Consider the following 56,436-nt stretch of genomic DNA (forward strand, 5'->3'; position numbering starts at 1 on the left):
GTCATTCTCAGTCACAATCGAACCGGCTCCTACTTTAAGCATATTCACCATTCTGCGCGCCGATAAGTACGATTGCCCCCATTCCAATTAATATGCCATCGCCTAGTTGGTTTCATAGAAAAACTAGTAGAGAAACATCCCATCCTGATCTTCGAGATTTACTCCCGCGACAAGGGCCCTTCCCAATTTGGTCATCCGCACAACCGTTCCATGCTCCTGATGCTCGCCGATCCGAAGCATTCCCAGATGAACCATCATTCCCATTAACCGTACATCCAGCACCCTGTCGGCTGAATCGTAATAGAACGGTTTGACGAAAGGGATAAGCACTTTGCGGAGTGAAGCAGCCGTAACCCATTGCTCCGCCAAACTATTCATCCAATGCACGAGCGCATGAATGTTGGGAATTGCCCCTTTGTACAGTTTCAGCCAGAACTTGTAAATCTGCTCCATTTCATTGGCCGGTTTGCTGCGCAACCGCTCTTCGCCGCTCGGCGATAAGACCAATAACAGACCATCTTCCACGAAGTACTTCATATAGCTGCAATAGTCAAACAGGAGAGACATCCGGTTCGGATAATGGTGAAAATGTCTGCCGTACCCGAATCGCCACTCGCCCTTACCAGGCAGTTCTTCCGAGATGGCCAGCTTTTCCAAAATCTGTCCGCTGAACCGTTTGTACATCGAGCCATCCGCCGACAACTGAACCTCATTGTGATAAATATAATGAAGCAGCTGATAAACGTCTTCCTGCACGAGCATTTGTTCGTCCCGGTACATATGCGGCTCATCCGTATAATGCAGCTCTGCCGTAAACTTCTTGCGAAGCGTCTCGCGAAATCTCACTCTCAGATCCTGCGGTACCTGGAACATATAACGATTGGTTCCTGTTACTCCGTTAAACAGCCAACCTTGATGCTTGAACCTGGAGATCATCTCGCGTGGTCCGGATTCTTTGGGCGCTTCGGCCTCGGCTTGCTTCTTCTTCGTGCGTTTCGTTTTCTTCTGCGGCGGTTCTTCCGCTGGGGGCTCTAGCTCGCCAAACTTGCTTTGCTGAACCCTTGCAATCAGCTCTTCCAGGCTGAAGGAATCTCTCGATTCGAATAACAAGGAGTTCAAGAACCGCATTTCGTCCAGTTTCATACTGCTGATCTGCGCCTCAAATACATCTTTCCGGCTGACGGTTGAGAGAATAGACTGAATCAAATCATTTTTTGAGTGGCCATTGCACTCACATTGATACACGGAGGCGATCCGGCTCAACTGCTGAATATCCGCATAGCCCAACATATCCGACAAATTCATGGTATCTCTCCTTTCCGCAACTGCCCGCCGTTTGTGTCTCGATCGCGAGCTTATTTGATTCGCTAGCAATAATTAGTACCATTATGGGAAGAATTTTGAATTTTAAAACTAGTTGTGTGAAAAAGCTTCACATTGAGTGCCTAAATTCGCTTGATGCGCGTGATGCACGCTGCGCAAGCAAATGTTCTTTCGATCGCCGTTGATACCGGATTCCCTTCGATTCGAAGTTGTATGGTGGGGAATCCGGCTATCAAAAGCGAACGCTGCGCTTCTCAATGAACATTTGCTTGCTCCGCTTCCGCTCGCTCGTTTTCCACACAAAAAAGCCTTTAAAATCCAAAAGCGGGAACAGCAAATAGGGCTGCAATTAATATTGGCAGCCCTAAATTTTTCGTACTTACCGCTGCGCTTCTCAATGAACATTTGCTTGCTCCGCTTCCGCTTGCTCGTTTTTCACACAAAAAAGCCAGATAAAATTCAAAGGCGGGAACAGCAAATAGGGCTGCCAAGTAAACGGCAGCCCTTGCTGTTCATAATAAGAGGCTGCCAAATAAACGGCAGCCTGAATTGTTGTAAAAAATAAATTGACGAGGGAATGAACGGTAAATGTATCTCCTGGAGGAGCGAAGCGTTCGCCTTTGTCACTTCTGAATACACCTTATAAAATCTAATCCATATTCAGAATGACAACAGCGGCCGGAAGGAGATACATTTCCGAGAATGGTAAGCTCGAACCCACCATTATTTCGTCGTTACTCCCTGCTCCTCCTCTAGGTGACGAGTACAATTATATAGAAGCGGAGCCCATTGTTCATCCTTAAACTGGAGAATCGAGTAAGAAAGATTGCCCAGATGCTGCTTCTCAAGGTCGACGCAAAGCGTGTCAAACATCTGCGCCAGGAACCCGCCATGGGATACCACGAGCAGCCTGCATTCCGGCCGCTGCTTCTGACAATCCTGCAGGAATGCCAATCCCCGGGCACGGACCTCCTCGTCCGTTTCCAATCCTTGCGCAACTTCACGCCAGTTCTCGCCCCAACGTTCCACTCTCTCGGGCAGGGTCAGTCCCTCGACTTCGCCGAAATTGCGTTCGCGCAACCGAGGATCGCCGTCCAGCAGCGGAATATCCAGCTTATCCGCAATAACGGCAGCCGTCTGGCGAGCGCGCTGGAGATCGCTCGATATTACCGCATCCCACAGCTTCTCATCTTGGCTCAATCGCGAGGCTAGCGCATTCGCCTGCTTTTTTCCAAGCTCATTTAACGGAATATCGGTCTGGCCTTGAATCTTCCCTAAAGCATTCCAATCGGTATTGCCGTGTCGTACCATGCCAATGATCAATTGCGATTCCTGCCTTTCCGAATATAAATGAGAAAACCTCTATCGCGGCGCCGAAATAAACGGTCACGGTTAGAGGTTGAATATCTATACAACACCTTAGTTAAGCTTGTGCATTAGCTTCGCGTTCTAGACAACCAGTTCAAGATTAACAACGTCATCACAACTCCAAGAAGCGAAAGAGCTACCCAATATTGCGGGTAGGTTGGGACGACCTGCAGAACGAACGGATCGCTAACGCTTGCGACGGGAACTTCAAATTCTGCGCTAATGACAAAATCGCTGCCGGACGCATTAGCCGTATCCATTAATCCGGTTAATTGAGCCATCTTTTCTTCCGGCGTGCCGTGTTCGTTGCCTTTGATGAAAAAAATAAGCGAACACGCGAATATGGCTAAACAAGCGGACAGCACAATAGCAAGGTTACGCCTGAAAGCAGGCGAAAAATAATAGCTTTTCTGAGAAACCGGCATTAACCACGATTGTTCAGCATAAATGCGATCCATAACGCTGCGATTGACATGCTCCATCTGGGCGGTAACAACTTCTTCCTCTTCGGAAAGCTGAAGGATCAATTCTTCGCTTTCTTCCCACAGACGGTATTGTTCCGCGCAATGCTCGCAGTCGAGCAAATGGGCTTCCATCGCTTCACGTTCGGCATCTTCCTCTGATAAGCATCCGAAGACATCGAACCTGTCTTGTACGTCATCGCATTTCATCGTGTGTTCATCCCTTCGTATTCTTCCATCATCGGCGTCTCGCCAAAGTAAGGCTCAAGCTGCGACTTTACGCTGGCTCGTGCCCGGAATAACAACGATTTTACGGAACTTACCGTTTGGCCCAGGATATTGGCGATCTCCTGATAGTCTAACTGGTCATATTCCCGCAGAATGAGTGCCGAGCGTTGTTTTTCAGGTAAATTGTTGATCGCTTCTCGGACCATCGCCATCCGTTCGTTGCGCAGAACATGTTGTTCTGGCACCTGATCCGGGGGAGCGGCAGGCATCATATTCGACTCATCGAGAGGAACGTTGGCAGACTTTTGCTTGCGCAGTTCGCTAAGCACGGTATTTCGTGCAATCGTATACAGCCACGTCGAAAAAGAGGCATCCACTTCGCGGAAGGAATGGAGGCTGCGGTATGCTTTATAAAACGTTTCCGAGCACAAATCCTCAGCGAGCAGCTCCAGCTTGGCACTCTTCAACATATGATAGATAAATGCTAATATCTTGCGTTGGTAACGGCGCATCAGCTCCGAATAGAGCTCGATGTTACCGTCCTTAATCTCACGTATTAATTGGGAATCAGTCATGACAGGCGAACCTCCTCACCTGCGAATTCTTCTTCCCAGTTCGATTATGTATCCTTATACCGAACCGGAAGCGAAAAGTTGCGGTCATTATCATAAAAAATATCAATAAATACGATGTATGTAATTCGAGTCGCAAGAGCCAAAATCCTTCTTGTTTCGACAAAAAGGATTTTAATCCATATTTTAACAATACCCACTGTCCTTCGATATTGTAACATACCTCTTTGCATTAGTCTCAAAAAATAAATAAACTCTAATTTCCAGTGTGCAGGATTTTGTCGGAATTGGAGCAAACGGCATGTCCACAAAAAAAGAACAAAAAAAAACCACTCCGAAGAGTGGTCAGCATTCATATTGAACGCTATAGTTTTGGATAGGAGTGGAGAGAAACCATACTGTACTTTTATTATATGTATACGCTTCCACAATGTCAACGGTTTTTTTGAAAACGCTTAAACTTTTTTGTCCATAAAATTTCTCATCCGCCAACAAACAAAAAAACCTCTTTCGAGGTTTTATTGACGAACGGTATAACCGGTTTTGCCGAGCAGCTCCATCGCTTGATCCAAATCTTCCTGAGTCCGGAACGATAAACGAAGCACGCCGGGAACATCTTCCCTGCTCTCGATAATATTGATGTTGCTAAGGTTAATCCGGGCACTGCCCAGCTCGCTGGCAATATTGCCGATAATGCCGGGATGATCGGGTACATCCACATAACAATCGTATAAAGAATGAATCATGCCTTTCCGGCGCTCGGGCAGCTTGCTGCGGAACTCTCCGGCTGTCTGGAAAGCTTCCTCAATCGCATCGCCGTTCAAAGCTTCCAGCATCACCGCAAACTTCTCCACTTCCGAATTCCAATCCCTCAGAAGCTTCAGCAGAACTTCGCGGTTATTAATTAGAATATCGCGCCAGACGATCGGATCGCTTGCCGCGATTCTCGTAATGTCCCGGAAGCCTCCGGCAGCCAGCAATTCGTACAAGCCGTTATTCTCATTGTAGCCGCGGACCTGATTAACGAGCGCTACCGCGATCATATGCGGCAGATGGCTGATTGCCCCTACAATCTCGTCATGCGAATTGGCATCAACGCTGACAAGATGCGCTCTTGTATGAACCAGAAGGTTTTTCAGCCGTTCCAAAGCTTCCGGCGGTGTAGTCTCTTCCGGTGTTAGTACATAGAACGCGTTCTCGAACAGATTCGTGGAGGCTGCTTCAACGCCGGAGCGTTCGGAGCCGGCCATAGGATGGCCGCCGATAAACGACACGCCATTCTGCTCCAGTCTTCTGCCGCATTCGGCCACCGAAGCTTTCGTACTGCCTACATCCGTTACGATGCAGCCTGGCTTCAAATTTAGCTTGCCGAGCTCCGTTACGTATTCTTCAAGCTTGCCTACCGGCACGCACAGAAAAATAAAATCGGCGCCCTCAGCAGCTTCGCGCAAGGAAGTTGTCGCGTAATCGACAACTCCCCGCTTCATATATTTTTCAACGGAGGACTGACGGTTCGAGTAACCTACAACGGTAAGCTCCGGCTTGCCTTTGAAGCAGAGCGCCAATGAACCGCCAATCAATCCTACCCCAAATATCGCGATCTTCGTCATAAGGCTATCCGCGCACCGCCGCTTCCTGCAGAACTAGCTCAAGAGCCGCGATGAACTTTTCGTTTTGCTCCGGAGTGCCCACTGAGACGCGGATGTGGGTCGGATAGTACGTCCAGCGCGATCTAACAATAACTCCTTTACGAAGGAGCGATTGGAAAACGTCAGCAGAAGGGAGCTTCGTATCAACCATAACGAAGTTGCCGTACGCCGGGAAGTAGCTTAAGCCAAGACGGTCGAATTGACTGGACATGTATTCGATTCCCTCGCGGTTCTGCTTGCGGCAGAACGCAATAAAATCATCGTCGGCAAGAGAGGCTTTTGCCGCTACTTGTCCGAGGCGGGTCGTATTAAACGGCTCTCTGATTTGGTTCATATATTGGATGACATCCGCGTGGCCGATTCCGTAACCGATACGCAGCGAGGCCAGACCGTAAATTTTCGAGAAGGTGCGAAGCACGATCAAGTTCCGGTATTTCTTCAGCAGCTTAATGCCGTCCGGGAAACCGGGCTCTTCCACGAATTCGCAATACGCTTCATCCAATACGACCAGAACATCCTTAGGAACCTGATCGAGGAAAGCGGTAAGTTCATCTTCCGTGACGATCGTGCCGGTCGGGTTATTCGGATTGCATACCCATACCAGCTTCGTACGGTCCGTAATCTTGGCCAGCATCGCCGGAAGATCATGTTTGCCGTCCTTTAATGGCACTTCAATAATGCGGGCATTTTCGATCTCCGCGTTATGTTTGTACTGGGAGAACGTTTCGTCGGCCATAACCGTCTCGTCGCCCGGAGCAAGATAGGTTCTCGCCAGCATAAGGATAATGTCGCTCGAGCCCGTGCCAAAAATAATCTGATTGGACTCTACTCCGTATCTTGCCGCTACAGCTGCCGTAAGCTCAAAGCTTGCACCGTCCGGATAGGTTGAAATTTGACCTAATTCATTTATGATAGCTGCTTTCGCCTGTTCCGAGTAACCGAACGGATTCTCGTTGGAAGCAAGCTTGATAACCTCGTCTAATCCAAGCTCTCTCTTAACGTCTTCAACCGGTTTTCCCGGCTGATAAACAGGGAGATGCACGATATTGCTTTTTGGCTGCATCGCCATTCACCTCTTTGTCATATTGGCCATATTGGCTAACCGCATGTTTTCTATTGTCTCACATCTTGTAAAGGTTTTAAAGGGTCGTCTTGTAAAATAGGAATTGGAGCTCACTAGGCGAATAGGCTTTGCCATCCATTTTACAGACAGCGCAAATGCTTGAAATAAAAAAGGACAGAGCCGGCAAGCTCTGTCCTTTCGCATCAGCCCTTCAATCCGGCAACAAAGCTGCGGATTTCGGCCAATCCCTCTTCCCGCTTCGAAGAATCGCTTAATAGAGGAAGCGTTTCTTCGATTTTGCGCACAATAGCGCTGCCTACGACTACGCCGTCGCAGGTTTTCTCGAAGCGCTCCACCTGCTCGCGGCTGGAAATGCCAAAGCCCACGGCAATCGGCAGGTCCGTTGCTTCGCGAACCGTTGCAAGGAAATCGTCAATGCCGCTGTGGAATTCGGCACGGACTCCCGTTACGCCCAGGGAGGAAACACAGTAGACAAAACCGCGCGCTTTCTTGGAAATGCGGACAACGCGATCCTTCGAGGTTGGAGCCACCAGCGGAATAAGGTGAACGCCTTTCGCTTCGGCCAGCGTACGCACTTCCTCATCCTCTTCAATCGGAAGATCCGGGATGATAAGCCCGCTGATCCCCTTCTCTACGACTAGATTCATAAAGTCCTCCAGGCCGAATTGCAGCACTGGATTGAAATAAGTAAACAAAATAAAGGGCAGCTTGACGCCGGCTTCGCGGGCTTGCGCAGCCGTCTCGATACAATCCAGAATCGAAATGCGATTCTTAAGCGCGCGTTCGGATGCCCGTTGAATAACGGGACCGTCTGCAAGCGGATCGGAATAAGGGACACCAAGCTCCACGAGATCCGCGCCCGCTGCTTCAAGCTCTTTAATAATAGCGATTGATGTAGGGATATCCGGATCCCCAATCGTCAGAAACGGAATAAGCGCCGTTTTTCCTTCTTGCTTTAATTTGGCAAAAGCAGCATCAATCAAATTCATGCCTCTGCACCTCCCAGATAACCCATGATCGCTTCCACGTCTTTATCGCCGCGTCCGGACAAGCTGACAACGACAATTTTGTCTTTATCAAGGGTTGGAGCCAGCTTAATCGTCTGCGCAATCGCATGGGCGGATTCCAATGCCGGAATAATTCCTTCCGTGCGCGACAGCAGTTGAAGAGCGTCAAGCGCTTCCGCATCGGTAATCGGGAAGTATTCCGCGCGGCCGGAATCCTTCAAATACGCATGCTCCGGTCCGATGCCCGGATAGTCAAGCCCCGCCGAGATGGAATGCGCAGGCTGAACCTGGCCGTATTTATCCTGCAGCAAGTAGCTCATCGAGCCTTGGAATACGCCGTGGCTGCCCATAGTCATCGTCGCTGCGTGCTCTTCCGTATCAATACCGCGTCCCGCTGCTTCGACCCCAACAAGACGGACAGACTCATCTTTAATAAACGGATAGAAAATACCGATGGCATTGCTGCCGCCGCCAACCGCCGCAACCACATAGTCCGGAAGGCGCTCTTCCGCTTCGACGATCTGCTTGCGGGATTCATCCCCGATAATACGCTGGAAGTCGCGGACCATCATCGGGTAAGGATGCGGCCCCGTTGCCGATCCCAGAATGTAGAACGTATCGTCTACATGGCTGACCCAATAGCGGAGCGTCTCGTTGCAGGCATCCTTTAGCGTGCGGGTGCCCGACATAACGGGAACAACCTCCGCTCCAAGCAGCTGCATGCGGAATACGTTCAGCTGCTGGCGTTTCATGTCTTCTTCGCCCATGAATACTTTGCACTCCAGTCCAAGCAATGCGGCAACGGTTGCCGATGCGACGCCGTGCTGGCCTGCGCCGGTTTCGGCAATGATTTTTGTTTTGCCCATGCGCTTGGCAAGCACGGCCTGCCCGATCGTATTATTGATTTTGTGGGCGCCGGTATGGTTCAAATCTTCGCGCTTCAGGTAAATCTTTGCTCCGCCAAGATGCTGGCTTAACCGTTCCGCATAATAAAGCGGCGTAGGGCGTCCCGAATATTTGTGCAGAAGATCATGAACCTCTTGCTTGAAAGATTCGTCCTGCGAATAATGCTTATAAGCCTCTTCGAGCTCCAGCAAAGCGTTCATCAGCGTCTCCGGTACATACCGGCCGCCAAATTTGCCGAAGCGCCCGTTTTCGTCTGGTACTTGGTTCATCGTCCTATCACCTTTCCAACGAATAGTCTAATCTTCTCGATGTCTTTACGGCCGTCCGTCTCAACACCGCTCGATACGTCAATACCGTCAACCGGATGGCCTGCCAGAAGCTCTTCCACATTGCCGGGATGAAGTCCTCCCGCCACGTACAAAGGAACACCGATGGCTGCTGCCGCATTCTGATAGTCCGTAATGAGCTGCCAGTCAAAAGTTTGTCCCGTACCGCCGCCGGCTGTATCGATCAGTATGGCGTCAATGGCACCCTCATAGGCGGACACGCGATCATGTGCATCAGCGCCGTCTTTTCCGATAGAGAATACTTTCCATATCTTCTTATCCAAGCGGTTCTTAACCAGACGGCAAAACTCCGGCGTCTCCTGCCCATGCAGCTGCACGACGTCCAGAGGCGCTTTCGCAACAATCGCTGTCAGCTCCTCCATGCCGGGATTAACGAAGACGCCTACCGTTTGAGGCGCCACACCGTCAGCTGCCTGAAGCTGCTTGGCTGTCCGAATTAGAGCTGCAGCGGTTTCCGCATCGACCTGGCGTTTGCTTGGCGCAAACACGAAGCCGATCTCATGAAAAGGAAGCCCGTTCATCTCCGCGATGGTAGCGGAATCCCTCAATCCGCAAATCTTGATTCTTGGCGATGCCGTCATGCCCGCGTCACCGGACCCATCAGGTCGATAACAGCCTGTCCGGCATCCGGCTGGCGCATGAAATGTTCGCCGATCAGGACGCCTTGCGCGCCGACGGATTGAAGATAATCCATATCGTTTCGACCCGCAATGCCGCTTTCGCTTATAACCGTAACTCCTTTTGGCATGAGATCAATAAGTGCTTCAGTCGTACGGAGATCGGTTACGAAGGATTTCAGATCGCGGTTATTAACGCCAATCAGGGTTGCTTTATCAAGCTCCAGAACCCGCTCCAGCTCCTCGCGGTCATGAACTTCAACGAGAACGTCCATGCCAAGCGATTTTGCCGTATCATACAGCTCCGACAGCTCGGAAGATGTGAGAATGGCTGCTATTAATAGTACCGCATCCGCTCCAATAACACGAGCCTCGTATACCTGACGGTAATCGATAATAAAATCTTTGCGGAGAAGCGGATTGCTGACCGTCTCCTTGATCAGGGTTAAGTATTCATTGGACCCTTGGAAATAATCGCGGTCCGTCAGCACCGATATACAGTCCGTGCCTGCGCGCTCATAAGCAGCCGCAAGTTCGGCAGGATGAAAATCAGGACGGATAAGACCTTTAGATGGGGATGCCTTCTTCACTTCCGCGATCAGGCCGACATCCCGTTTGCGGCCGGCCGTTAGCGCGCGTTCGAAGCCGCGGCATTCGGGAAGCGATGCGATTTGGCGTTCATACTCGGATAACTGGAAGCCCGAAGCGAGATGAGCAACCTCTTCCCGCTTCGTTACTACGATTTTATCAAGAAACATGAGTCAACTCTCCTGTCGTCTGAATAAGCTTTTGCAATTGCTGATTTGCCATGCCGGTATCAATCATTTTGGCTGCCAGCGCAACGCCTTCGCGGAGTGAATCCGCATAGCCGCCTACATAAATGCAAGCTCCCGCGTTAGCGAGCACGATATCGCGGTACGCGCCGCGTTGTTCGCCGTTGAAAATCGCACGGATCAACGCCGCATTCGTCTCCGGATCTCCGCCGATTACTTCGGAAATCGGATAGCGGGAGAGCCCCAGCTCTTCCGGAGTCAGTTCATAAGTAACCACTTCGCCGTTTCGCAGCTCGGAAATTTGGGTTGGCGCCGAAATGCTGATCTCATCCAATCCGTCTACGCTGCTGACAACCATCGCCCGCTTCACGCCAAGCTCATTTAATACGGCTGCGATCGTGGACGTTTTGGTACGGTCGTACAAACCGATCAGCTGACGATCGGCGCCAGCCGGATTCGTTAATGGACCCAGCATATTAAAGATCGTGCGGACGCCAAGCTCGCGGCGCGGCGCAGCCGCATGGCGGAGAGACGGATGATACAGCTGAGCGAACATGAAGCAGATGCCAATCTGATTCAAGCATTTGGATGCTTGCTCCGGAGTCAGCGTAATGTTCACGCCAAGTGCTTCGAGTACATCCGCGCTGCCTGCTTTGCCGGACATCGCCCGGTTGCCGTGCTTCGCGACGCGAATGCCGGCCGCCGAAGCGATAATTGCGGAAGCCGTGGAAATATTGAATTTATGAATACCGGAACCGCCGGTTCCGCAAGTATCAAGCAAGCCTTCCTGCTTCGTCTGGACATGGCTGGAATGCTGGCGCATCACTTCCGCAAACCCCGTAATCTCGTCTTTCGTCTCGCCCTTCATGCGCAGGGCAGTCGCTACGCCCGCAATTTGCGAAGGAGTAGCGTTGCCGCTCATAATAATATCCATTACCGACCGGGCTTCTTCACGCGTCAGATCGGTGCTGCTCATCAGCTTGTTTAAAGCTCCTTGCATCGTTACCTGTTCTGTCACCAAACTCATTTTACAACACCTCTCCGCTTGTTACATAGTAGTCCGCGTTAACCGCCTGTTCAGCCGGGCTCTTCCGTATGCCAAAAACCGCTTCCGCAGCGCGGATCGCCTTAAGGCACGCTTTTGCTTTATTAACCGTCTCCATATATTCGCTCTCCGGAACGGAGTCCCATACGATCCCTGCTCCGCTCTGCACATAGGCTTTGCCGTTCTTGAACACAATGGTCCGGATTGTGATGCATGTATCCAGCGATCCGCCAAATCCGAGATAACCGATTGCCCCTGCGTAAGCGCCTCGCGCTTCGTTCTCAAGCTCGGCGATAATTTCCATCGCCCGAAGCTTGGGAGCGCCGGATACCGTCCCAGCCGGCAGACAGGACAGGAAAGCATCGAAGAAGTCTTTGTCCTCGCGAAGCTTGCCGGATACGTTGGACACGATGTGCATGACATGCGAGTAACGCTCAATCTCCATGTAAGCGTCGCAGCGTACCGTGCCGAATTCCGACACCCGGCCGATATCGTTGCGTCCAAGGTCAACCAGCATCAGATGCTCCGCCCGTTCCTTCTCGTCGGCGAGCAATTCCGTTTCAAGCGCCTTGTCTTCCTCCGGCGTCTTGCCGCGCGGCCTAGTTCCAGCGATCGGGCGTGTCTCGACTTTGCGGTCGCCGTTAACCTTTACGAGCGCTTCAGGCGATGTGCCTACGATCACTTCATCTCCCATTTTCAAATAGTACATATAAGGAGACGGGTTCATCGTGCGAAGCACGCGGTATACGTGAAGAGGATCAACCTCGGTTTCGATGCTGAAGCGCTGCGACAAGACGACTTGGAAAATATCGCCGGCTCGGATATATTCCTTTGCCTGATCAACGTTCGAAATAAACTGTTCTTTCGTCAGGTTGGACTGTACATCGCCAAGCTCGGGATCAACCGGGATCGACGAACCCGATGTTGCAGGAACCGTAATCGGCTGCTGCACGCGTTCGATTGTTGCCTCGATCTTGGCTACCGCACGGTTATAAGCTTTCTCGATATCCGCGTTGGTAGCCGCATGAGGAATATGAACATTCCCGATAATTTGCAGCTGCTGCTTGAAGTGGTCAAATACGATAACCTGGTCGCAGAACATAAATTGCAAATCATTCATTTGCAAGTCGTCGATGCGGTGCGCCGGGAGGTTCTCGTAATATTGGAGCAAATCGTATCCGAAGTATCCGATCGCACCGCCCGTAAACGGCGGGAGCTCCGGAAGCGACGGGCTGCGGAAGCCGCGCAGCTGAGCCTTCAAGAGCTCAATCGGCTTCTCGTCGAACACTTGCTTCTCTCCGTTATGCTCCAGTACCATCTTGCCGTTCTTCCCGTAGAGCATCATGAAAGGATCCGTCCCGATAAATGAATATCTCGCCCATTTCACTCCGCCCTCTACGCTCTCAAGCAGGAACGCGTGCTGCTCCTTCGCAAAATGCTGGAACAGCCTGATTGGTGTTTCCGTATCCGCAAGCATATAGCGTACGATCGGAATAATATTGTATTGGTCGGCCAGCTTCGTTACTTGCTGCAATTCATTTGTCATGGGGGGTTCCTCCTCTTGGTACTCGCGTATGGGTTAGAAGGGCATTAAAAAAGCCCCTGCCGGGAGCAGGGGCGTTGAATGTATGGATGATGACAAATAAGATTGCGAACAAAATAAAGAATAGACCTAAGGCGCACGATAGTTATGCTATCTGCTACGCTTAGCTGCGGTAATCAAGCCTTCTATTCTCAACTGTCCTGCACTCATCTCTGCTTAACTCATCTCAACTCAACTAAAAGCCTGCTACCTAAGCGAAACATCCGCGCCATCCTGTGATGACGTTTCAAGTTTCATTCTAAAAAACCTGTCTTTTAACTTGCTACTCTTCTCTTGCCTAACTATTGTTAGTACCCAATATACTACCGATTAGGCCACGCGTCAATCAGGATTTTGACAAATCCGGACGAAGCACGCGCGCGCCTCCAAGATAGACGTGGTTAATCTCGGCTTGAGTTTTGTCCGTATTCAGATGAATCATAAAACGAACGCAGCGCTCAAGGCTGCCTTTCACCGGCACTTCCAGCGCGCACATTAAAGGCACAAGATCCCAGCCGCTCATCTGACGGATCGCAATAGCCGGGAATGTAGCGTCCAAGTCTTGCGTAACGGTAATAAACACGCTCGCTATATCATCCGGTACGATATCGTTTTGTTTCACAACCTCTTGCAGCAGCTCAAGCGTTGCCTGTAAAATGGGCTCTTTCTCATTTACGTCGACGGTAATGGCACCGCGAATCCCTCTAACTGTCATCCCTTTTACGCCTCCAGTTTCAATTGCTCAACGATGTCCCTTACCCATGCGGACTGAACATCCTTCTTGATTTCCACTTTGCCGATCTCTGTTGGCACTACGAATACCATCGTGCTCTCGCTGAATTTCTTGTCATGCATCATCGCGTCCATAATCGCATCCACGTCGTAATGCGCAGGAAGCTTCACCGGAAGACCTACCTTGGACAATACGCGCTTCGTGGTCGTATACACCTCTTCCGGCGCGCCGTAGCGCAATCCCAGTCTCGCCGAGCCGATCATGCCGATGGAGATGGCTTCCCCATGCAAAAGCTCGCCATAGCCGGCTACCGCTTCCAGCGCGTGGCCGATTGTATGGCCAAGGTTCAGAATCGCGCGCAGGTCATTCTCGCGCTCATCTTGAGAGACAACGGCTGCCTTAACGCTGCAGCCTTTGTAAAGGGCGTAGCCAAGCGCATCCGGTTCAAGCGCGAGCAAGCGCTCCGCATTTTCTTCGCACCATGCCGTAAATTCCGCATCCCAGATTAACCCGTGCTTCACAACTTCCGATAAGCCCGCGCTGACATCCCTCGGAGGCAGCGACTGCAGCGTATTCAGATCGTAAAGCACCATCTCGGGCTGATGGAATGCGCCGATAATGTTCTTCGCAAGCGGATGATTCACCGCTACCTTGCCGCCAACGCTTGAATCGTGGGCAAGAATCGTTGTTGGAATCTGTACAAACTTAACGCCGCGCATATAGGAAGCTGCCACAAACCCGGCAAGATCCCCTACAACGCCGCCGCCAAGCGCAACGATCGTCGACTTCCGGTCAAGGCCGGCTTCAAGCGCTTTTGTCACGAGGCTTTCCAGCATGGAGAGCGATTTGGAGCTTTCGCCTGCAGGAACAACCGCACTAGCTACTGTAAAACCTGCTTCACGAAGAGTACTTTCGAGCGGCTCCAGGTATTGAGGGGCAACGTGTTCGTCCGTAATGATAAGCATCGGCGATTTCAGGCTGATCTGATGCTTCTTGAAATACGCTGCCGCCTCCTGCAAAAGACCTTCACCGATATAAATGGGATAAGAGCGTTCGCCTAGCTCAACTTTCAGTTCGCGCATGATCTCTACCATCCTAACTGTTCATATTCCGGGCTTTTTATGTAAACATCTTTGCTCATTATAGTACAGGCTTCAGTCTTTGACAAGAAATGCACCACCTCTTAAATGCGTAAAAAGGCGGATGCCAAAGCCATTTCTAGCCCCGGCATCCGCCTTTCGGGCGGCTATGGAAAGCGTTAGCTGTTCACAAAGCGCTTGCTTGTTTCGCGGTCTGCCTTCACTGCCATCTGACTCATCAGATTAGGGAGCTGACGGCTGTCCAGACCGAGAATTTGAGCGCATTCTTGAATGGATATGATCCCGCTTCGGTAAGCATGAATCACTTGTCGCTTGTCCATTTTCATCCTCCAATTAAAGATCGGTTGTCCTTAGTATTGGAGCGGATGGAAATCGGTATACATCAGCCGGTAATTCTTCTGTAGAAGAAGGTATCGGCCGATTCAAAGCCATATTGGGAAGGAGAGAAAATCTGCTCGGTGCTTCCGACGAACAGAAGTCCGCCGGGCCGAAGCGCGCTTGCGAATTTTTGATATAATAAGTGCTTGGCTTCTTCCGTGAAATAAATCATGACGTTCCGGCAGACGATCAGATCGAAGGACTGCTCAAAGGAATCGTAAAGCAGATTCTGCTGTTTAAACGTAATCGCGTTTTTAAGCTTATCCGATACCGCGTACATTCCATGATCCGGCTCGAAATACTTCTGCCTGTAGGCAGCCGGAACATCCCGCAAGGATCGTTCCAGATACTGCCCTTCCTTCGCTTTTTGCAATACAACGGAATCCAGGTCAGTCGCAAGTAAAAACGTTTTGGCAAGAGCGTCAAGCTCCGACAGAATCATCGCGATCGTGTACGGCTCTTCCCCCGTCGAACAAGCGGCACTCCATACCTTCAGCTTCTCTCCCCGCTGAAGCATTTCCGGCAGGAAGTGGCTTTGCAGCACTTCCCACCGGTTCGGGTTCCTCCAGAATTCGGACACGTTAATGGTCATCCGGTCCAAAAATTCGTTCAGCAAACTCCGGTCCTGCTCGATCGCTTTCCAGTAAGCCTCAAACGTCTGGTAGCCGTGCTTCTGGCGAAGCGTCGTCAGACGGCGCTTCATCTGGGCTTCTTTGTACTGCGACAAATCAATATTGGTCTTAGCCTTCATTCTTTGGATAAAAAGATCGAAATCCAGATCCACCGACATGGACGCCTCCTGTTGTAACTACAGCGTTATGTATGGCTTAGATCCAACGCTGCACGGTATGTTCGTATTCCACCAGCTGCTCGGGCGAGAAGAAATTAGCGATTTCCCTTGCGGCGCTTTCCGGGGAATCCGAACCGTGAATCAAATTCAAATTCGTATGTACGGCAAAATCCGAACGAATCGTGCCTGGAGATGCATCTACCGCATCCGTCTTGCCAATCATGGCGCGAGTGAGGGCAATAACATTATCCCCCTGCCATACCATGGCAAAGACCGGCCCGGCGGTAATAAAGTTCAGCAACGGCTCGTAAAAGGGCTTGCCTTGATGTTCGGCGTAATGGGTTTCCGCAAGTTCTCTGCTCACAACCATAAATTTGGCGGCAACCAGCTTCAAGCCTTTGCGTTCAAACCGCGACACAATCTCTCCGATAAGGCCGCGTTGTACACCATCTGGTTTAATCATCAAAAAGGTTCTTTCCATAACGCTACCTCCTAAAAGAATTGTGTGGAACATTTTCGTAAGCTCTGCTTAACGATTGTGAAACAATTCTTGCTTCGTAAGCATCCGCTAAAAGAATGGTGTGGAACAAATTCAAGCACCGCATCCCCTAGTAGTTACGCTTACCTACGAAATGCGCAATGTCAATCAGATTCTTCTTCGCTCCAATACCCGGTAATCCCTCTAAAGCGGCCAAAGCTTTTTTGATGTAATCATTCGCCAGCTGGTCAGCCAGCTGAATGCCTTTGCTGCTTTTGATCAGCGAAATAGCCGGTTTGGTATCAACATTCCCGTTATGCTCGCGGATAATCCGAATTTGCTCCAGCAAAGGTTCGCGCACCTTGTCATCCTTCAAGGCGAGAATGACGGGCAGCGTAATGTTTCCTTGTCGGATATCCGAGCCCGGAGGCTTGCCGATCTGCTTCTCGGTGCCGAATAAATCCAGCATATCGTCACGGATCTGGAAGGTCATCCCGACATTGTAACCGTAACGGTACAGACGGTTGAGCGTCGCCCGGTCCGCGCCTGCCGCAGCCGCTCCAAGCTGACAGCTGATCGCGATCAGCAGCGCCGTCTTGCGGCGAATGCGCAGCAAATAATCGCGAATCGTTTGTTCGGTATTGAAGAAATACCGGATTTGCTCCATCTCTCCAATGCTCATCTGTACGAGAGATTTCGAGAGCATCTGATGGATAAACGGATCATCCAGCTCTGTTACTATCGTGAGCGCCCTGCCGAAAATATAATCGCCCGTATACATGGCAATCCGGTTATCCCATTTGGATTTGACGGTTAGCTGACCGCGCCGAGTGGATGCATCGTCAATGACATCGTCATGCACCAGGGAAGACATATGGATGAGTTCAAGCGGCACGGCTACCTTCGTCAGTTTATCAAGGTCGTATTGGCCGAATTTGCCCGCAAGAAGCACAAATACGGGGCGCAGCCGTTTCCCCCCTGCCTTCAGCAGGTGAAGAGACGTCTCGCTAAGCAGCTCGTCGCCGAACGAAATGCTTCGCTCCAGCTCTTGCTCGATTCGGGACATATCGCCTTTCAACTTTGCAAAAATGTCTAATAGTTTCATTCTTTCACCTGTTCGGCAGAGTTTCTTCTTTATAAAAATGCAGGTTCACGTAGTGATCGAGCAAGCCAAGCTCGCTGGCATAGCGGAAATACAACGCAAGGCCTTCCTGCTGCTTTGGTCCAAAGTCGTAATTTAGGCAAGTGAAGTACATTTGCCAATAAGCCGGATCGCCGCCAAGCTGCTCCATAGCCTTCTGGATAAGCGGCGTAAGATCTCCTACGCTTTTCTCCTTGCTGGCCGTAAACGCCTTGAACAATCGCTCGAAAGCTTCCGGCGACTGTTCCACCGCTTCCTTGCGGGCAGCTACAACGGCGTAAGTCATCGCAAGTCCCGTCCACTGATTCCACACTTCACCGAGATCAATAACGGTCAAGCCTTTGTCTTCCCAAGACTCCCGGATAGCGGGATCGCCGATCAGAAGAGCGCCGTCGGCCCATTCCAGCATCCGGTCAAGATCAGGCTCGGCCGGTTCGTATACCGGATCAAGCTCGTAATACTTTTTCATTAATATTTTAAGCAGGTTGACCGACGTAGCCGACGTTGTCGTAACAGCGATTCGCTGCGGTGACGACTGCCCGATCGGTTGTTTAAGGAATAGAAGGATTGAATTTACTTTACCCTCCGACCCTACCGATAAATGCGGGAGAAGGACATAATCCTTGTCGTTCATCCCGTAAGCAAAGGAAGATACGGCCGAAACCTGGATCTCCCCTTCACGCAGCAACCGGTTCAGTTCCGCCGGCACCTTCAGCACGATATCGATGCCGGCATGCTCGGTATAATCCTCTAAATAGTGAAAAAGCGGCCATGCGTTCGCATAATCAATCCGGCCGACTCGGAGTGGATTCAGTCTGCCCGTCATGTAAGGTCATCTCCCCATCTTCTGAATAATTGATGCTCGATCGACATGCTATCGAGCACTTTGCCGACAAGGAAATTAATCATTTCATCCATCGATTGCGGTTTATAATAAAAGGCCGGCATTGCCGGAATGATTCTTACCCCAAGCCGGGCAAGCGTAAGCATGTTCTCCAAATGTATAGCATGCAAAGGCGTTTCGCGCGGAACAATAATAAGCTTGCGACCTTCCTTCAGCATGACGTCCGCCGCGCGTGTCAGCAAGTCGTCCGAAATGCCTCGCGCCATCGAAGCGAGAGAACCCATCGAGCAAGGCACAATCGCCATGCCTTCAACCTGGAAGGAGCCGCTTGCGATGCTGGCGCCGATATCGGCATTCGGATGGAAGACCAGCCGGCCAGCCGTTACGGCTTCACCGAACCGATGCTCCAATGCAGCTTGGCGGCGAGATGTATCCCAGCCAAGTTCTTCTTTCAATACCCGCCATCCCGCTTCCGTCACGACGACATGAACGAGGTAATTCGCTTGAAGCAGTTCTTCGATCAACCGGATTCCGTAGATGGCCCCGCTAGCCCCGGTTATACCGACTACCCAGCGTTTAGGTCTTGTTGCGCCGCTTGCTTCTACCATTGGTGCACCACCAGCAGATCAAACATCGCGAATACGAACAACACAACGCTCAGCGTTCCGTTCATGCCGAAGAAGGCAATTTGCACGCGGGACAGATCATTTGGTCTTACCAGCCAGTGCTGGTAGAAGAGCATCAGAATCGATGCGACCGTGCCAATGAGGTACACCCAGCTCAATTCGGTCATCCAGAACAAAGCGAAGAACCCTATTGCCGTTATTACATGGAAGCCTCTAGCGATCCACAAAGCGCCGGAGAGACCAAATCGCGCGGGAATCGAATGAAGTCCGCTGTCGCGGTCATACTCGTAATCCTGCGTTGCGTATACGATATCGAAGCCCGCAATCCAAAGGGCAACGGTGAAATACAATACCCATGCCGCGGCATTCAGCGACCCCGTTACGGCAACCCAGCCCCCAAGCGGAGACAAGCCGATCGTAAGTCCAAGGAATACATGGCAGAGCCAGGTAACTCTTTTCATATAAGAATACAGAACCAGCATCACAACCGCAATTGGCATCAGCTTCATCGCGATGGGATCCAGGTTTGCCGCTGCTACAAACAACAAAGCAAAGGAAACGATAATAAATAAGATAACCTCGAACGATTTCAATAAGCCTGCCGGCAATGCCCGCTGCGCCGTTCTCGGGTTGGCTTTGTCGATTGCTTTGTCGATAACCCGGTTCAGGCTCATGGCCGCGCTGCGGGCACCCACCATCGCAAGCGCAATCCAGCCAATCTCGCCCCAGGAAGGCAATCGCTTCTCCACCGCTAACGTGCCGAGAACGGCTCCCAGAAAAGCGAATGGAAGAGCAAATACGGAATGTTCAAATTTTATCATTTCCAAAATAATGCGTAGTTTGCGAATCATTGCTGCGATTTCTCCTTTGTACCGATGTGAAGTGCCGCGATTCCGCCAGTAAGCGGATAGGCTTGTACTTCACGAAGCCCGGCTTGCCGGAATAGTTCGGATAACTGGTTGGCGTCGGGGAACAGCTTCAAGGAATCCGGAAGCCACTTATATTCGTCAAAGCGCTTCGCCACCCATTTGCCGAGCATCGGCAGCATCCGTTCAAAGTATAAGTAATACATGCCTTTGAATGGCTGCCACAACGGCTTGGAAAGCTCGAGGCATACCACCTTGCCGCCCGGCTTCACGACCCGTTCCATTTCCTTCAGCACCTGCAAGTAATCCGGAACGTTGCGAAGTCCAAAGCCGATCGTAACAAAATCGAAGGAATTATCGGCAAAAGGCAGCTCCATCGCGTTGCCCTGCACAAGCGTGATCTGCTTATTCAAGCCTTCGCCCTTCACCTTGACGGCACCGACGTCCAGCATGTTCTGGCTGAAGTCGAGTCCCGTAACCTGACCCGTGCCGCTCGCTTTCGCAAGCGCTATCGTCCAGTCGCAAGTACCGCAGCACAAATCCAGTGCGGTCTGACCTTGCTGCACGCTCATCTTGCGCATCGTAAATTTCCGCCACGCCTTATGCCTGCGGAAGCTGAGCAGATCGTTCATCATATCGTATTTGGGCGCTATGTTCTCGAATAGCGCATGCACATGTTCTTTCGAGCTGGAGCTTGAACTTGATTCAGAGCTTGTGTTTGCATTCATCTGTCATATCCCTCGTTTCGTTAAGCCCTGGTGTGGGCTGCCATCTTCTCCAGGAAGGAATCCGCCAATTCCTGAATGACGTTCTTCAGCCGGTCGGACTCCAGCTTTGCCGCCGTGCTGCGGAGACTGTCCGAAGCGGCTTTCAGCTTGGAGACCAGGCTGCTTTGAAGCTCGTATTTGCCCCGCAGGTCATGAATAAAGGAATGCTCCGTCTTCCGGGAGAGGCTTTGCTGTTCTTCCGGCGTGCCTTCCTGCATGACATGCCAATAAGCCCAGCTTTGATAAAACCGGGATGGTGAATCAAAGCGATTCATTTCATCCAAAACCGTCTCGCAACGGCTTACATCCTCCAGCATCTCCGGCCAAAGCTTCACGAACGCGCCTTCCATCATACCGCTGAACAGCTGAAACATCTCGCTCCTCAGCTCCGTCAGCTTGTTCAAATACTCTTCGGCCTTCAATTGGGATTTCTGCATCTTGGTATAAAGATCCATCTTCAATCGGTTTACTTCGCATACCGCGGCGCTGATCTTGGATACCATTCCGATCTGCCCGGCTTGAGACAAAAGCTGATAGAAACGGCTGCTGAAGTAATCGCCGGCCAGTACCTTCAGCTGTCTTGACCTCATCTCGTTCTCTGAGCGCCGGGTCTCCTCCGTGTCGATCAGGTCATGCGTATCCATCCCCAGCTGTACCAGCGATACAACAAGAGAGTAGAGCTCGCTCTTAGGCTCCAGGGATTCATGCTCGCTTAACACGGCATGAAGCAGCCTTAGCCTCGGGTCGGGAAAAGCAGGCAGCTCGGTGTAAGTTTGAATCATGTCATACTCGACATACTTGGATGCGAGTTCGTTGATACGATAAGGTTTCATGGGGTAAGCCTCCGAACAGATATTGCCGCTAAATAATCTAAACTATTATAGCACAACTTTAGGTCATGAGCATACGAAACAAGCCGCCAAGGTCAAATTGTTCAATATTTGGCTACAACTCCGTCAGGAAGCTGGAAGGGGTACGGTAGAATAGGTATCAATTGGTCCCAACCTCTCTTCGAGCAAGGAGGTATACGCGATTCTCAGACGCTTCCTCCACAGCTCGTCATGCAGAGGATCGGCGTCGCTTAACTCGTTAAAGTTCTCGCCAAGCCAATTGTCATTTCTGCGGACATCTGCCGCAAACAGCAGCTGGCCGTCCGATTTGGAGTCGACATAGCGGATCAGCAGCCGATTTACGTTTTCCATCTGGGTGAAAGACAGTCTGATCAGTTTCTCCATATCCCTGTACCAACGCTCCGTCTGCTTCTCGTCGTCTGCGCGCATTTCAACGGTCAGCACGGCCTGGGTCCACTGCACCTTGCCTACTCTTCCGCTCAGCTGCAGGCCAACGATGGCATCAACCAGATTGCTGCTTGTCAGCCTCTTCATCTCGGAGGGATGAAAGACGGCCACCTCGCCTTTTCCCTTACCCGGACCGATTCCGGAATGAGGCATTAGGCCAATCACCGCCGTTACCGCAAGCGCCGCTCCCAGCGCCGTCAAATAGGCCTTTCGCATAACGGAATCCTCCGATCCTAGTAAACGCTCCAAAAATCCCTTATATCCCATTTTACAACCGATGCTGCCAAGCTATGCACAAAAAAACTCCCAACGCGCATATTATGCGCGAGGGAGTTTGTCCGAGCAATGTTTTACTGGTCTGTATCCACCGTACCGTGCTTGGTCATGACGGAAGCTTTGCCGCGGATTTTGACTGCCGATGTATGATCCGTAAATTGAACAACCAAGATTTCATTCTTGTCCAGCTTCTCCGTATGATGGAACTTGGTATCCTGACCACGCGTGAGGCCAATCACCTGAACGCCTTGATCCTTCGCTTTGATAACGATGTAATCGCCTTGATTCGGCTCCATCTTAACCCTCCTAAAAAGAATTGTCACACAATTTGCTTCCTTTCAGCCAATTGTGATAATTCTTACTTCGTAAGCATTCGCTTAATGAATCATCACTTCATTTTGCCATGTTAAGGCATATTGTGAGGACTTCATTGCTTCGAAAGCATTTGCTTTAAAGAATTGTCACACAATTTGCTTCCTTTCAGCCAATTGTGATAATTCTTACTTCGTAAGCATTCGCCGCTCACCGCGATGACTGCTCTAGCATCGGGCTCGATTATACTATAGACCGGCTCCGACATGCAAGACTTGGCAATACGACCGAAAAACGAAAGCGCCCGGACGCGTTGGCGTTCGGGCGCTATACGAAAGCAATTAATTGGAAACGAGGTCTTTAAGAGATTTGCCAGGCTTGAATGCAGGCATTTTGCTTGCAGCGATATCAATCTCTTCGCCTGTTTGCGGATTGCGTCCTTTACGGGCTTGGCGTTCGCGAACTTCAAAGTTACCGAAGCCAACCAGTTGTACTTTGTCTCCGCTTTGAAGGGCATCGGAGATGGCTTCGAATACGGCATCAACCGCTTTCGTTGCATCCTTCTTCGACAGATCGGACAGTTCAGCCACTTTGTTAATCAAATCGGTTTTGTTCATTTGTTTCACCTCCCCTAAAGGCAAATGAAGAGTCATCTTATCCCTCTTATTTACTGAAAACTTGAAAAATATACCTCAACATCAAACAAACTTATAGTAATACAGCCGATTTCCAATTTCAAGTAGCCTATAGAGGTTCCGCGTACTTTCATCCATTTTTCTTTTTAGCCGCTTCGTCTTCTGGACAAATGAATGAAGGTAACGGCAAGCGCAAGGACAAGAACTACGCCTTTGACAATGTCGTTGGCATAGTACTGTACTTTCATCATCGTCATGCCGTTCAGAAGCACGCCGATCAGGATCGCGCCAAAGAACGTACCGATTACGTTAGGACGTCCCGCGCCAAGCACGGAATAACCGATAAAGACGGCAGCGACCGATTCCATCATCATTGGAGCGCCGGCATCAATCTGGCCCGTTCCGACACGCGCCGCATACAGAATGCCGCCGATAGCCGCAAAAATACCGGAAGCGATGTAAGCAAACGTACGGATACGGCGCACACGAACGCCCGACAGCCGCGCAGCCTCTTCGTTGCCGCCCGTTGTATACATCTGGCGTCCCCAGCGGGTGTATTTGAAGAACAGGTGAACCGCGATAACGGCAATGATCATGAGCACCACCGGAACCGGGATGCCAAGCAGTTTGCCTTGGCCAAGCCACAGGAACGAATCGCTGAACTTGCCCGGTGCGGTAGACCCGTCAGGCATCGGCATGTTGTTGTAGATCGAATAACCTTTTGTATAGGTCTTATGGATACCGCCAACGATGTACATGACCGCCAATGTGGCCAGCATGTCCGGAATGCGGATTTTGACGATCAGAAGCGCGTTCAACAAACCTACCAATGCGCCAATCAATAGAGCAACAATAATAACGACGACAACCGGCTGCTCGTACCAGACCATGAAAGCGGCCGTGACAACCGTAGTTAACGATACGGTAGAGCCTACCGACAAGTCGAAGCCGTCAACCGTCAGAGAGAAGGTTACGCCAATCGCAACGAAGGTCGTAATCGAAATAGACCGCAAAATATCCGATAAATTCGCGTACGTAAAGAAATGCTCATCCCACATCGAGAAGAATAGGATGACTAAGGCAATAACAAGTAATGATCCGAATTTAAAAATGAAATCTAGTGACTTCTCTCTCATGCCTGCTCCTCCTTGCCGCCGCTTGCATAAAGCATCAGCAGCTCTTGCGTGGCTTCGCCCCGGCCAAATTCCTTCACTATTGCGCCGTCGCACATGACGAGGATTCGGTCGGCGATACCCATCGCTTCTGCAAATTCACATGTTAAGTAAACAATTGCTTTTCCTTGCTCGGCGAGTGATCCGATAATCCGGAAAATATCGCTTTTTGCGCCGATATCCACGCCTTTTGTCGGCTCATCGAACAGGTAGACTTCCGCACCGGTGGGAAGCCACTTGCCTATGGAAACTTTCTGTTGGTTGCCACCGCTCAGCTGACCGGTTTTCTGATTGGGAGAAGAGGTCTTGATCCCGAGCTTCCCGATAATCGCGGCAGCGTTGTTCGACTCTTTCTTCCCCGACAGGAACCCGCTTCTCGTCAGCAGCTTCAGAATCGGCAGGCTTAAGTTGTTCTGAACCGATTCTCCTACAAGAATGCCCTGCTTCCGCCGTTCCTCCGGCACCAGCACAATGCCGCCGGCTATGGCATCCGCCGGTTCGCTGTTGTTAACGGCCCTCTTCGCGATGGTCACTTTACCCCTATCTGCCTTATCGGCGCCGAACAAAACTCTCGACAGCTCTGTCTTGCCGGCTCCGACTAGACCAACAATGGCAACGACTTCACCGCTGCGGGCATTAAAGCTTACATTGCGGACATGATGGCCGCGCGTAACGCCCGACACCTCGAGAAGCGGATCACCGATCGGAACCTCCGTTTTCGGAAATTCTTCCTCGAAAACCCGGCCCAGCATAGCTTGAACTACGTCATCAATCGTTAACGCTGAAGTGGACTCGGTCAACACGCGCTCACCGTCGCGCATAACCGTAATGCGATCGCAGAGCTGGAATACTTCCGGAAGCCGGTGGGAAATAAATACGATACCGATTCCTTCCTCTTTGAGCTGCCCGATAACACGGAATAACCGCTCCGCTTCTTCCAGGCTCAGCGGTGCGGTCGGTTCGTCGAAAATAACGTATTTTGCTTTCTCCGTCAGCAATCTGGCAATAAGCACAAGCTGCTTCTCGGCGAGCGTCAGCTCCCCTGCCTTCTTTTTGACCGGAATCGATGCGCCAAGCCGCGCCAGTGTTGCTTCCGCCTGCTTCTCCAGCTTGCGCCAGTTCAGCCATAGGCTGCTGCCTTTGCTGGAAATGCTGTCAAGCATAACGTTCTCCGCCACGCTCAGCTGCGGAACAAGAGCGGTGTCGACTTCCTGATAAACACAATGGATGCCCAAATGTTTGGCATCCCCAGGTGAACCAATATGAACTTGCCGCCCGTCGATTGTAATCGTGCCTTCGTCTTGGCTGTAAGCACCCGATAAAATTTTCATGAGGGTACTTTTGCCTGCGCCGTTGGCACCAAGCAGCGCGTGAACCTCGCCGCTTAGCAGGTTAAATTCGACGTCGCGGAGGGCGGGGACGCCGGAAAAGGCTTTCCGGATCCCCTTCATTTGCAATTGCTTTGCAACACTCATGTTGTGCACCTCTCCAGCGTTTCGTTAAAGACTAAGCAAGAATGGCGTCGCCATTCTTGCTTCGCAAGCATTAAGCCTCTGGATTATTTCGAACCTTCCAGCTCTTTCATCCAGTCTTCATAGTTTTGCGTGCTGCTTCCCCAACCATTGATATATTGGGACAATTGAGTTGTGCTTACTTTGTCGGCTGGCAGCTCGTCGCGGCTTACGTATACGGCGTTAAGCACGGTAATCGGATCGTTAGCTTCGCCTTTAAACTCTTTGTACAGGGTACGAACTTGAACGCGGCCGATATCTTTCGGATCTACGGCAGCCGAAGCAATCCAAGGGCTGTTCTTGTCTTGGATCATTTGAAGATCCTCGTCGCTCATGTCGATACCGTATACTTTAATTTCAGTACGGCCTGCTTGCTGAATTGCGCGTGCGGCGCCTTTTGCGAATTCATCCCATGCCGCCCATACAGCCGTAATGTCGCCTTTGTTCGGATATTGCTTCAGAATCGCTTCCATTTGCGCTTGCGTGTCCATTGCTGGGTTGTTAGCGTTACCGAATGCCGCGATTTCTTTGATGTCAGGATATTTCTCTTGGAATGCTTTGTAAGCAACTTGGCGGCGTTCCATTGGAGCAAAGCCAGCTACCCATACTTTAACGATGTTGCCTTTGCCTCCAGCGTCTTTAGCCAGCTGTTCAAGCGTAAGGTTAGCCATCGATTGGTCATCCTGCTGCAGAACAGGTACGCCGTCTACTTTTACGTCTGCGTCGAATACGACAACTTTGATGCCTTTTTCTTGTGCTTTCTTGATACCTTGTTCCAGAGCGCCGGCTTGTCCATGGTCGATCAGGATACCGTCGAAGCCTTGGTTGACAGCCGCGTCAAGGTTGGAAGACATTTTAGCCAGGTCATTATCGGAAGCGAAAACTTGAACAGAGCCGCCGAACTTCTCAACTTGCTCTTTCACGCCTTCTACGTATTGCGAAGAAAATGTGCCTGTGTTGAATTGCATTACGAGTGCTACTTTCTTGCCTTTCAGTGCGTCAAGCTCGCTGTTGCCCGATGCTGCAGGCGCTTCCGATGCGTTAGCCGCCGCATTGCCGCTAGGCTCGGAATTAGCAGAGTTGTTGTTTTTGCTGTTGCCGCATGCCGATGCAATGACAAGAACGATAGCAACAAGCAGCGTTAACGAAAGTTTACCCCATTTTTTCATGTTCTTCTCTCCCTTTTTATCTAACCAAAATGATAGATGAAATGATCTATTTGTAATCATATCATTTTTACCAAGTATGTCAATCGGAATTTAAGTATTATTTCACGAATATGGGAAAAACTCGACAAACACGAATGAAAATGTCGAAAAAGATCGAAACGTTCAACAATTGCCATTATATTAACCACAACGGATAATTGCAATGAATAATTTGTTACAGCATCGGCTGAACGCCGCACAGCGCAAAAAGAACGGCTGATCCGGCATTATGCCGGTTCAACCGTCCTCTTAATCTAGCTTTAAAGGATAATGGCAATGAGTCCTCCGGAACCTTCGTTAATAATTCTTCCGAGGGTCTCCTGCAGCTTGTAGCGCGCATTGTCCGGCATCATGGCGATCTTGCCCTGGATGCCTTCCCGCACTAAGGAATGGAGCGATCTTCCGAAGATGTCGGACTCCCAGATCTTGATCGGATCTGCCTCGAAGTCCTGCATCAAATAACGGACCAGCTCCTCGGTCTGCTTCTCCGACCCGATGATTGGCGCGAATTCGGACTCAACGTCCACGCGGATCATGTGTATCGAAGGCGCAGTCGCTTTCAGCCTAACGCCGAAGCGGGAGCCCTGACGGATGAGTTCCGGCTCATCCAGAGCCATCTCCGCAAGCGTAGGTGCCGCAATCCCGTAGCCTGTAGCCTTAACCATCTCGAGCGCTTCCGCGAACCGGTCGTATTCCCGCTTCGCATGCGAGAACTCCTGCATCAGCTGGAGCAGATGATCCTTGCCGCGGATTTCAACTCCGACCACTTCCATCAGGATGCGGTCATACAGTTCATCCGGCGCGAAGAGATCGATCTCCGCTACGCCCTGGCCCATGTTCATGCCGCTGAGGCCGGCTCTGGCAATGAAATCATAATCGGAGAACTGCGAGACAACGCGGTCGACGTCTCTCAGTCTGCGAATATCTTTCACTGTATCGCGCACGGAATTTTCGTAGTTGCTGCGCAGCCAGTGGTTCTCGTTCAGAACCATTACCCAGCTTGGCAGATTAACGTTGACTTCGTGAACCGGGAATTCGTAGAGCACTTCGCGCAGGACGGACATCACTTCTTCTTCGCCCATTGTCGCGACGCTCATCGTAATTACCGGAATATCGTATTTGGCCTGCAGTTCCCCGCGAAGCTGAATCGCTTCTTCACTGCGAGGACGTGTGGAGTTAATGATAAGTACGAACGGTTTGCCGACTTCCTTCAATTCGCCGATCACGCGCTCTTCTGCCTCTACATAGGATGCGCGCGGGATTTCGGCGATGGAGCCATCCGTTGTCACTACAACGCCAAGAGTCGAATGCTCTTGAATCACTTTTCTGGTGCCGATCTCCGCTGCCTCTTGGAACGGGATCGGTTCGTCGAACCAAGGCGTGGTAATCATGCGAGGGCCGTTCTCATCCTCATAGCCTTTCGCCCCTTCGACGGCGTAACCAACGCAGTCCACAAGCCTGACGTTTACATCAAGTCCTTCACTGACGCGTAATTGTACCGCTTGATTCGGTACAAACTTCGGTTCAGTTGTCATGATTGTTTTGCCCGCGGCGCTTTGAGGAAGTTCATCAACGGCTCTCACGCGTTCGGCTTCGCTTGCAATATTCGGAAGCACGACCGTTTCCATAAACCGCTTGATAAACGTTGATTTGCCCGTACGGACAGCCCCTACTACCCCGAGGTAAATATCCCCGCCGGTACGTTCGGCTATATCCTTGAAAATGTCCACTTTCTCCACTGAATATCCCCTCCCAATTGATTTTCCGGTTCGCCGCCTTCCACCGGACTCAGAGGGCAGGCCAGCGACGCAACTCGTACAGCTTGTTGGACTAGTAATATCATATTGTCCTAGCCTACCGAATATTCCGATTCCTTTCACAATTTTTCCCTTAAGTCAGTCACGCTCTTGCCCTTCCAAGATTGAGTTATATGAAGATGTAAAGATTTCTATACCAAAAAATCCTCACTACCGGTCCGTATAGGATGGTAATGAGGATTCGTGTTTTCCGCTTATTTGCCTTGCTCCGAAGCGGCCTGCGGTTCTTTATTCACCCAGTGGTAGACCGGCGCCTTGACCGGTACAAACATATCGGAATCAACCAGAACGGTACGTAGATCGGTGTCAGCCGAAATACCCGTGTCGCCCTTCTTCTGCATGGCTTGCATAATGTCGATTCCGTAATCCGTATACACGCGGCCGGACTCGTCCATAATGGCCGCAATCGTCTGGAAGGAATAATCGCTGCGCAGCTCCGGCGCCTTTTTGTTCATCGCTTTATAATCGATATAAGAATAGCCTGGGTAAGCGGCCTCGCCTTTCGGCAGCCCGTTATCGTGATTCTTTTTATAATCGTTCACCCAGCTTTGAATGTCATTGATCTGCTGATAGGTAACCAGATTCATCAGCTTGATTTGCGGCTTAGTCTCTTCGTTAATGATCAGGAAATAATAATTGCCGCCATTCTCGAAAGCTGCGGTTGGTATCGAGCTTAGATATCCCTTGTTCTTCAGCTGCGTGAAATCAACCTGGAACTTTTCATAGACCGGCGTATCGGCGCTGCTGTTTTTCATAGGCAGCATCCCGGTCTCCGACTGGTATTGATCGATAGCCGCCTGGACATTCCGGACGGCTTCCTTTGGCGCGGCCTGATTTTGCTTAAGCTCGCTTTTGGGGTACATGCAGCCGCTCAGTGACAATACGGTCACGATCAGTATAGTAAGCATTGCCATACGGCCAGAAGCTCCAGACAATGAATTTCTCTTTTTTACCCGCATCAATTGCTGCTCCTCCTCGTTCTACCACAACTCGTCTTTTTCTTCCGCCTGCTTCGCCAGAAGCTTCTGAACGGCGGCTCGAAGCGGATCAAGCGGCACGTCGACTTGAACCACTCCTCTTACCTTAGCTTGGCAGGCAAGCCTGTAGCCCTCTTCTTCCAGACCGGCAAGTTTACGCTTCTCCTCATCCGCGATAGGCATCAGGTCGCTGCCCGGACGTATTTTCACCTTGCACATAAAGCAGGCCGCGTTACCGCCGCAGCGGGTCTGAATGAGCACGCCGGCCCTTCTCGCCGCCGAGAGGATCGGGGTTCCCGGCTTTACTTCAATCGTAGTGCCTGAAGGCCAGAACGTAATCCTTCCGCTCATTTGGCAGCACCTGCCTGTTTGCCGGAAAGCCGTTGATTCATTTGCTTCTTGGTCTCCAGAGTAAACACATTCCGCTGTTCAAGGAGCAATCGGGCGGCCTCGTGCAGCGATTCCTCTTTAATGTAATGATCCACGATCAATTGCAGCCGGTCTTCGCGTTGTCTCAGTTTATTGAACCAGAGCTCATGCGCAAGCGGAACAACCGGAACATACAGCTCCTCTTGCCCGTTCTTGACAACAAATTGCTCCGAATACGGTTTCAGCAATTTACGGACTTCGGTTATATAACGCGAGCCTTCCGAACGGACGACAAAGCCGCCGACCAGTTCTACCGGAATGCCTTCAATGACAAAATGACTAAGGATGGACCGGTAATTACCGCATTCGCTCAGTTCCTTCGTATCGGAAGCATACGGCTTCAGCCGCTCGTATATGAGATCGTAATCTTCATCGTCGGCATACAAGTCGATATCATTCGGTTTATCCCGTAGCGGCAGACCACGCAGCATTAGACCTGCGCTTCCGCCAAGAACCCATTCAGCACGAGTACCCTCGAGCAGCCGGACGATTGCAGCAAGAGCGTTCTCTATGGATATTTCTTTGTTCATCACTGCACATCCTCCCCCAGCGTTTTAGCTAGAAATACGGCTTATTTATGGCTTTTACCGGGATCTCTCCGTTCTTCACGACTGCTTGGCAGGCTAGCCGGTAACCGTCTTCAAACTCCTCCGGCTCCATCCGGTCCCATTCGGCATCCGTAATTCCTTCAAGGGCTTCGGCCCCTTCTTCAATCAAGCAACGGCATCTCGCGCATGTTCCGCGGGTGCAGTTGGATGACCAATCTACCTTTGCTTTCAGCGCGAGCTTTAGGAGCGTCGCCCCGAGTTCTGGCTCAACCACCGCCGTTTTTGTTCGCCCCTTCAGTTCAATCATGCGGTTACGATTCCTTTCGCGTTGTCGATATGTATGGCCTCTCTGTTAGACAATGGCAATCAGCCCGCATAGAAAACCAAATACAAGCAGAATAAAGGAAACAAAGGATAACGTAAACTTGATAATTCCTTTGGTCTTTAACCGGGCGAACGTAATGATTACGGCGGCGATCGCCATAAGTCCGATTCCGATTAAAGATACCCACATCTTCGTCATTGGATCCATGAACTAATCTACTCCCTAGTTGAAAACGGTAATAAATGCAACACTCATTATAACATCAAGCTCAAAAAAGGACAAAAAAAGCCAAAAAATCTGCTTGTTGAAAGCAGATTTTTTGGCTCTTACGTTACTTAATCATCATTTTGATCAACGATTCGATACCGCCTATACTCATGCCGCTTGCTTTCACGGCTTTAACAATATCGTTCATCGTTTTGTCCGATACCGGAACCTTCGCCATATCCGATACACTCTTAATCAGCTTCCGGAGCTCGTCTTCGTTCTGCATCGTTGAAGCCGATACACCGTTAGCCAGTTTCTTTACGGCATTCTCGGATATGTTTTTTCCGGTTTTTTTATTTATTGCATTAAGAACATCTTTGGAAAGATCCTTTGCCACTACATTCCCCTCCTTCAATGTCGCTGAAGACCTCATAAGCGTTAGCCTTGGAACATCATATGAGGAGGGCAAATGTTTGGTATAGGCGCATGTCTTAGCCTAACTGTTCAATTTCGTGCGTCTTTAAGCGGCCCATCAAATTCTCGACCGCGGACTTTGGAGAATTGTTCGCAAACAGTACGCTGTACAACTCTGCCGTAATGGGCATTTGCACATCATATTGCTTCGCAAGCTCGTTGGCTGCCCGGGTCGTTCTTACGCCTTCCACGACCATGCCCATCCGCTCCAGCACTTCCTCGAGCGGCGTGCCGTCCGCCAGCATGGAGCCTGCGCGCCAGTTCCGGCTGTGCTGACTCGTGCAGGTTACGACCAGGTCGCCAACGCCCGCAAGACCCGCAAAGGTCAGCGGATTAGCGCCCATTGCCGTTCCGAGACGGCTGATCTCGGCAAGACCCCGGGTGAGCAAAGCCGCTTTCGCGTTGTCGCCAAAGCCAAGGCCGTCTGACAATCCTGCTCCAAGTGCGATAATATTTTTGATCGCGCCCGCCACTTCCACGCCAACCACATCCGGGTTCGTGTAGACGCGGAAATATGTACTCATGAAAGCGTCCTGCGCCTGCTCCGCCGCTTTCATGTCCGCGGAAGCAACCACCACCGTTGTAGGCTGCTTGCGAATCACTTCCTCGGCATGGCTTGGGCCCGACAACACGACAATCTTGTCGGCAGGACGGTCCAGCTCTTCCGACAATACGGTAGTCATCCGTTTCAGCGTTTCTGCTTCAAAGCCTTTTGTCGCATGGACGACCAAAGTCTCTTTCGCCAAATAAGGAGCGGCTTGCTTCGCAACCGCCCGCATTGCCGATGAAGGGGCGACAAATAAAGCCAGCTCCACATCCCTGAGAGCTTCCTGCATGTCCGTTGTCGCATGGAGCGACGCCGGCAGATCAACGCCAGGCAAATACTTCTCGTTCTTATGACTGGCATTCATCTGGTCCGCATGCTCGGCAGACCGTGTCCACAGTTGTACATCGTAACCATTGCCGGCCAGTACGGCGGCAAGCGCGGTTCCCCAGCTGCCTGCCACCAATACCGCCGCACGCCCTTTACGTTCCGACTTTACTTGCGACATCCTTCCGATCACGACCCTTTCTTAGCACCAAGCTTGTTCTCTGTTCCTTGCAGCAGCTTAACAATGTTCGTACGATGCCGTACAAACGCGAATACGCATAGAATGAGACTGACTGTTAATACAGGCGCGGAATAAAAGAAAATCGAAATAAGTACGGGAGTCAAAGCCGCGAAAATAAGCGATCCAAGCGATACGTAACGGGTGATGGCAATGACGATAATCGTAACTACTCCGGCGATCAGAGCCGGTACAAAGGCAAGCGCCGCAATTGCGCCAATCGTGGTCGCAATTCCTTTGCCGCCTTTGAAGTTGAAATAAATCGGCCAGTTATGTCCCATTATCGCCGCAAGGCCGCATATTGCGGGCGTCCAGTCAACGCCGTCCAATCCGAGCCAGCGACCGATAAATACCGCGGCAATCCCCTTACCAAAATCAAGCACGAAGCAAAGCAGCCCCGGCCCTTTTCCAAGAACCCGGATCGTATTGGTAGCGCCTGCGTTGCCGCTCCCATGCTCCCGGATATCTATGCCCTTCACCAGTCTTGCGATTACGATGCTAAACGATACCGAGCCGAGCAAATAACTCAGAACAACCGCGATTACAGCGTATATCAAGCTTCTTCTCCCCTAATCTTCATCCGATTTCTTTCTTGTGAACAAACGGACAGGCGTTCCTTCAAAATCAAATGCCGCGCGGATCTTGTTCTCGAGATACCGCTCGTACGAGAAGTGCATCATCTCCGGATTGTTAACGAAGATAACGATGGTAGGCGGCTTGGTCGCCACTTGAGTCACGTAATTGATTTTGAGACGCTTGCCTTTATCCGTCGGAGGCGGATTGTAAGCAACCGCGTCAGACACGACATCGTTAAGCAGATGGGTCTGAATACGCATGGCATGCTGTTCCGATACATGATTTACGACTGGCAGCAGCTTGTGCAAGCGCTGTTTTGTCTTCGCAGACAAAAAGACGATTGGCGCGTAAGTCATGAACAGGAAGTGGTCGCGGATATTTTGCGTGAATTCCTGCATGGTCTTGTCATCCTTCTCGACAACATCCCATTTGTTCACGACAAAGATCGAAGCCTTGCCCGCTTCATGCGCATAACCGGCGATATGCTTATCCTGCTCGATGATGCCTTCCTCGCCATTAATCAGAACGAGCACAACATCGGCACGCTCGATTGCTTTTAACGCGCGCATTACGCTGTATTTCTCCGTAGACTCGTAAACCTTGCCGCGCTTGCGCATGCCGGCCGTGTCGATCAGCACGTACTTCTGGCCGTCGCGCTCGAACGGCGTATCGATCGCGTCGCGGGTAGTTCCGGCAACGTTGCTGACGATAACACGCTCTTCCCCAAGCAGCGCGTTAACAAGCGACGATTTGCCGACGTTCGGGCGGCCGATCAAGGCTACGCGGATAACATCGTCGTCATAGCCGTCATCCTCAAGCTCGGGAAGCTTCTCAATCGCCGCATCCAGCATGTCGCCGATTCCGAGGCCATGCGAGCCGGATACCGCAATCGGAGTACCGAAGCCCAAGCCGTAAAATTCGTAAATTTCGTCCATCCGGTTCAGGTTGTCCACTTTGTTTACAGCGAGAACGACCGGCTTATGGGAACGGAACAGCATTTGCGCCACTTCGTCATCCGCATGCGTAACGCCTGCTTTCGCGTCGCACATAAAGATAATGACGTCCGCTTCCTCAATAGCAAGCTCCGCTTGCATGCGGACGGATTTCATAATTTCATCTTCGCCATCGATTTCAATACCGCCTGTATCAACGATGCTGAATGCTTTACCATTCCATTCTCCTGGGCTATAAAGACGGTCCCGGGTTACGCCCGGTTTATCTTCAACGATTGCCAGCCGATCGCCAACCACCCGGTTAAAAATGGTGGATTTGCCCACATTCGGGCGACCAACTATTGCAATAACGGGTCTTGCCATAGGTCAATGCTCACTCCTTCAGAAATACTCACGACTATCATCATAGCAAAAAACAACGTTCTTGGCGAACTTTTCATCTTTTAATGATGGTTTACAATGACAATCGTGCCGTTTTTCAAATCGTGCGCGCTGGCATCCAATATTTTTTCGAGCAGGAAGGCGGTCTGCTGCATCGCTTTCTCATCCGGTTCAATGAAAATAGGCGCGCCTCCGCCAACCTTCTCGTGCTGAGTGGTTACAACCGCGATGATCTTAGCCATTGTTTGGAGCCTCCTTATTAACCGAAGCTTCCGTAGGCATGCGAACGGCGGACTCCAGGATCGGCACCTTGTTGATAATCTGGAGCGCTTTGGACATATCTCTCTCCTGCGGCAGGAAAAATACGGCAAGACGGCCGTCCTTCATATCCAGCTTGGCCATCGGAATAAGCGCCGGCTCTCCGTCATCCCGGTATACGCCAAGAATCGTGGACAGATCGTACAGGATTGCCTGTCTTTGGCCCAAGTTGCCAATCGTTACTTTTCCATTCGGATTATAGGGAGTCAGAATAAAGCCCATTCCCCGCTCTTTGATGATCTCCTGATTCGACTGCAGGCCCACGTTCATGATATAGATGTCGCCAACGAACAGATCCGGACCGTCAACTCGAACCTCCGCCCCCTCCGTGCGGCAAATGTGGGATATCGTTTTGCCCGATTTCAGAAATCGGACAAAGAGCAAGGATAGGATCCCGCCGACAAAGCCTAAATAGATGTTCCAGATGATTGAGAACAGGCTTGTTACCAATGCCGTCATAATAACAAGATAGTTCCGTCCCTCGAACACCATGGCAATGCCTTCAATGTACGTGGAGCCTCGGCTGACAAGCTCCAGTTCGTCGATTTTGGTCAAGGTCTCTCTTTCCATCTTTCTCACATCGCGGAATTGCTGAGCGGCAAGCGACAAGAAGGTAATCGCCGTATAGTCCTTATTGTAAAGGGCGGGAACGGCAACCGCACCGAGCGCAGCGGCAATAACGCCAAGGGAGATATGGATAATCCGCCCGTGAGGATAAGTCGGATACTGCCTGTAATCCGTAGTCAGCATAAGAAGCCGTGATACAATGCCGAATACAATTCCGAGCAATACGCCTAACAGCATTTTGTGCTCAACAAGATAAGCATTCATTCGGGTGAGCTTCCTCCTTTATTGCGCCAGGGTATGGCTATAAATCGTGTAACGCCGGCGCGAACGAGCATAAACAGCAAGCTGATCAGGCGCGCAGCGACAAAGGCAATCCAGATGCTGTCCCACCACTGCAGCGAACCGACGGACGCCTCGTAAACTCCGCGCTGCAGCAAGGCATGAACAAGCTCTGCTGCAGCGCCGGCATACAGCAGGACGGTTAATTGATGCTGCCCCTTCGAAGAGAAAGCCGCTGCCAGCACGCCGGCAACAACGGGACCGTCAAGCATCGGATCAAGCCAGAAGAACACGGGATCAACGCTGTACATCTTCCTTACGCTCCCCCAGATCATCCCGGCCAGCAAGGCGCAGATAAGAAGATAGCCGCGCGAATCCCATACAAGCGGCCCGCGCATCGCAAGCAGGCTGATCAGCATAATCAGGATCGTACCCGCAAAAACATGAAGCTGCACGGGTCCAAGCCGGAAGGTTTCTTGTATCGGCTGAAGCGCCGCACACGCGGCAAGTGCGACAAAAGCCCATCTTTTATGCTTAATCGTTAATCCGACAAAATCCGACCAGCCCGTTGATAGTAAAATAAAAGCCATTAGCATTATCCAGATTGAAATATATCCGGCATTCACTCGCAGAATCACCTCTCGTTGACCTATTATGCTCCAAATAAAAGGTGCTATTCCCGTATTTGACAATTCCGGAATAGAAAAAGAGGCTGTTCCTGATTAACACATCATCAGGAACAGCCTCTCTAATTACATCGATATTAAATTATTTCAATTTGCTCAGCTTATCGCCGAAACGCTCTGCCAGCGAGTAGCTCATGCTGGAGCTGTTCAAGCTGACATTCGGGTTATTGCCCAGATCTTCCGGCTTAACCTGAGGAGTACGCTCGCGTTGAGGTCTGCCTGCTTTAGGAGCTTGCTCAGAAGCAGCCGGCTGCTCTGGAGCTTCTTCCGTTTCTTTGATGCTCAGGCTTACGCGTTTTTCAGCTGGGTTGAAATCAAGCACTTTCGCTTGCACTTCTTGGCCCTCTTTCAGAACTTCGAAAGGAGTTGCGATGTGACGGTGAGCGATTTGCGAGATGTGCACAAGGCCTTCAACGCCCGGAGCGATTTCAACGAATGCGCCGAAAGTAACAAGGCGGCGAACCGTACCCGTTACGATGTCGCCAACGTTGAATTGGCCGGAAGCGGATTCCCAAGGACCCGGTTGAGCAGCTTTGATGCTCAGGCTGATTTTGCCTGCCGCTGGATCAACTTTAAGTACTTTAACGGTAACCTTTTGGCCTTCGGATACAACATCCTTCGGATGAGCAACATGCTGCCAGGACAGCTCGGATACGTGAACCAGACCGTCGATGCCGCCGATATCCACGAAAGCGCCAAACGGCGTCAGGCGTTGCACAGTGCCTTCCAATTGCGCGCCAACTTGCAGGCCAGCAATGACTTGTTGTTTGTTTTGCTCGAACTCAGCGTCCAGCACGTCTTTTGCAGACAGGATCACTTTGTTGTTCTCGCGGTCGATTTCTTTCACTTTAACGCGGAGCGTGCGGCCTTTGTAATCGCTGAAATCTTCAACGAAATGACGCTCTACCATGGAAGCAGGAATGAAGCCGCGTACGCCAACGTCAGCCACGAGGCCGCCTTTTACAACGTCAGCAACCGCTACTTCGAATACTTCTCCGCTTTCGAAGCGGCTTTGCAGAACATCCCAAGCCTTCTCACCGTCGATCAGACGCTTCGACAGAACCAGCTTTTCTTTCTCGTCGTCGATGCTGACGACTTTAAGTTCAACCTCTTGGCCAACTTGAACGGCATCGTTTGCGTTATCCAGCTGCACCGCGGAAAGCTCGCGAACCGGAATGACGCCGTCATATTTATATCCAAGGCTTACATAAGCTTGGTTATCATCGATTTTGATGATTGTACCTTTTACAGTATCGCCTTTTTTCAAGGACACAAAGTTGTCCATTGCTGCTTGGTCTTGAACATTGATTTCTTCTGACATGGAAATAACCTCCTCAATTCATACCCCAACTTTATTTAAATCCGCTTTCACGATGAAAAGCAGTATTTAAAACACCTTTTATTTGTTCTTCTCAATCATCTCATAAATGCGAGACATAATGGCATCCGTAATAAGGTCCAGCTTATCCGGCGAGGATTCATTTATGATAGCAGAAATATCAACCGGTTTGCCGTAGAAAACTCTCATTTTACGGAAAAGCTTATAATGGCCTACTACCGCTACGGGAATAATTGCTGCTCCGCTGCGGTAAGCAATCATCGCTGCGCCCTTCTTTGCCGCTGCGCCGTCGCTGTTACGCGTGCCCTCCGGGAATATCCCCATCACTTTTCCTTCGCCAAGAAGGTTAAGCGCGGAGCGGATCGCATCCTTGCCGACGCCCCGTTTTACGGGAAACGCGCCCCATGCCCGAATCAAAGGTCCGAATACCGGGATTTTGAACAACTCGGCTTTGGCCATATAGTGAACCTTGCGCGGCACCCTGATGCCGACAGCAGGAGGATCAAGCAGGCTGATATGGTTGGAACACAGGATCACGGATCCTTCCTTCGGAATATTCTCCAATCCCCGGACTTCAAGGCGGAACAATAATCCGTAAAGGACATTAAACACTGCTTTAAAAATGCCGTATAACATTAGTTTACTTCGCCTCCGCCAATTTGGTTCGGCTTAATTTCACAATGGAAGCCGCAACTTCATCGATTGACATCGACGTACTGTCCAGAACGATTGCGTCCTTCGCGCAAATGAGCGGTGAAATCTCGCGTTGCTCATCCAGGCGGTCGCGTTCCGCAATTTCCCGTTCAAGCTGCTCCAAGGTAATCGACTGCGTTCCCGCAATCTCTTTGTAGCGACGCTGTGCGCGTTCTTGTACGGATGCGGTGAGGAAAATTTTCAATTCAGCGTTCGGCAGCACATGCGAGCCGATATCCCGGCCGTCCATGACAACGCCTTTGCGCTCTGCCAATTGCCGCTGAAGCTTGCTAAGCAATTCTCTAACTGTTTCATTTGCCGCGATATGCGAGACGGCAAGCGTGACTTCCCTGGAACGGATCAGATCCGTTATATTCTCGCTATTCAAAAAGACGGCTTGACCTTTCTCGCCCGGCGCCAGCTTGATATCCAGCGTCCTTGCGTGCTTAGCCAGTCTTTCATTGTCCCGAGGCTCAATTCCCGCCCTCTGGGCACTAAGTGTAACAGCCCGATACATCGCTCCCGTATCGATATAGATGTAGTCTAGCTGTTCGGCAACCTTGCGTGCGACCGTACTCTTTCCTGCACCAGCAGGACCGTCTATCGCAATGTTGATCCGGTCGCTGTCACCGTCTTGCTGCATCACCAACATTCTACCTCCTCAAAAGAATTAACACACTGGCAGCCCGGTTCAGGCTGTTCGTGTTGATTCTTGCATCGATAGCCTAAGCTTAATCAAACGGCTGGCCGAATGCTGATGCGGGCTTCTGCTTCTCAGGCATTAAACGGCTTGGCCGGACCAAATAGGCCGCAGCCCATTTGATAATAACCGGGAATATGTATCATTTCCGGCAAATTCCAAGAAAAACTTAGAATTTCAAGAAAAAAGCAGGCACCGCCTGCGATCGTGAAAATTATACCACACAATATACGCAGATGCAAAAACGGCAATTGCCCGAAAACGCTGTTCCTTAGGGCTTAGCAAGCTAACGGTAAGCCTCGCCTTCCCAATGCTCGACGGCTGTCACCCAATGTCGAACCATGTCATTTTGAAGCAAAATTTGCGTTAACACCACGCCGATTATAAGTATAAAAGCAAATCGGACCAGCCGTTTCGACACGGCATCCATTTGCTTTTTCAACTCTTCTTCGTCCTCTGCAATCCGCATCGCCGCTTCCATCCTTTTCCTGTCTTTTCCGAATAGGATGCGTAGACGGCGTCTACTTTATGCAGCGTTATCTTCCGCGGAATTCCAGCTGTCTTTCGAAGCAGAATCTGATTATTTTTTGCCGTTCGCTGTCGCTGATGGCAATAAATTTGCTCATAACCTGCTTGCGTCCCGTGGCGAGATCAACTACCCTTACAACCTCCGCCTTGAAGGAGGCATGCTCAAGCGTACCGTTCTTATAGGGAATCAACAGCCAGCAGTCCATTTCCATGCCGGATGTAATCGGCCATTTCCCGTCGCACAGGAAGGAAATCCCTCCGCCGCCTACATCGTCGGTAACCGTAACGAAGCGGACATTGCCCGACAGGTTTACGGCGATCTCAAGATCAGCGGACACGCGAAGGAAATGCCGGCGTTGGATCTTTGTAATCCGTTCGGGATCCGGCTTGCGGATCTTGATGAGCTTAACGACATCGTCCCGGAAGCCAATGACATGCGAGTCGAAATAATGCTTTATACCCTCATCGGATACGTAATAAACCGACAGCTCGTCCCCCAAATAAAGCCGTTTCATCCGACCCGATGTGATATTAAGCGGATTCTCGATAAGTAAACCGTCTTCCAGCTCATCCGCAATTCTCGCTTTGTATTCTACAGCTGCCTCTTCTTCATCAGCAGACGCGATCTCGAAAAACAACATTTGGTTTACTCTAGGCAACAATTGGCTCCCCTCCCATATTGGTGTTTATTATAACACGTCAATTTGAGGGGAGCCATATCGTTATTTGCCGGAACTTGTCCGTTTGTCGAGAGGTGACAGCTCTTCTATCGCTTCTTCGACACCGCTCTCCGCATTGATGTAAATCCGGTAATCGCTGCCGTTAATGCCGCCCGTAAATTCGTAACACAAGGTTTCTTCGCCCAATTCGTTCATGATCAGGGCCATCTGATCATTTGCTACCTTGAATTCGGGATTAAGCGCTTTGCGGGCTTCGGCTTTGGACAGCTTGGCTGCCGGAATGCTGCGCTTATGCTGCTCGTACACGTAGTCATTCGCCTGAAGACCCACCGCTTCTCCATTATCCAGCGCAACCTTGACGGTGAGCTTCTCCGGATAGATAAGAACGCCGTTCTGCGTGCTGACAAAGGTAAAGGCGCCCGTATTATCAAACATGTTGTAGCTGACCGCCTTCATGCCTTTAAACCCATGGTCATTCAAAAACTGCTCAGCAGAAGCTTGGGCCTCTCTCTGACCTAGCTTTTTCTCGCCAATATCCCGGGAATCCATAAACCAGATGAGCTTGCCGCCTCTTTGCGTAAAATCCATCTGCAGCTTTCGGCCCGACTTCGGCTCTGTTACCGTAGCGGAGTACGAAGAATACTCCGTGCCTTTGCCATTCTCGACCACGCGGATGTCCGCAGGCTTCGTGCCGAGGAAGTCTGTTACGCGATTTTTCACGTCCTCCGCCGTAACCATGCTGCCGCTAAGCATATTGATGGTACGCTTCTGGTACATGCTTGCGACCGAAGGACCCCAGTTGATCTCAGGGTACTCGCTTACCTTTTTGTCTACCGTTTTGAACCCGTCGATAATGGTATTGTCATTTGGCGAGTTCTGCTTTGCGAGAGCTACCTCGACGTCCATCCAGCGCAGATGGTCGCTCAGCACCTTCTCCTGCATTTTATACAAATCCTTGGAGATATCCTCCGATTTGGCATACAAGGTTTTCAGCGTCTTGAATTCGTCTTGGGACAAAGGTTGCTTGGTCAAATCCCTCACGGAAGTTTTGTAGGCAAAATTGGAAATATGCGACAAGAAGTCTTCCGCTTCGTTGAAAGGCAGCATTGTCAAAGGAAGCTGGTTGATTTCGTTCTGTGCTTGGCTTGTCAGACGCCACACGTTAACTAGCCCTTTGCGATGGTAGCTTTGGGAGGTGGAGTTGACCGCCAGCGTGTTGCCGAGCTGCTGATGCAGCTGCTCGACATGATAGGTGAGATCATGGAAAGCACGCTGGTATTGGTTTTCGGCCTTTATGAGAATCGAGTTTTTCTCTTGGTGCTCTTGATAGCCCCAATACACTGAGCCGATTAAGAAAAGCGTCATGATGGGGAACAACACCGCGCTTAGACGTTTGTACATAACAAAAAAGCTCCTTTCTTCTGCAAAACCTAGCGTTAGTTTGGTTTGCGGAAGGGAGCTTTATGCATCTGTGTCAAATGCTGTGTTCCTCGATATCGAGGTCGTTTGTATTGTTGCAAATACATTGCTTGAAGCCGGTGTCGATCATTCCTTTTTCCCGTTTGCCGCGAAGTACAAACTTCTCGCCGCATACGTTGCACCGGATCGTTACCTTAACTCTCGGTTCCATTCCTTGCCTCCGTCAATTAACAATTATTACTAGTCATTATAGACGAAAGGCTTACAATTTAACCTCATCTTCGCGGCTGATGAAGCGGAACGGCGAGCGCGAATTGGCACGGTTCATTTTACGGAGGCCCCATACCCACAAGGCCACCATAAACGGAATGATGACGTAAATCCAGTTGGTTTTGAACGAAATCATGATGTAGTCGTACGTACCGTGCAGCAGCAACGGAAGACCTAACGAAATCGTCAAATAAATATTGCGCTTGGATGAAGTAGCGAACTTCGCCTTGCCGACGTAATAACCCATCATGACGCCAAACAGCGCATGCCCGGAGACGGGCAGCAGCGCGCGCATGAGCAAGGTTCCGAACGTGGCCGGCGAGTAAATCGCGTACAATACATTTTCCAGCGTTGCAAAGCCAAGCGAGATCGAAGCGGCGTAGACAATCCCGTCATACGGCTCGTCGAACTCCGTGTGGTTGTAAATCATATGGTAGAGCACGAACCATTTCAGAAATTCCTCAATGCCCGCCGACTCCACAAAAGAGAACAGCATGGGCTGATGGTCGCCGAACCAAAGCTGCAGCCCTCGCTGGATGACTACAATCGGCACGACAATGAGGACGCCGAGCAGAAACATGCGAACGACCATATGAATCGGCTCTGCGTCATAACGGTCCTTCAGATACAAATACGTAAGCAGCGATATACCCGGAGCCACCGCGGCAGTCAGCACAGAAAACAATAGCAATTCGATGTTTCACCTCCCAGGCATCCGGCGGCTGCGCAGCCGCCGGTTACACCCAGCCGCGATAACGCACCGCCTCTGCCATTTTGCGTACGCCTGCCATATAGGCGGCAAGCCGCATGTTCACATTTCTTGATTTATGAATCTCATATACTTGGTTAAAGCCGCGGATCATCATGACGCGCAGCCGGTCATCCACTTCTTGTTCATCCCAGTAAAAGCCCTGATTATTCTGGACCCATTCGAAATAAGAAACGATAACCCCTCCGGCGCTTGCCAGAACATCCGGAACAAGAAGAATGCCCCGTTCGGTTAAAATCCTAGTCGCTTCGAGTGTCGTAGGGCCGTTAGCCGCTTCTACGACAATAGTCGCCTTGATACGCGGAGCATTATCCTCGGTAATCTGATTCTCGATGGCAGCAGGTACAAGCACATCGCATTCCAGCTCGAGCAGATCGGTGTTGGATATCGTCTGGGGGAATAGATTCGTTACATTGCCGAAGGAATCTCTACGGTCGAGCAAGTAAGGAATATCTAATCCATCTTCATTATACAACGCTCCGTTCACATCGGATATACCAATTACGCGCGCACCGGCCTCATGCATGAATTTGGCAAGGTAACTTCCGGCATTGCCGAAGCCTTGAATGACAATTCTCGCCTTATTCAGCTCTATGCCTTTAAGGGCAAGCGCCTCATGAATCATAATGACAACGCCGCGTGCCGTAGCCGTCTCCCGTCCTCTGGAGCCGCCGAGCACGATTGGCTTCCCGGTAATGAAACCGGGTGAGTCGAATTCCCTAATCCGGCTGTATTCATCTAGCATCCATGCCATAATTTGCGAATTCGTCATGACATCAGGAGCCGGGATGTCTTTCGTCGGACCCACAATCTGGCTCACGGCGCGGACGTATCCGCGGCTGAGCCGTTCCAGCTCCCCGAAAGACATTTTTCTAGGATCACAGATAACTCCGCCTTTACCTCCGCCATAAGGCAGATCGGCGATTCCGCATTTCAGGCTCATCCAGATGGATAAAGCCTTTACTTCGTTCTCCGTTACGGCCGGATGGAAGCGGACTCCGCCTTTTGTTGGACCAACCGCATCGTTATGCTGAGCCCGGTAACCGGTAAACACCTTCGTCTTCCCGTCATCCATCTTGACGGGTATCCTGACGCTCAAGATACGCATCGGTTCCTTTAAGAGTTCAATCATATCCTCTTTATAGCCAAGCTTCAATAGGGCTTCTTCAATAACTACCTGTGTTGATTTGAGCACATCGTTGTTATCCGCCATAATTTCAAGTTCACCCGCCTTTGTCTACTTGTAATATGAGCGTGTATACATCACGATATTCCAAAAGGGGGCCAGAACATGCAAGAAGAGCACCTGCAGACAATATTGTCTGCCGATGCTCCACATTCATGTGCTGCTCAATTATAGAAATGAGTGCAAATTTCCCGGACAGCTTGAGATGGCATAATAACCTTGCCGTACTCCTCCAGCATCGCGTAGGTAACGGATGTCGCTTCTCCGTATTCGGCTAGCAGCGCGATAACCGCGTTATGGCGCGCCGTCTCGATCAAAGCCGGTTCAAGGGCCAGGATCCATTTTCCGTTGTAGGAATACAAGCGTCCATCCTCTGTAAGCGAAGCTGCCTGGAGCTGTTTGCATACATTAATGACATCCTCAAAATCCCGGAATGAATACATCACGATATCGCTCTGCTCCATCGTAACTTCCATCTCGTATATCTCGTCTTCCGTGTCTTCATCATCGGTTGCCCGTTCATCGGAATGACCGTTCATCTTGCCACGGGTGACAATCACCACCATACCTTGGGCGGGGAGTGCAAACACTTCGACCGCAAGAGGGCCGCTGGCATCGAAACCAAGTTCACTGTATGCTTGTTCCATCATTTCACTGAAAAGATCGTGTACTTTGGGAATTTCGCGCCACATGTCCTCCTTCTGGATCCCACGCTCGAGCAGGTCGTCGAACGTCAGGAAAATCCGTATCTTGTCCTGACTAAGCCGTTCGATTTTCATGACAGGATCCCTCCTCTGCAGCATCTGTTGTAAACAGCGTATGAAATTATTAGCAGGATGTGATCAAAAAGATCAAAAAGATCAAAAATGATCAAATCGTACTATGTATTTACTTTAACATGTCTGTCCCCGGATTGCACCTAAAATAGGCAAAAAAAGAATCGTTTGTGCAGCACCCGGCTAAGGCGCGTACATCAACCGATTCCAAAAACAGCTTCATTTAATGCGGCTTGAAAGACGATTCCGCCATGATCTGGCTCGCCTGCTCCTTAAGTCCGGGATCGTTGTTGATCAGCTTCTCAACCTGCTCCCAGCCTCCTCCTTGCTTTCCGGCGGTATCGTCTGAATGCTTTGGGGCCATATTGGTTGCCGCCATTGCTTTATTCATTCCTCGTCTCATCATCATCGATGCGGCACTTCTGCCAATGGATGAGCATGCGCCCGCAAGCGAGCTGGATGCCCACGCCGCCATACCTGGTCTTTTGCGTGATACGTACACGGCTGCCGCAAGTCCTGCGACGGCGCCTAACATAAACCCGCCGATTCTCATGGCTTTCGTTACCTCCTTCGGGGATAGTTGCAACATTTATTTTCTCCCTCAAAACCTGCGGCATCCTCCACAAATTAAGGAAAGCGGAAATAGGAATCGGTACCGCTTGTTATGGTAATATGGCTTTAGACTAGCCAACAATTGACAACAAGGCGGGAAAACCAATGACGAAAACAACGATGAATACGCTCTGTGCCGTTTTTGCCCTTACAGCCCTATTGACCTCTTGCGGTTCAGCGTCCGAGACGACCACCGGAAGCGCAAACGCACTACCTACTGCCCATTCGGCAGACGCCCAGTCACCGCCGGGACGGCAGACATTGCCTGCCCCTGAAACCCCGGCGCTTTCGGCAACTCCCGCGGCAGAGCCCAGTCCTTCTCCCAAGGTCATGGCGCCGCTGTATAAAATGACTGCAGTCTACCGATTCGTCCCTATTAACGAGGCAACTGCATCTAAAAAAGCCGTTTTGCTTACCTTTGACGATGCTCCCCATAATGAAGAGGTGATAAACAGCCTGCTTGATACCTTGGACAAGCACAAGGCAAAAGCGATTTTTTTCGTTAACGGCTATCGAGTGAAGCAGCACCCCGAGCTGTTAAAGCTGATCCATGACCGCGGCCAGACGATCGGCAATCATTCCTGGGACCATATCGATCTTAAGAAAGAGGAACCTGGCAAGGTGGAGACGCAAATTGCGGATGTCCAAGCAGAGGTTAAAGCCTTAACCGGCAAGGAACCGAAATTTTTCAGGCCGCCTTACGGGTCCGGCGGAGATACGGTGAAGGAAGCAGCAAAAAACCACGGCATGCTGTTCATGACGTGGTCGAATGGTTCACTCGATTGGGAGCAGAAAGCTCCCGGCGATCCGGACAAAGTAATCGGCAATGTGCTGGAGCAGCTTCATCCCGGCGCCAATATTCTAATGCACGAATTAAAATGGACGGCTGCCGCGCTCGACGGCTTGCTCGCAAAGCTTGAGGATAAGGGGTATTCCTTTATCGATCCCGAGACGATTCAGGTCAGTCCGTAAACCGGACGCCATACCAGAACAGCCCTGCCACCAGACAAACGAATAATAAAAATAATACATTATAATACCATTTGGTCACTTTATAGGAATTGGAAGGGTGTACTTTACGTCTAGGCGGCAGCGCCTCTGCATTCGTGTCGGTCGCGATGCCAGGCTGAACTGCCGCCTGTTCATGTTGTCTTCTTCCTCTTGAGCTACCGAATTTCTCCACTCTGCTCATCACTGCTCTGTTTGCTCCCTCCTAAATCGGATAATCAGCCCCATAATGAAATCCACAAGGAAATGCGCAACAATCGGTGCCCACAAGGTTCCCGACTGGATATAAATCCAGCCTAACCCATAACTAATCGAAAAGACAAGACCCGTTGGGATCCAATGCCTTAAATAACGGACATGAATGGCAGCAAAAATAATGCTTGTCCAATAAGGTCCAAAAGAGTGCTGCACAGCCCCCCGGAACAATACCTCTTCGCAAATGGCGACCACTAACGAAATAACGGCAATATGCCACACCGGTCTGTTCTTGAATATCCGTTCATTAATACCGCCGTCATCGGTTGCTTCCTCCGGTACCCATCTGGAAATCAGCAGGTCAACGGCAATGACGGCGGCGCCTAATCCCAGTCCCCACCATAAAAAAGAGAGGCTGTCGGGAAATTGCAACAACAGAAATGGATTGGAACGCTGAAATAATGCCCACACCAAACCGATAATAATAGTAATCGCTTGCGTAACGTAAAGATTTACTAGCAGCATGCGGTCGTCTATCTCATCTACGGATAGTTGACGCACGCGGATATTACGGAGATCGAATTTTTTCATAGCTTCCCGCCTGTCTAAGTAGGTCATATTTCCTTTTATGATCATTTCACCTATACTGATAGGGCACAAACGACGGCATATCTAATACATAGAAGGAGATTTGTGATGGAGAAACGTTTACCTCGTTCCGCAATGATATTTAGTTTGGGGTTTGTCTTTATGCTCGTCTGCGCGGTTGGTGCATTCTTCTACGGCGTAAAGCTCGGAACGTCCAAAACGGAAACCAAGTACGAAATGAAAGAATTGCAGGCGGCAGCGGTTCAAAAAAGCAGCCCCTATCAGCAGCAGGATCTTGTCTCTTTCTATCATACCGTATTTTTGTCTTACCGTGAATTTCAATCCGAATGGGATGATGCGATGGACGACTTCGCGAAAGGCCAAGGCGGCAGCGCTTCGTCTACCCTAAAAAATTTAGCGGAGCTCGCCCGCTCGAAAAGAACCGCGGCTTCCAATTTCGATATGCAGAAGTCCCCGCTTCTCGGCGATGCCCAAACGAATTATATCAGAAGTCTGGAGCAATTCGAACAGGCAGCGAAGGCAGCGGCTGCAAGCTCGAAATCCGGGGATGCAGCCAAGCTTCAAAACAGCATTAAGCAATTGGGTTCTTACCAGTCTGCGGTCAAGCAGGCACTGGCTGCTCAACAAGCTTACTACACCGCCATGATGAAATGGGGAGCAACGGTTGAACCAAACATCCCTGCTAATTATACAATGCCTAAGGTAATCGAAATCAACAAATGGTCAAGCCTGCCTCTGATCGTGAAAAACAAGCTGATGGCGGATCAAATGGCTTCGCGTCAGCAATTCACGGCTTATTATCCGCAGGATCTGACAAGCCGCATCGATGATTTTATCGCTTCCGGCCAGTCCGCGAAGCTGAATTTGAAGACGGTATCCGCAATTGCCGATCTGCTGATCGATACGGAGGCCGTCCGCAGCGGGGACTTCACCGAGAATCGCTCGAAGCTCTACAATAAAGATCTTCTGCCTCAGCTACCGTTCTTCTCTTAACTTAAGCTTTTTTAATCGTATTGAAACCCTTGCAACGAGGCTATGGCAGCCATTCCGCCGGTAACATTGTGGAGGTTGCCGTAGCCTTGTTCTTCTAAATAATTGCAAACGGCCGCACTGCGTACCCCATGCGCGCATACTATATATAACGGTTTGTCGTCCGAAATGGTTCCGAGACTGTAGGGGATCGTATTCATGGGTATTAACCGGGATGATTCCAGATGATAATAATCCCATTCGTAAGCTTCGCGTACGTCGATGATTTGCTCCGGTTCAATCTGTCCGTCCGCAAGCATGCGCAGCAGCAGCTCCGGATCCAATTCCTTCCACTCAATCAATGCCTTTCTCTCCCCTGACCTCTTAATATCTCTTGTAATGCTTTGAATCATAACGAAAATTTCACATTTGATCAAGTTTATACATTGCATTTGTCCACCACCTTGCTATAAAATAATAACGGTTGTCCATATCGGTTTAATCACGTTTCGTATTGATATAAATCGTGCTTTTTTTCACACATCGGAGACAACAACTGCCATTTACGATTGCCCGCAATTTAGACGAACCTCTCGTCCGGCTCGCTCTCGTTACTGTGCCGGGACGGGGTTTTTTGTTTTAGCAACAACGATCAGAATACAAATGGACGTGAAGTGCCGACATAAGAAGCAAACCCCTGTTTGCTCCTTATGTCGGCACTTCACAAAAATTTTAGGAGGCAATCTACATATGTTTAAAGTGTTAGTATCGGATCCCATCAGTGATCTGGGCATTCAACAGCTTGTAGACGCGCAAGATGTAGCAGTCGACAAAAAGCCCGGACTAAGCGAAGACGAATTGGTGAGCATTATCGGCGAATACGACGCCCTGCTCGTGCGCAGCCAGACACGCGTAACACCGCGTATTATGGAAGCAGGCAAACAGCTCAAGGTTGTAGGCCGCGCAGGCGTAGGCGTAGACAATATCGATTTGGAAGCAGCAACTCAACGCGGTATTATCGTTATCAATGCACCAGACGGCAATACGATTACAACCTGTGAGCATACTTTTGCCATGATGATGGCGGTTGCCCGTCACATCCCGCAAGCCTACCTGAAAACCGTTGGCGGCGTTTGGGACCGTAAATCGTTCCTGGGCGTTGAGCTTCGCAACAAAACCCTTGGTGTTCTTGGCATGGGCCGTATCGGCAGCGAAGTTGCAAAACGCGCTAAAGCATTTGGCATGGAAATCATGGGTTATGACCCGTTCATGACGGAAGAGCGTGCAGAGAAGCTTGGCATTAAGCTGGCTACCGTTGACGAAATCGTTCGCAACGCGGACTTCATGACGGTTCATACTCCGCTTACTCCGGAAACCCGTCACATGATCGGCAAGAAACAATTCGAAGTTATGAAGCCTGGCATGCGCATTATCAACTGTGCGCGCGGCGGAATCATCGACGAGCTTGCCCTTGTCGAAGCAATCGATGCCGGCATCGTAGCCGGCGCGGCATTCGACGTATTTGAAGTGGAGCCTCCTGCAGAGGACCATCCATTCCTGAAGCATCCTAAAATCATCGTAACTCCGCATCTTGGCGCTTCCACGGTTGAAGCTCAAGAGAACGTGGCAATCGATGTATCGGAGCAAGTCTTGCACATCCTGCGCAATGAGCCGTTCAGCAATGCGGTTAACATGCCTCCTATCCCTGCTAACCTGCAAAGCAAGCTGCAGCCATACTACTCGCTGGGCGAGAAGCTCGGCAGCCTGGTTGCGCAAATTACGGAAGGTGCCGTACAGGAAATTACCGTGCGTTACTCCGGCGAGCTTGCAGAGGTAGATACACAGCCGCTGACTCGTTACATTGTAAAAGGCGTGCTCTCGCATCACCTTGGCTCCGACCAAGTAAACGTCGTTAACTCGATGCACCTTGCTAAAGTTCGCGACTTGAACATCGTTCAGCAAAAATCCCAGGCTTCCAAAGATTTTACGAACCTGGTAACGGTATCGCTCCGCACGAAACAAGAAGAGCGTATCGTAGCTGGCACACTGCTTACCGGTTACGGCGAGCGCGTCGTTCAAATCGACAAGTTCCCGGTTGACGTTACGCCGGAAGGCAACCTGATCCTGATCTCCCACAACGACAAACCGGGCATCATCGGCCGCGTTGGTACGCTTCTTGGCAACAACGACGTGAACATCGCTACGATGCAGGTAGGTCGTCAGCTCGCTGGCGGTTCCGCGATCATGGTTCTTACTGTTGATAAAAACGCAGGCAAAGACATCCTTGAGCAATTGACTAGCCTGCCTGAACTGAATACAGCAAAAGAAATTACATTGTTCTAGTAAAAAAACGCCGGGCATGAAGCTGCGATCAGCTTATGCCCGGCGTTTTTACATGCTTTTTTGTTAAATGAGAAGCATGCGCCGGAAAAACCCAAGCTTATGGCTTAACGCTCTCATAAACTGATGATGTGTATCCCGAGACCTTCCTTCCCGAAGGTCATTTTTTATTTTCCGCCAGGGTCTTGAGCCATTCGGCAATCAGAACAACCACGATACCCAGAAGCTTAACAAGATTAACGTGACGATAACGGTAATCGGTATGACAACTATCGTAACTTTCAAGTACTGGCCCCAGCTTATTTTTACGCCGCCTTTTCTAAGGATGTGCATCCACATAATCGTTGCAAGCGTGCCTATCGGAAGGATAAGCGATCCCATATCGCTGCCGATGACACTTGCGAGGTAAGAGATCTTAAGCGTAATCGGATCAAGTCCCATGTTGGTTAACGTCAATGTTCCTACCATTAATGCCGGGTGATTGTTGAACAGGTTGGACAGGATCGTCAGCAGCAGTCCCATGAGGACGCTGGCGTGCACCAGACTGCCGGCGACAAGCGGCTGCAACAATTGGATAAGCCACTCCGTAAGGCCAAGATTTCGCAGGCCATAGATGATGACATACATCCCGAATGCAAAAACCAGTATATACCATGGCGTTTTCTTAATCATATCCACAGGCGGAATCTTCAGATAAATCCATCGCCAAGCGAGCAGTATAGCAGATCCGATAACCGCCATCAAAGATACCGGGAAATGAATATATGACGCAACAAACAGGCTTGCACGCACGCAGAAAACGAATATCAGCACATTGCGCATGAATTTCGTGCTTCTAACTTTGACTTCATTGGATTCTCCCTTAAGTGGATGGCCGCCTGGTTTTAAGCTCCACGGTGCTACTGGAGGCAGTTTTTTCGGAAGGGTACGGTAAAAAAGGATAAAGAGGATAACTGTCATAAATGCGAGGCCAAGGGAAGCAGGAACGAACATCATCGCCGTATGCATATAGAGATCCATATGAACGATCTTGAGAGCAATGAGATTGACAATATTGCTGACTCCGATCGGTGCGCTGGATGCTGTCGCGACAAGTGCGCCGGAAATCAAATAGGGGATTTTTTGATGATTTTTAAGTCCCATGCTATTAAGCAGCATTAATAAAATTGGGGTCGTAATGAGAATACTGCCATCATTGTTTACGAATAACGTCATTAGAAAACAAAATAGGTTCGTCAGCCAAAATAACCGGATGCCCGATCCCCTTGCTTTCCGAACCAAAATCTCGGCAGCCCATTGAAAAAAACCGAAGCTTTCTAATACGATAGCCATTACGATCGTAGCTATAATCGTAATCGCTGCTCCGCTTATCGTTTCCGTGATCTCTCCGAGGTTGGCCAAAGATACGGTTCCGGTTAAAAGTATGATTACGGCTCCCACGGATGCCGGAATCGCTTCATTAATATTGGGTTTCCAGAATATAAAGCCAATCGTAAGGAAGAAGGTACAAATGGTAATGATCGTCATTAAATCATTCATGCTCTAACCTCTCTTCATGCTCAACTCACTCATTTCATTATTAATCTAGAAATCTAGCTTTTCATGCTTTCATAGATACACTCCCTTCACTCGAACTGGTTATAAGTAACGATATACTGTATTTATATGTACATGATAAATAGCTCGTACTGGTCTATCACCCGAGCTCTATGAAAACCATCTTCTATCTGTAATTGATAGATATCCCCTAATGATATTTACCGGGTATCCCCGCTTTTGCTTTTCCCCCGCCACACCACTTCATGGTGTGGCATTTGTCTTTTCGCGGCCAGCGCGAAGCGCGCACGGCCGAGGGGCTCGCGAGGGGTTAGGGGGAACGCTCCTCTCGGAGCGCAGCGTCCGCCTTTGTCGTGTCCATTGCCTCCCCCGGCCCAATTCCAATCAAAGGCAATGGACCGGCAACAGCGGCCGAAGGAGCGTTCCCCCGGTGCCCGAGCTATCCAGCCCCTCCTTAAATGCCATATCCGGCGACAAGCACTCCGCCGCGAAACAACAAAAACCACATCATGTTCCACGAACAACAAGATTAATCCCCCTCATTCAACAAAAAAACGCCCCCCGAAGGGAGCGTATTGACATCTATTGATTGGATTCGACAGGCAGCAGCAAGGTGAATGTCGTGCCTTTTCCAAGGACGCTGTCGACTTCAATGCGGCCGTTATGCTGCGTAATTATGTTTTTAACGATGGCAAGTCCAAGTCCTGTACCGCCCGATGCACCGCGTTTGCGGGCCTTGTCGGCTTTGTAGAATCGTTCGAAGATATAAGGCACATCCTCGCTTGGGATCCCTTGCCCTTCATCCGCTACAATCAGCTTTACAAACTTAAGGTTGTTGATCGCAGCCAATTGACCTGCTATCTTAATGGATTTGCCGGCTGGCGTATGACGAAGCGCATTATCCATCAGATTCGTCAATACCTGCTCAATCCGGTCTTCGTCCGCTTCGCGTACGGCAAGCGGCGTATCCGGAAGATCGGCAATCAAGCTGACGTCGCGTTCCTTCGCATACACCTGGAACTTCCGGTGAACCCGGCGGATGACATTGCGCAGATCGAATTCCTGCAGGCTAAGCTCCACGTGACCGGCTTCCATCCGGGCCATGTCAAGGAAGTCGTTAACGAGTCTGCCCATCCGAAGCGATTCATCGTAGATAACCTGGACGAGCTCTTTCCTTTCTTCCGGCGAAGCAACGATATCGTCGAGCAGCGCTTCGCTGTATCCCTGCAGCATGGAGAGCGGCGTTCGGATCTCGTGCGAAACGTTCGCGACAAAATCCCGGCGCAGCTTCTCAAGCTTATGCTCCTCCGTTACATTCCGGATCACGGCAACCGCACCGCGGACAACCCCGTCATTTTGCAGAGGGGCCATCACAACGGACCATACGTTGTTGATAACCTGTACTTTATTGGTACAGTCGCGTCCGGATTGCATCACGCGCTCAAACGTATCGCGCAGAGGGCCGGGCACGCTGTGGAACGGAGGCGCTTCTTCCTCTTCCCAATCGATGTCCATCTCCAGATCGGACCAGCGGCTTACCAGCATATGCCCCGGCGGGTTCGTCAGAATGACCTCCCCATCGGCGTCAAACGTGATCACCGCATCCCCCATACTCCGCAATATGCTGGACAGATGCTCTTTCTCGTGATTCAAATCATCGATCAGCGTACCTAACTGCTCGGTCATATGGTTAAAGGTTTTGGCCAGATCGCCGATTTCATCCGAAGACCGGATTTGCACCCGCGTCTTATAATTGCCGCCTGCGATGGAATCCGCCGCTCTCTTCAACTGCAGCAAAGGCTGTTGAATCCTAGACGATAAGAAGAAAGCAAAGAACGTAGATAGCAGGAAGCCAAGAATTGCCACCACAATAAACAGCACTTTTATCTGATGCTGGGAATCTTTAAAGGCAATATCGATATACTGGAGCAGGAACGTCCCGAGAATAACAAGGACAAGGGCGACGAGAAACATAATCGTCCACCACAGCTTCCCGACCACTGTATGCAGGGCGAAATGCCCCCAGCGCTTAAGCAGCCTCATTACTTCGGCACCTCAAGCTTGTATCCGACGCCCCATACCGTTGTAATCATGGAAGCCGCATCGGGCGATACTTTGTTCAATTTCTCGCGAAGACGTTTCACATGAGTGTCAACCGTCCGAAGATCGCCAAAGAACTCATAGTTCCATACATCCTTCAGCAGCTCTTCGCGCGAGAAAACTTTGTCAGGCGATACGGCCAGGTAATGAAGCAGCTCGTATTCCTTTGGCGTTAAGCTGACCTCTTGTCCGCCGGCCGATACGCGGTGCGCATCATGCTCGATAACAAGATGAGGGAATACGATGTTGTTGCTCGAGTTCACTTCTTTTGTCAAAAAGGCCGTAGCCGACGAGCGGCGCAAAATCGCCTTCACCCGATAGATGACCTCCCGGGGACTAAACGGCTTGACGACATAGTCGTCTGCGCCAACCTCGAATCCTTGCACCCGGTTCATTTCTTCCCCTTTGGCCGTGAGCATAATTACAGGCGTTGCTTTTACTTGCCGCAAACGGGAGCACACCTCCACGCCGTCAATGCCCGGAAGCATGACATCGAGCAGAATAAGCGCATAATCGGTTACGGTAGCGAGCCGAAGCGCCGTCTCACCGTCTTCCGCTTCATCGATTAAATAGCCTTCCTTCTCCAAATACATTTTCAGCAAACGACGAATCCGTTCCTCGTCATCTACCACAAGAATACGGCTTGCATAGTCGGACATGCGGTGTTGCTCCTTTCAAAACAATTTCTATAAGATATTATACGCCTGCGTAGGAGTGTAAACCAGCGATGACAAGGTTAACCCCAACCAAGGTGAATAGAATGACGACAAAGCCGATAACCGCGAGCCAAGAAGAACGTTTGCCCTGCCAGCCGCGCGATAAACGGAAATGCAGATAAGCGCTGTAGTACAGCCAGGAGATAAGCGCCCATACTTCCTTCGGATCCCATCCCCAGAAGCGGCCCCACGCGATATTCGCCCATATCATCGCGAAGATAAGCGCGCCTAACGTAAAGACCGGGAAGCCGATGGCGATTGCCCTGTAGCTGATCTCGTCGAGATCATCCGGATCAATGTCTCCCATAAGCGGATGAATAACGGCGCCGATCCGTTTGCGGAACAAGAGACGAATAAGGCCGTAAAGAATCGAGCCCGCAATAACCGACCAGATAACCGTATTAAGCTTGCGTCCGGCGTTAACGCCTTTCATCCAGCTAGGCGCTTCAAACAGCGGCTTATCCATGCCAAGGAAAGAATCCATATGGTCTGCCGTGCTGTTATAAGGCTTTACGATTGGCGGCAGCGTATATTCCGCCGTATCCGTCGAGGAGTGATCCACGCCTTTGCTGTCGATCGTGACATTCTCTTGCGTAAAGGTAGCCTGATACCCTGCCCCTCTGAAAATAAATACAATCGCGATGAATCCAATGACAAGAACAATCGTATATAAAGAGAATTCTACCCAAAACTGATCCCGTTTAGCTTCCTTCGAGGTTTGCTTGAAATCAACCACGCGAAGCAAGTACATCAGACCGGCCGCAAAACCTACGGCGAAGAAGGCTTCGCCAAGCGCGGCGGTCGTTACGTGCACTTTCAGCCAGATGGAGCTTAGCGCCGGAATAAGCGGCTGCACTTCCTGCGGGAATACCGAGGCATAAGCAACAACCAGGACGACCAGCGGCAAAGCGAACATCCCGAGCAAGGGCTTGCGGTAGATCGCGTATACGATTGTAAACGCGATCATAATAGCCATGCCAAGGAAGGTAATAAATTCGTACATGTTGCTTGTCGGAATTTGGCCGCTTCCGATCCACCGTGTAAAGAAGAAGGTCAGATGAGCGATAAGGCCAAGCGTCGAGGTGACGAACGAAATTCGCGACCAGCGTTGTTCATGCTTAATCGGATCGCGATTGCTCCATTTTTTCCCTGCAATCGTTACCACATAGAACAGGAATGCAAAGCAATACAGGAAGAAGGCGGCGATAAAGGCATCGCTGCTGAAAT

The 56,436-nt window shown here is 50.5% G+C and carries 63 protein-coding genes (1 of these 63 cut by a window edge); 3 read left to right on the forward strand and 60 right to left on the reverse strand.

What is annotated here, in order from left to right:
- Window positions 1-123: 123 nt before the first annotated feature.
- From PGL01S_RS10140 to PGL01S_RS10390, 53 genes are all read right to left on the reverse strand, one after another.
- Complete coding sequence (locus tag PGL01S_RS10140) at window positions 124-1,305, reverse strand: hypothetical protein (protein WP_127494127.1); 1,182 nt, start codon at window positions 1,303-1,305, stop codon at window positions 124-126.
- Between the two features lie 741 nt (window positions 1,306-2,046).
- The gene (locus PGL01S_RS10145; protein ID WP_127494129.1) at window positions 2,047-2,646 is read right to left on the reverse strand and encodes a histidine phosphatase family protein; all 600 of its coding nucleotides are present in this window, start codon (window positions 2,644-2,646) and stop codon (window positions 2,047-2,049) included.
- A 113-nt stretch (window positions 2,647-2,759) separates the two neighbouring features.
- Complete coding sequence (locus PGL01S_RS10150) at window positions 2,760-3,362, reverse strand: anti-sigma factor (protein ID WP_127494131.1); 603 nt, start codon at window positions 3,360-3,362, stop codon at window positions 2,760-2,762.
- Window positions 3,359-3,955 carry an RNA polymerase sigma factor gene (locus PGL01S_RS10155; RefSeq protein WP_127494133.1) on the reverse strand — a complete coding sequence of 199 codons (597 nt, stop codon included), beginning with the start codon at window positions 3,953-3,955 and terminating at the stop codon, window positions 3,359-3,361. Before PGL01S_RS10155 ends, PGL01S_RS10150 begins: the two co-directional genes overlap by 4 nt.
- 515 nt (window positions 3,956-4,470) lie before the next feature.
- Complete coding sequence (locus PGL01S_RS10160; protein ID WP_127494135.1) at window positions 4,471-5,562, reverse strand: prephenate dehydrogenase; 1,092 nt, start codon at window positions 5,560-5,562, stop codon at window positions 4,471-4,473.
- Between the two features lie 4 nt (window positions 5,563-5,566).
- Window positions 5,567-6,664 carry a histidinol-phosphate transaminase gene (hisC, locus tag PGL01S_RS10165; protein ID WP_127494137.1) on the reverse strand — a complete coding sequence of 366 codons (1,098 nt, stop codon included), beginning with the start codon at window positions 6,662-6,664 and terminating at the stop codon, window positions 5,567-5,569.
- 203 nt (window positions 6,665-6,867) lie between these two features.
- The gene (trpA, locus tag PGL01S_RS10170) at window positions 6,868-7,674 is read right to left on the reverse strand and encodes a tryptophan synthase subunit alpha (RefSeq protein ID WP_127494139.1); all 807 of its coding nucleotides are present in this window, start codon (window positions 7,672-7,674) and stop codon (window positions 6,868-6,870) included.
- Window positions 7,671-8,867: a tryptophan synthase subunit beta gene (trpB, locus tag PGL01S_RS10175; RefSeq protein WP_127494141.1), complete on the reverse strand. Its 1,197-nt coding sequence runs from the start codon at window positions 8,865-8,867 to the stop codon at window positions 7,671-7,673. Before trpB ends, trpA begins: the two co-directional genes overlap by 4 nt.
- Entirely contained in the window at window positions 8,864-9,526 is a 663-nt protein-coding gene (locus PGL01S_RS10180) for a phosphoribosylanthranilate isomerase (protein WP_127494144.1), read from the reverse strand. Before PGL01S_RS10180 ends, trpB begins: the two co-directional genes overlap by 4 nt.
- Window positions 9,523-10,320, reverse strand: a complete 798-nt coding sequence (trpC, locus tag PGL01S_RS10185) for an indole-3-glycerol phosphate synthase TrpC (protein WP_127494146.1) — start codon at window positions 10,318-10,320, stop codon at window positions 9,523-9,525. The genes PGL01S_RS10180 and trpC overlap by 4 nt, the downstream gene beginning before the upstream one ends.
- Entirely contained in the window at window positions 10,310-11,362 is a 1,053-nt protein-coding gene (trpD, locus tag PGL01S_RS10190; RefSeq protein WP_127494148.1) for an anthranilate phosphoribosyltransferase, read from the reverse strand. The genes trpC and trpD overlap by 11 nt, the downstream gene beginning before the upstream one ends.
- 1 nt (window position 11,363) lies before the next feature.
- On the reverse strand, window positions 11,364-12,926 hold the full coding sequence (trpE, locus tag PGL01S_RS10195; RefSeq protein ID WP_127494150.1) for an anthranilate synthase component I: 1,563 nt from the start codon (window positions 12,924-12,926) through the stop codon (window positions 11,364-11,366).
- Between the two features lie 382 nt (window positions 12,927-13,308).
- Window positions 13,309-13,677, reverse strand: coding sequence for a chorismate mutase (gene aroH, locus PGL01S_RS10200; protein WP_127494152.1), 369 nt, complete (start codon window positions 13,675-13,677; stop codon window positions 13,309-13,311).
- A 5-nt stretch (window positions 13,678-13,682) separates the two neighbouring features.
- On the reverse strand, window positions 13,683-14,777 hold the full coding sequence (gene aroB, locus PGL01S_RS10205; protein WP_127494154.1) for a 3-dehydroquinate synthase: 1,095 nt from the start codon (window positions 14,775-14,777) through the stop codon (window positions 13,683-13,685).
- 176 nt (window positions 14,778-14,953) lie between these two features.
- Window positions 14,954-15,115 carry a hypothetical protein gene (locus PGL01S_RS30805; RefSeq protein ID WP_164775437.1) on the reverse strand — a complete coding sequence of 54 codons (162 nt, stop codon included), beginning with the start codon at window positions 15,113-15,115 and terminating at the stop codon, window positions 14,954-14,956.
- A 62-nt stretch (window positions 15,116-15,177) separates the two neighbouring features.
- Window positions 15,178-15,963 carry a CheR family methyltransferase gene (locus PGL01S_RS10210; protein ID WP_127494156.1) on the reverse strand — a complete coding sequence of 262 codons (786 nt, stop codon included), beginning with the start codon at window positions 15,961-15,963 and terminating at the stop codon, window positions 15,178-15,180.
- Window positions 15,964-16,000: 37 nt separating this feature from the next.
- Window positions 16,001-16,444, reverse strand: a complete 444-nt coding sequence (gene ndk / locus PGL01S_RS10215; RefSeq protein WP_127494158.1) for a nucleoside-diphosphate kinase — start codon at window positions 16,442-16,444, stop codon at window positions 16,001-16,003.
- Between the two features lie 127 nt (window positions 16,445-16,571).
- Window positions 16,572-17,546, reverse strand: a complete 975-nt coding sequence (locus PGL01S_RS10220; RefSeq protein ID WP_127494160.1) for a polyprenyl synthetase family protein — start codon at window positions 17,544-17,546, stop codon at window positions 16,572-16,574.
- A 4-nt stretch (window positions 17,547-17,550) separates the two neighbouring features.
- Window positions 17,551-18,408 (reverse strand): menaquinone biosynthesis protein, encoded by an 858-nt coding sequence (locus PGL01S_RS10225; protein WP_127494162.1) that lies wholly within the window; start codon window positions 18,406-18,408, stop codon window positions 17,551-17,553.
- The gene (locus PGL01S_RS10230; protein ID WP_127494164.1) at window positions 18,405-19,034 is read right to left on the reverse strand and encodes a UbiX family flavin prenyltransferase; all 630 of its coding nucleotides are present in this window, start codon (window positions 19,032-19,034) and stop codon (window positions 18,405-18,407) included. Before PGL01S_RS10230 ends, PGL01S_RS10225 begins: the two co-directional genes overlap by 4 nt.
- Window positions 19,028-19,903 carry a UbiA-like polyprenyltransferase gene (locus tag PGL01S_RS10235; protein WP_127494166.1) on the reverse strand — a complete coding sequence of 292 codons (876 nt, stop codon included), beginning with the start codon at window positions 19,901-19,903 and terminating at the stop codon, window positions 19,028-19,030. Before PGL01S_RS10235 ends, PGL01S_RS10230 begins: the two co-directional genes overlap by 7 nt.
- The gene (locus PGL01S_RS10240; protein ID WP_127494168.1) at window positions 19,900-20,646 is read right to left on the reverse strand and encodes a demethylmenaquinone methyltransferase; all 747 of its coding nucleotides are present in this window, start codon (window positions 20,644-20,646) and stop codon (window positions 19,900-19,902) included. The genes PGL01S_RS10235 and PGL01S_RS10240 overlap by 4 nt, the downstream gene beginning before the upstream one ends.
- A gap of 20 nt (window positions 20,647-20,666) precedes the next feature.
- Window positions 20,667-21,518, reverse strand: a complete 852-nt coding sequence (locus PGL01S_RS10245; protein WP_127494170.1) for a heptaprenyl diphosphate synthase component 1 — start codon at window positions 21,516-21,518, stop codon at window positions 20,667-20,669.
- A gap of 123 nt (window positions 21,519-21,641) precedes the next feature.
- Entirely contained in the window at window positions 21,642-22,199 is a 558-nt protein-coding gene (locus PGL01S_RS10250; protein ID WP_127494172.1) for a hypothetical protein, read from the reverse strand.
- Between the two features lie 134 nt (window positions 22,200-22,333).
- Entirely contained in the window at window positions 22,334-22,555 is a 222-nt protein-coding gene (gene mtrB, locus PGL01S_RS10255; protein WP_127494174.1) for a trp RNA-binding attenuation protein MtrB, read from the reverse strand.
- 357 nt (window positions 22,556-22,912) lie between these two features.
- Entirely contained in the window at window positions 22,913-23,188 is a 276-nt protein-coding gene (hbs, locus tag PGL01S_RS10260; RefSeq protein WP_127494178.1) for a non-specific DNA-binding protein Hbs, read from the reverse strand.
- Between the two features lie 164 nt (window positions 23,189-23,352).
- Window positions 23,353-24,342 carry an ABC transporter permease gene (locus tag PGL01S_RS10265; protein ID WP_127494180.1) on the reverse strand — a complete coding sequence of 330 codons (990 nt, stop codon included), beginning with the start codon at window positions 24,340-24,342 and terminating at the stop codon, window positions 23,353-23,355.
- Complete coding sequence (locus PGL01S_RS10270; RefSeq protein ID WP_127494182.1) at window positions 24,339-25,853, reverse strand: sugar ABC transporter ATP-binding protein; 1,515 nt, start codon at window positions 25,851-25,853, stop codon at window positions 24,339-24,341. The genes PGL01S_RS10265 and PGL01S_RS10270 overlap by 4 nt, the downstream gene beginning before the upstream one ends.
- Window positions 25,854-25,936: 83 nt before the next feature.
- A complete protein-coding gene (locus tag PGL01S_RS10275; protein ID WP_127494184.1) occupies window positions 25,937-27,058 on the reverse strand; it encodes a sugar ABC transporter substrate-binding protein in 1,122 nt (373 codons plus the stop codon).
- A gap of 299 nt (window positions 27,059-27,357) precedes the next feature.
- A complete protein-coding gene (spoIVA, locus tag PGL01S_RS10280; protein WP_127494186.1) occupies window positions 27,358-28,836 on the reverse strand; it encodes a stage IV sporulation protein A in 1,479 nt (492 codons plus the stop codon).
- A 272-nt stretch (window positions 28,837-29,108) separates the two neighbouring features.
- On the reverse strand, window positions 29,109-29,828 hold the full coding sequence (locus tag PGL01S_RS10285; protein WP_164775438.1) for a YphF family lipoprotein: 720 nt from the start codon (window positions 29,826-29,828) through the stop codon (window positions 29,109-29,111).
- A 66-nt stretch (window positions 29,829-29,894) separates the two neighbouring features.
- Window positions 29,895-30,242 (reverse strand): 2Fe-2S iron-sulfur cluster-binding protein, encoded by a 348-nt coding sequence (locus PGL01S_RS10290; RefSeq protein ID WP_127494190.1) that lies wholly within the window; start codon window positions 30,240-30,242, stop codon window positions 29,895-29,897.
- Entirely contained in the window at window positions 30,239-30,850 is a 612-nt protein-coding gene (locus tag PGL01S_RS10295) for a nucleotidyltransferase family protein (RefSeq protein WP_127494192.1), read from the reverse strand. Before PGL01S_RS10295 ends, PGL01S_RS10290 begins: the two co-directional genes overlap by 4 nt.
- 28 nt (window positions 30,851-30,878) lie before the next feature.
- Entirely contained in the window at window positions 30,879-31,175 is a 297-nt protein-coding gene (locus PGL01S_RS10300; RefSeq protein ID WP_127494194.1) for a 2Fe-2S iron-sulfur cluster-binding protein, read from the reverse strand.
- A 45-nt stretch (window positions 31,176-31,220) separates the two neighbouring features.
- On the reverse strand, window positions 31,221-31,400 hold the full coding sequence (locus PGL01S_RS10305) for a DUF2768 family protein (protein ID WP_015843993.1): 180 nt from the start codon (window positions 31,398-31,400) through the stop codon (window positions 31,221-31,223).
- A gap of 124 nt (window positions 31,401-31,524) precedes the next feature.
- Window positions 31,525-31,797: a stage VI sporulation protein F gene (locus PGL01S_RS10310; RefSeq protein ID WP_174806545.1), complete on the reverse strand. Its 273-nt coding sequence runs from the start codon at window positions 31,795-31,797 to the stop codon at window positions 31,525-31,527.
- Window positions 31,798-31,891: 94 nt separating this feature from the next.
- A complete protein-coding gene (locus PGL01S_RS10315; RefSeq protein ID WP_127494198.1) occupies window positions 31,892-32,926 on the reverse strand; it encodes an NAD(P)H-dependent glycerol-3-phosphate dehydrogenase in 1,035 nt (344 codons plus the stop codon).
- Between the two features lie 8 nt (window positions 32,927-32,934).
- Window positions 32,935-33,540, reverse strand: a complete 606-nt coding sequence (plsY, locus tag PGL01S_RS10320; RefSeq protein WP_127494200.1) for a glycerol-3-phosphate 1-O-acyltransferase PlsY — start codon at window positions 33,538-33,540, stop codon at window positions 32,935-32,937.
- 12 nt (window positions 33,541-33,552) lie between these two features.
- Window positions 33,553-34,875 carry a ribosome biogenesis GTPase Der gene (gene der / locus PGL01S_RS10325; RefSeq protein ID WP_127494203.1) on the reverse strand — a complete coding sequence of 441 codons (1,323 nt, stop codon included), beginning with the start codon at window positions 34,873-34,875 and terminating at the stop codon, window positions 33,553-33,555.
- Window positions 34,876-34,955: 80 nt separating this feature from the next.
- Window positions 34,956-35,135, reverse strand: coding sequence for a capping complex subunit for YIEGIA (locus tag PGL01S_RS10330; protein WP_127494205.1), 180 nt, complete (start codon window positions 35,133-35,135; stop codon window positions 34,956-34,958).
- Window positions 35,128-36,042, reverse strand: a complete 915-nt coding sequence (locus PGL01S_RS10335) for a YIEGIA family protein (protein WP_127494208.1) — start codon at window positions 36,040-36,042, stop codon at window positions 35,128-35,130. The genes PGL01S_RS10330 and PGL01S_RS10335 overlap by 8 nt, the downstream gene beginning before the upstream one ends.
- Window positions 36,039-36,647: a YphA family membrane protein gene (locus tag PGL01S_RS10340; protein WP_127494210.1), complete on the reverse strand. Its 609-nt coding sequence runs from the start codon at window positions 36,645-36,647 to the stop codon at window positions 36,039-36,041. The genes PGL01S_RS10335 and PGL01S_RS10340 overlap by 4 nt, the downstream gene beginning before the upstream one ends.
- A gap of 178 nt (window positions 36,648-36,825) precedes the next feature.
- Window positions 36,826-38,064 (reverse strand): 30S ribosomal protein S1, encoded by a 1,239-nt coding sequence (gene rpsA, locus PGL01S_RS10345; protein ID WP_127494212.1) that lies wholly within the window; start codon window positions 38,062-38,064, stop codon window positions 36,826-36,828.
- Between the two features lie 78 nt (window positions 38,065-38,142).
- Entirely contained in the window at window positions 38,143-38,718 is a 576-nt protein-coding gene (locus PGL01S_RS10350) for a lysophospholipid acyltransferase family protein (RefSeq protein WP_127494214.1), read from the reverse strand.
- 4 nt (window positions 38,719-38,722) lie between these two features.
- Complete coding sequence (cmk, locus tag PGL01S_RS10355) at window positions 38,723-39,427, reverse strand: (d)CMP kinase (RefSeq protein WP_174806546.1); 705 nt, start codon at window positions 39,425-39,427, stop codon at window positions 38,723-38,725.
- Window positions 39,428-39,761: 334 nt separating this feature from the next.
- Window positions 39,762-39,944, reverse strand: coding sequence for a hypothetical protein (locus PGL01S_RS10360; protein WP_127494216.1), 183 nt, complete (start codon window positions 39,942-39,944; stop codon window positions 39,762-39,764).
- A gap of 67 nt (window positions 39,945-40,011) precedes the next feature.
- Window positions 40,012-40,665, reverse strand: coding sequence for a flagellar brake protein (locus tag PGL01S_RS10365; protein ID WP_127494218.1), 654 nt, complete (start codon window positions 40,663-40,665; stop codon window positions 40,012-40,014).
- Between the two features lie 60 nt (window positions 40,666-40,725).
- Window positions 40,726-42,084, reverse strand: a complete 1,359-nt coding sequence (ypeB, locus tag PGL01S_RS10370) for a germination protein YpeB (protein ID WP_127494220.1) — start codon at window positions 42,082-42,084, stop codon at window positions 40,726-40,728.
- Window positions 42,085-42,157: 73 nt separating this feature from the next.
- Complete coding sequence (locus PGL01S_RS30810) at window positions 42,158-42,313, reverse strand: hypothetical protein (protein ID WP_015843979.1); 156 nt, start codon at window positions 42,311-42,313, stop codon at window positions 42,158-42,160.
- A gap of 51 nt (window positions 42,314-42,364) precedes the next feature.
- Complete coding sequence (prsW, locus tag PGL01S_RS10375; protein WP_127494222.1) at window positions 42,365-43,063, reverse strand: glutamic-type intramembrane protease PrsW; 699 nt, start codon at window positions 43,061-43,063, stop codon at window positions 42,365-42,367.
- 46 nt (window positions 43,064-43,109) lie between these two features.
- Complete coding sequence (locus tag PGL01S_RS10380; RefSeq protein ID WP_127494224.1) at window positions 43,110-44,354, reverse strand: Glu/Leu/Phe/Val family dehydrogenase; 1,245 nt, start codon at window positions 44,352-44,354, stop codon at window positions 43,110-43,112.
- A gap of 137 nt (window positions 44,355-44,491) precedes the next feature.
- Entirely contained in the window at window positions 44,492-45,106 is a 615-nt protein-coding gene (locus tag PGL01S_RS10385) for a genetic competence negative regulator (RefSeq protein ID WP_015843976.1), read from the reverse strand.
- Window positions 45,107-45,326: 220 nt separating this feature from the next.
- Window positions 45,327-45,692, reverse strand: coding sequence for a hypothetical protein (locus tag PGL01S_RS10390; RefSeq protein WP_127494227.1), 366 nt, complete (start codon window positions 45,690-45,692; stop codon window positions 45,327-45,329).
- Window positions 45,693-45,820: 128 nt separating this feature from the next.
- Here PGL01S_RS10390 and PGL01S_RS10395 point away from each other — a divergent pair, with 128 nt between their 5' ends.
- Entirely contained in the window at window positions 45,821-46,687 is an 867-nt protein-coding gene (locus tag PGL01S_RS10395; protein WP_127494228.1) for a polysaccharide deacetylase family protein, read from the forward strand.
- Here the strand turns inward: PGL01S_RS10395 and PGL01S_RS10400 are convergent.
- Both PGL01S_RS10400 and PGL01S_RS10405 read right to left on the reverse strand, forming a co-directional pair.
- Window positions 46,677-46,910 (reverse strand): hypothetical protein, encoded by a 234-nt coding sequence (locus PGL01S_RS10400; protein ID WP_127494230.1) that lies wholly within the window; start codon window positions 46,908-46,910, stop codon window positions 46,677-46,679. The genes PGL01S_RS10395 and PGL01S_RS10400 overlap by 11 nt on opposite strands.
- Window positions 46,907-47,509 carry a CPBP family intramembrane glutamic endopeptidase gene (locus tag PGL01S_RS10405; protein WP_127494232.1) on the reverse strand — a complete coding sequence of 201 codons (603 nt, stop codon included), beginning with the start codon at window positions 47,507-47,509 and terminating at the stop codon, window positions 46,907-46,909. Before PGL01S_RS10405 ends, PGL01S_RS10400 begins: the two co-directional genes overlap by 4 nt.
- A 105-nt stretch (window positions 47,510-47,614) precedes the next feature.
- Here PGL01S_RS10405 and PGL01S_RS10410 point away from each other — a divergent pair, with 105 nt between their 5' ends.
- Entirely contained in the window at window positions 47,615-48,520 is a 906-nt protein-coding gene (locus PGL01S_RS10410) for a hypothetical protein (RefSeq protein WP_127494235.1), read from the forward strand.
- Between the two features lie 11 nt (window positions 48,521-48,531).
- On the opposite strand, the gene PGL01S_RS10415 is transcribed toward PGL01S_RS10410, so the two are convergent.
- On the reverse strand, window positions 48,532-48,858 hold the full coding sequence (locus PGL01S_RS10415; protein WP_244935562.1) for a rhodanese-like domain-containing protein: 327 nt from the start codon (window positions 48,856-48,858) through the stop codon (window positions 48,532-48,534).
- A 388-nt stretch (window positions 48,859-49,246) separates the two neighbouring features.
- On the opposite strand from PGL01S_RS10415, the gene serA reads away from it, so the two are divergent.
- Window positions 49,247-50,839 carry a phosphoglycerate dehydrogenase gene (gene serA / locus PGL01S_RS10420; RefSeq protein WP_127494240.1) on the forward strand — a complete coding sequence of 531 codons (1,593 nt, stop codon included), beginning with the start codon at window positions 49,247-49,249 and terminating at the stop codon, window positions 50,837-50,839.
- Window positions 50,840-51,037: 198 nt separating this feature from the next.
- Here the strand turns inward: serA and PGL01S_RS10425 are convergent, their stop codons facing one another.
- The 4 genes from PGL01S_RS10425 to ccsA all read right to left on the reverse strand — a co-directional run.
- Window positions 51,038-52,375, reverse strand: coding sequence for an arsenic transporter (locus tag PGL01S_RS10425; RefSeq protein WP_127494242.1), 1,338 nt, complete (start codon window positions 52,373-52,375; stop codon window positions 51,038-51,040).
- A 600-nt stretch (window positions 52,376-52,975) separates the two neighbouring features.
- Window positions 52,976-54,436: a HAMP domain-containing sensor histidine kinase gene (locus PGL01S_RS10430; RefSeq protein WP_127494245.1), complete on the reverse strand. Its 1,461-nt coding sequence runs from the start codon at window positions 54,434-54,436 to the stop codon at window positions 52,976-52,978.
- The gene (locus tag PGL01S_RS10435) at window positions 54,436-55,152 is read right to left on the reverse strand and encodes a response regulator transcription factor (protein WP_015843966.1); all 717 of its coding nucleotides are present in this window, start codon (window positions 55,150-55,152) and stop codon (window positions 54,436-54,438) included. Before PGL01S_RS10435 ends, PGL01S_RS10430 begins: the two co-directional genes overlap by 1 nt.
- A gap of 37 nt (window positions 55,153-55,189) precedes the next feature.
- Window positions 55,190-56,436 carry the 3' portion of a cytochrome c biogenesis protein CcsA gene (ccsA, locus tag PGL01S_RS10440; RefSeq protein WP_127494247.1) on the reverse strand. Its footprint extends 13 nt past the window's final position, so the window shows 1,247 of its 1,260 coding nt (coding positions 14-1,260); the start codon falls outside the window, past its right edge; it ends in the stop codon at window positions 55,190-55,192.

This window comes from Paenibacillus glycanilyticus NBRC 16618 (genome assembly GCF_004000805.1).
Taxonomy (GTDB): domain Bacteria; phylum Bacillota; class Bacilli; order Paenibacillales; family Paenibacillaceae; genus Pristimantibacillus; species Pristimantibacillus glycanilyticus.

What these genes read in the sequence shown, in the direction of transcription:
- PGL01S_RS10140 (WP_127494127.1), bottom strand. Translation starts at nt 1,305, where the DNA reads ATGAATTTGTCGGATATGTTGGGCTATGCGGATATTCAGCAGTTGAGC.
- PGL01S_RS10150 (WP_127494131.1), bottom strand. Translation starts at nt 3,362, where the DNA reads ATGAAATGCGATGACGTACAAGACAGGTTCGATGTCTTCGGATGCTTA.
- PGL01S_RS10155 (WP_127494133.1), bottom strand. Translation starts at nt 3,955, where the DNA reads ATGACTGATTCCCAATTAATACGTGAGATTAAGGACGGTAACATCGAG.
- PGL01S_RS10160 (WP_127494135.1), bottom strand. Translation starts at nt 5,562, where the DNA reads ATGACGAAGATCGCGATATTTGGGGTAGGATTGATTGGCGGTTCATTG.
- hisC (WP_127494137.1), bottom strand. Translation starts at nt 6,664, where the DNA reads ATGCAGCCAAAAAGCAATATCGTGCATCTCCCTGTTTATCAGCCGGGA.
- trpA (WP_127494139.1), bottom strand. Translation starts at nt 7,674, where the DNA reads ATGAATTTGATTGATGCTGCTTTTGCCAAATTAAAGCAAGAAGGAAAA.
- trpB (WP_127494141.1), bottom strand. Translation starts at nt 8,867, where the DNA reads ATGAACCAAGTACCAGACGAAAACGGGCGCTTCGGCAAATTTGGCGGC.
- PGL01S_RS10180 (WP_127494144.1), bottom strand. Translation starts at nt 9,526, where the DNA reads ATGACGGCATCGCCAAGAATCAAGATTTGCGGATTGAGGGATTCCGCT.
- trpC (WP_127494146.1), bottom strand. Translation starts at nt 10,320, where the DNA reads ATGTTTCTTGATAAAATCGTAGTAACGAAGCGGGAAGAGGTTGCTCAT.
- trpD (WP_127494148.1), bottom strand. Translation starts at nt 11,362, where the DNA reads ATGAGTTTGGTGACAGAACAGGTAACGATGCAAGGAGCTTTAAACAAG.
- trpE (WP_127494150.1), bottom strand. Translation starts at nt 12,926, where the DNA reads ATGACAAATGAATTGCAGCAAGTAACGAAGCTGGCCGACCAATACAAT.
- aroH (WP_127494152.1), bottom strand. Translation starts at nt 13,677, where the DNA reads ATGACAGTTAGAGGGATTCGCGGTGCCATTACCGTCGACGTAAATGAG.
- aroB (WP_127494154.1), bottom strand. Translation starts at nt 14,777, where the DNA reads ATGCGCGAACTGAAAGTTGAGCTAGGCGAACGCTCTTATCCCATTTAT.
- PGL01S_RS30805 (WP_164775437.1), bottom strand. Translation starts at nt 15,115, where the DNA reads ATGGACAAGCGACAAGTGATTCATGCTTACCGAAGCGGGATCATATCC.
- PGL01S_RS10210 (WP_127494156.1), bottom strand. Translation starts at nt 15,963, where the DNA reads ATGTCGGTGGATCTGGATTTCGATCTTTTTATCCAAAGAATGAAGGCT.
- ndk (WP_127494158.1), bottom strand. Translation starts at nt 16,444, where the DNA reads ATGGAAAGAACCTTTTTGATGATTAAACCAGATGGTGTACAACGCGGC.
- PGL01S_RS10220 (WP_127494160.1), bottom strand. Translation starts at nt 17,546, where the DNA reads ATGAAACTATTAGACATTTTTGCAAAGTTGAAAGGCGATATGTCCCGA.
- PGL01S_RS10225 (WP_127494162.1), bottom strand. Translation starts at nt 18,408, where the DNA reads ATGACGGGCAGACTGAATCCACTCCGAGTCGGCCGGATTGATTATGCG.
- PGL01S_RS10230 (WP_127494164.1), bottom strand. Translation starts at nt 19,034, where the DNA reads ATGGTAGAAGCAAGCGGCGCAACAAGACCTAAACGCTGGGTAGTCGGT.
- PGL01S_RS10235 (WP_127494166.1), bottom strand. Translation starts at nt 19,903, where the DNA reads ATGATTCGCAAACTACGCATTATTTTGGAAATGATAAAATTTGAACAT.
- PGL01S_RS10240 (WP_127494168.1), bottom strand. Translation starts at nt 20,646, where the DNA reads ATGAATGCAAACACAAGCTCTGAATCAAGTTCAAGCTCCAGCTCGAAA.
- PGL01S_RS10245 (WP_127494170.1), bottom strand. Translation starts at nt 21,518, where the DNA reads ATGAAACCTTATCGTATCAACGAACTCGCATCCAAGTATGTCGAGTAT.
- PGL01S_RS10250 (WP_127494172.1), bottom strand. Translation starts at nt 22,199, where the DNA reads ATGCGAAAGGCCTATTTGACGGCGCTGGGAGCGGCGCTTGCGGTAACG.
- mtrB (WP_127494174.1), bottom strand. Translation starts at nt 22,555, where the DNA reads ATGGAGCCGAATCAAGGCGATTACATCGTTATCAAAGCGAAGGATCAA.
- hbs (WP_127494178.1), bottom strand. Translation starts at nt 23,188, where the DNA reads ATGAACAAAACCGATTTGATTAACAAAGTGGCTGAACTGTCCGATCTG.
- PGL01S_RS10265 (WP_127494180.1), bottom strand. Translation starts at nt 24,342, where the DNA reads ATGAGAGAGAAGTCACTAGATTTCATTTTTAAATTCGGATCATTACTT.
- PGL01S_RS10270 (WP_127494182.1), bottom strand. Translation starts at nt 25,853, where the DNA reads ATGAGTGTTGCAAAGCAATTGCAAATGAAGGGGATCCGGAAAGCCTTT.
- PGL01S_RS10275 (WP_127494184.1), bottom strand. Translation starts at nt 27,058, where the DNA reads ATGAAAAAATGGGGTAAACTTTCGTTAACGCTGCTTGTTGCTATCGTT.
- PGL01S_RS10285 (WP_164775438.1), bottom strand. Translation starts at nt 29,828, where the DNA reads ATGGCAATGCTTACTATACTGATCGTGACCGTATTGTCACTGAGCGGC.
- PGL01S_RS10290 (WP_127494190.1), bottom strand. Translation starts at nt 30,242, where the DNA reads ATGAGCGGAAGGATTACGTTCTGGCCTTCAGGCACTACGATTGAAGTA.
- PGL01S_RS10295 (WP_127494192.1), bottom strand. Translation starts at nt 30,850, where the DNA reads ATGAACAAAGAAATATCCATAGAGAACGCTCTTGCTGCAATCGTCCGG.
- PGL01S_RS10300 (WP_127494194.1), bottom strand. Translation starts at nt 31,175, where the DNA reads ATGATTGAACTGAAGGGGCGAACAAAAACGGCGGTGGTTGAGCCAGAA.
- PGL01S_RS10305 (WP_015843993.1), bottom strand. Translation starts at nt 31,400, where the DNA reads ATGGATCCAATGACGAAGATGTGGGTATCTTTAATCGGAATCGGACTT.
- PGL01S_RS10315 (WP_127494198.1), bottom strand. Translation starts at nt 32,926, where the DNA reads ATGTCGCAAGTAAAGTCGGAACGTAAAGGGCGTGCGGCGGTATTGGTG.
- der (WP_127494203.1), bottom strand. Translation starts at nt 34,875, where the DNA reads ATGGCAAGACCCGTTATTGCAATAGTTGGTCGCCCGAATGTGGGCAAA.
- PGL01S_RS10330 (WP_127494205.1), bottom strand. Translation starts at nt 35,135, where the DNA reads ATGGCTAAGATCATCGCGGTTGTAACCACTCAGCACGAGAAGGTTGGC.
- PGL01S_RS10335 (WP_127494208.1), bottom strand. Translation starts at nt 36,042, where the DNA reads ATGAATGCTTATCTTGTTGAGCACAAAATGCTGTTAGGCGTATTGCTC.
- PGL01S_RS10340 (WP_127494210.1), bottom strand. Translation starts at nt 36,647, where the DNA reads ATGGCTTTTATTTTACTATCAACGGGCTGGTCGGATTTTGTCGGATTA.
- rpsA (WP_127494212.1), bottom strand. Translation starts at nt 38,064, where the DNA reads ATGTCAGAAGAAATCAATGTTCAAGACCAAGCAGCAATGGACAACTTT.
- PGL01S_RS10350 (WP_127494214.1), bottom strand. Translation starts at nt 38,718, where the DNA reads ATGTTATACGGCATTTTTAAAGCAGTGTTTAATGTCCTTTACGGATTA.
- cmk (WP_174806546.1), bottom strand. Translation starts at nt 39,427, where the DNA reads ATGTTGGTGATGCAGCAAGACGGTGACAGCGACCGGATCAACATTGCG.
- PGL01S_RS10360 (WP_127494216.1), bottom strand. Translation starts at nt 39,944, where the DNA reads ATGCGGATTGCAGAGGACGAAGAAGAGTTGAAAAAGCAAATGGATGCC.
- ypeB (WP_127494220.1), bottom strand. Translation starts at nt 42,084, where the DNA reads ATGTACAAACGTCTAAGCGCGGTGTTGTTCCCCATCATGACGCTTTTC.
- PGL01S_RS30810 (WP_015843979.1), bottom strand. Translation starts at nt 42,313, where the DNA reads ATGGAACCGAGAGTTAAGGTAACGATCCGGTGCAACGTATGCGGCGAG.
- PGL01S_RS10380 (WP_127494224.1), bottom strand. Translation starts at nt 44,354, where the DNA reads ATGGCGGATAACAACGATGTGCTCAAATCAACACAGGTAGTTATTGAA.
- PGL01S_RS10385 (WP_015843976.1), bottom strand. Translation starts at nt 45,106, where the DNA reads ATGAAAATCGAACGGCTTAGTCAGGACAAGATACGGATTTTCCTGACG.
- PGL01S_RS10390 (WP_127494227.1), bottom strand. Translation starts at nt 45,692, where the DNA reads ATGTTGCAACTATCCCCGAAGGAGGTAACGAAAGCCATGAGAATCGGC.
- PGL01S_RS10395 (WP_127494228.1), top strand. Translation starts at nt 45,821, where the DNA reads ATGACGAAAACAACGATGAATACGCTCTGTGCCGTTTTTGCCCTTACA.
- PGL01S_RS10405 (WP_127494232.1), bottom strand. Translation starts at nt 47,509, where the DNA reads ATGAAAAAATTCGATCTCCGTAATATCCGCGTGCGTCAACTATCCGTA.
- PGL01S_RS10410 (WP_127494235.1), top strand. Translation starts at nt 47,615, where the DNA reads ATGGAGAAACGTTTACCTCGTTCCGCAATGATATTTAGTTTGGGGTTT.
- serA (WP_127494240.1), top strand. Translation starts at nt 49,247, where the DNA reads ATGTTTAAAGTGTTAGTATCGGATCCCATCAGTGATCTGGGCATTCAA.
- PGL01S_RS10425 (WP_127494242.1), bottom strand. Translation starts at nt 52,375, where the DNA reads ATGAATGATTTAATGACGATCATTACCATTTGTACCTTCTTCCTTACG.
- PGL01S_RS10430 (WP_127494245.1), bottom strand. Translation starts at nt 54,436, where the DNA reads ATGAGGCTGCTTAAGCGCTGGGGGCATTTCGCCCTGCATACAGTGGTC.
- PGL01S_RS10435 (WP_015843966.1), bottom strand. Translation starts at nt 55,152, where the DNA reads ATGTCCGACTATGCAAGCCGTATTCTTGTGGTAGATGACGAGGAACGG.